Annotated in this window: 50 protein-coding genes and 1 tRNA gene (2 of these 51 cut by a window edge); 24 read left to right on the top strand and 27 right to left on the bottom strand. The window is 61.9% G+C overall.

Features of this window, described 5'->3' with window-relative positions:
• From lon to clpP, 3 genes are all read right to left on the bottom strand, one after another.
• Window positions 1–2380, bottom strand: partial view of an endopeptidase La gene (lon, locus tag ATY75_RS31820; protein WP_012557323.1) — the 5' portion only. Its footprint begins 38 nt before the window's first position; the window shows 2380 of its 2418 coding nt (coding positions 1–2380); it begins with the start codon at window positions 2378–2380; its stop codon lies off the left edge, out of view.
• A 421-nt stretch (window positions 2381–2801) separates the two neighbouring features.
• Window positions 2802–4079 (bottom strand): ATP-dependent Clp protease ATP-binding subunit ClpX, encoded by a 1278-nt coding sequence (clpX, locus tag ATY75_RS31815; protein ID WP_064838056.1) that lies wholly within the window; start codon window positions 4077–4079, stop codon window positions 2802–2804.
• Between the two features lie 297 nt (window positions 4080–4376).
• Entirely contained in the window at window positions 4377–5006 is a 630-nt protein-coding gene (gene clpP, locus ATY75_RS31810; protein WP_003573944.1) for an ATP-dependent Clp endopeptidase proteolytic subunit ClpP, read from the bottom strand.
• Window positions 5007–5410: 404 nt separating this feature from the next.
• On the opposite strand from clpP, the gene ATY75_RS31805 reads away from it, so the two are divergent.
• Window positions 5411–6664 (top strand): GGDEF domain-containing protein, encoded by a 1254-nt coding sequence (locus ATY75_RS31805; protein ID WP_088940628.1) that lies wholly within the window; start codon window positions 5411–5413, stop codon window positions 6662–6664.
• A gap of 141 nt (window positions 6665–6805) precedes the next feature.
• Window positions 6806–8050: a cytochrome P450 gene (locus ATY75_RS31800; protein ID WP_088940515.1), complete on the top strand. Its 1245-nt coding sequence runs from the start codon at window positions 6806–6808 to the stop codon at window positions 8048–8050.
• A gap of 200 nt (window positions 8051–8250) precedes the next feature.
• On the opposite strand, the gene ATY75_RS31795 is transcribed toward ATY75_RS31800, so the two are convergent.
• From ATY75_RS31795 to ATY75_RS31780, 4 genes are all read right to left on the bottom strand, one after another.
• Window positions 8251–10377 carry an EAL domain-containing protein gene (locus ATY75_RS31795; protein ID WP_088940514.1) on the bottom strand — a complete coding sequence of 709 codons (2127 nt, stop codon included), beginning with the start codon at window positions 10375–10377 and terminating at the stop codon, window positions 8251–8253.
• A 234-nt stretch (window positions 10378–10611) separates the two neighbouring features.
• Complete coding sequence (locus tag ATY75_RS31790; RefSeq protein WP_088940513.1) at window positions 10612–10956, bottom strand: cupin domain-containing protein; 345 nt, start codon at window positions 10954–10956, stop codon at window positions 10612–10614.
• 17 nt (window positions 10957–10973) lie between these two features.
• A complete protein-coding gene (locus ATY75_RS31785) occupies window positions 10974–12257 on the bottom strand; it encodes an O-acetylhomoserine aminocarboxypropyltransferase (protein WP_088940512.1) in 1284 nt (427 codons plus the stop codon).
• Between the two features lie 117 nt (window positions 12258–12374).
• A complete protein-coding gene (locus ATY75_RS31780; RefSeq protein WP_064838051.1) occupies window positions 12375–12803 on the bottom strand; it encodes a CoA-binding protein in 429 nt (142 codons plus the stop codon).
• A gap of 112 nt (window positions 12804–12915) precedes the next feature.
• Between ATY75_RS31780 and ATY75_RS31775 the strand changes: the two genes are divergently transcribed.
• Both ATY75_RS31775 and ATY75_RS31770 read left to right on the top strand, forming a co-directional pair.
• Complete coding sequence (locus ATY75_RS31775) at window positions 12916–13239, top strand: hypothetical protein (RefSeq protein ID WP_064838050.1); 324 nt, start codon at window positions 12916–12918, stop codon at window positions 13237–13239.
• Window positions 13240–13710: 471 nt separating this feature from the next.
• Window positions 13711–14547 carry an EamA family transporter gene (locus ATY75_RS31770; RefSeq protein WP_064838049.1) on the top strand — a complete coding sequence of 279 codons (837 nt, stop codon included), beginning with the start codon at window positions 13711–13713 and terminating at the stop codon, window positions 14545–14547.
• Here the strand turns inward: ATY75_RS31770 and ATY75_RS31765 are convergent, their stop codons facing one another.
• A complete protein-coding gene (locus ATY75_RS31765) occupies window positions 14548–15372 on the bottom strand; it encodes an enoyl-CoA hydratase (protein WP_064838048.1) in 825 nt (274 codons plus the stop codon). It abuts the gene before it with no gap.
• A 97-nt stretch (window positions 15373–15469) separates the two neighbouring features.
• On the bottom strand, window positions 15470–15700 hold the full coding sequence (locus tag ATY75_RS31760; RefSeq protein WP_064838047.1) for a DUF1127 domain-containing protein: 231 nt from the start codon (window positions 15698–15700) through the stop codon (window positions 15470–15472).
• A gap of 92 nt (window positions 15701–15792) precedes the next feature.
• Between ATY75_RS31760 and ATY75_RS31755 the strand changes: the two genes are divergently transcribed.
• The 3 genes from ATY75_RS31755 (at window position 15793) to rpsI (ending at window position 17933) form a co-directional block, all read left to right on the top strand.
• Window positions 15793–16671, top strand: a complete 879-nt coding sequence (locus ATY75_RS31755; RefSeq protein WP_064838046.1) for a LysR family transcriptional regulator — start codon at window positions 15793–15795, stop codon at window positions 16669–16671.
• Window positions 16672–16998: 327 nt separating this feature from the next.
• On the top strand, window positions 16999–17463 hold the full coding sequence (rplM, locus tag ATY75_RS31750; RefSeq protein WP_010069368.1) for a 50S ribosomal protein L13: 465 nt from the start codon (window positions 16999–17001) through the stop codon (window positions 17461–17463).
• A 2-nt stretch (window positions 17464–17465) separates the two neighbouring features.
• On the top strand, window positions 17466–17933 hold the full coding sequence (gene rpsI / locus ATY75_RS31745) for a 30S ribosomal protein S9 (protein ID WP_009995734.1): 468 nt from the start codon (window positions 17466–17468) through the stop codon (window positions 17931–17933).
• A gap of 225 nt (window positions 17934–18158) precedes the next feature.
• Here the strand turns inward: rpsI and ATY75_RS31740 are convergent, their stop codons facing one another.
• Window positions 18159–20129 (bottom strand): acyltransferase family protein, encoded by a 1971-nt coding sequence (locus ATY75_RS31740; protein WP_088940511.1) that lies wholly within the window; start codon window positions 20127–20129, stop codon window positions 18159–18161.
• Window positions 20130–20511: 382 nt separating this feature from the next.
• On the opposite strand from ATY75_RS31740, the gene cml reads away from it, so the two are divergent.
• From cml to ATY75_RS31720, 4 genes are all read left to right on the top strand, one after another.
• Window positions 20512–21696, top strand: a complete 1185-nt coding sequence (cml, locus tag ATY75_RS31735) for a CmlA/FloR family chloramphenicol efflux MFS transporter (RefSeq protein WP_088940510.1) — start codon at window positions 20512–20514, stop codon at window positions 21694–21696.
• Window positions 21697–21911: 215 nt separating this feature from the next.
• Window positions 21912–22874, top strand: a complete 963-nt coding sequence (gene speB, locus ATY75_RS31730; protein ID WP_088940509.1) for an agmatinase — start codon at window positions 21912–21914, stop codon at window positions 22872–22874.
• Window positions 22875–22932: 58 nt separating this feature from the next.
• A complete protein-coding gene (argC, locus tag ATY75_RS31725) occupies window positions 22933–23865 on the top strand; it encodes an N-acetyl-gamma-glutamyl-phosphate reductase (protein WP_088940508.1) in 933 nt (310 codons plus the stop codon).
• Window positions 23866–23869: 4 nt separating this feature from the next.
• Window positions 23870–24661 carry a sulfite exporter TauE/SafE family protein gene (locus ATY75_RS31720; protein WP_088940507.1) on the top strand — a complete coding sequence of 264 codons (792 nt, stop codon included), beginning with the start codon at window positions 23870–23872 and terminating at the stop codon, window positions 24659–24661.
• Between the two features lie 26 nt (window positions 24662–24687).
• Here the strand turns inward: ATY75_RS31720 and ATY75_RS31715 are convergent, their stop codons facing one another.
• Window positions 24688–25791: a COX15/CtaA family protein gene (locus ATY75_RS31715; RefSeq protein WP_088940506.1), complete on the bottom strand. Its 1104-nt coding sequence runs from the start codon at window positions 25789–25791 to the stop codon at window positions 24688–24690.
• A 115-nt stretch (window positions 25792–25906) separates the two neighbouring features.
• Here ATY75_RS31715 and ATY75_RS31710 point away from each other — a divergent pair, with 115 nt between their 5' ends.
• Together ATY75_RS31710 and ATY75_RS31705 are read left to right on the top strand one after the other, a co-directional pair.
• Window positions 25907–26116, top strand: coding sequence for a DUF2842 domain-containing protein (locus ATY75_RS31710; protein WP_003573983.1), 210 nt, complete (start codon window positions 25907–25909; stop codon window positions 26114–26116).
• A 118-nt stretch (window positions 26117–26234) separates the two neighbouring features.
• Complete coding sequence (locus ATY75_RS31705) at window positions 26235–27476, top strand: GNAT family N-acetyltransferase (RefSeq protein WP_088940505.1); 1242 nt, start codon at window positions 26235–26237, stop codon at window positions 27474–27476.
• Between the two features lie 84 nt (window positions 27477–27560).
• On the opposite strand, the gene ATY75_RS31700 is transcribed toward ATY75_RS31705, so the two are convergent.
• Entirely contained in the window at window positions 27561–29735 is a 2175-nt protein-coding gene (locus ATY75_RS31700) for a Wzz/FepE/Etk N-terminal domain-containing protein (RefSeq protein ID WP_088940504.1), read from the bottom strand.
• 191 nt (window positions 29736–29926) lie between these two features.
• Between ATY75_RS31700 and ATY75_RS31695 the strand changes: the two genes are divergently transcribed.
• From ATY75_RS31695 to ATY75_RS31680, 4 genes are read left to right on the top strand one after another with little or no spacing between them, the layout of a single operon-like run.
• Complete coding sequence (locus tag ATY75_RS31695) at window positions 29927–30502, top strand: polysaccharide biosynthesis/export family protein (RefSeq protein WP_003573986.1); 576 nt, start codon at window positions 29927–29929, stop codon at window positions 30500–30502.
• A 3-nt stretch (window positions 30503–30505) separates the two neighbouring features.
• Window positions 30506–31675 (top strand): glycosyltransferase family 4 protein, encoded by a 1170-nt coding sequence (locus tag ATY75_RS31690; protein WP_064838036.1) that lies wholly within the window; start codon window positions 30506–30508, stop codon window positions 31673–31675.
• Window positions 31676–31730: 55 nt separating this feature from the next.
• Window positions 31731–33296 (top strand): undecaprenyl-phosphate glucose phosphotransferase, encoded by a 1566-nt coding sequence (locus ATY75_RS31685; protein WP_088940503.1) that lies wholly within the window; start codon window positions 31731–31733, stop codon window positions 33294–33296.
• The gene (locus ATY75_RS31680; protein ID WP_088940502.1) at window positions 33293–34537 is read left to right on the top strand and encodes an O-antigen ligase family protein; all 1245 of its coding nucleotides are present in this window, start codon (window positions 33293–33295) and stop codon (window positions 34535–34537) included. The genes ATY75_RS31685 and ATY75_RS31680 overlap by 4 nt, the downstream gene beginning before the upstream one ends.
• A gap of 15 nt (window positions 34538–34552) precedes the next feature.
• On the opposite strand, the gene ATY75_RS31675 is transcribed toward ATY75_RS31680, so the two are convergent.
• The 3 genes from ATY75_RS31675 to ATY75_RS31665 form a co-directional block, all read right to left on the bottom strand.
• The gene (locus tag ATY75_RS31675; protein WP_088940501.1) at window positions 34553–35383 is read right to left on the bottom strand and encodes a carbohydrate ABC transporter permease; all 831 of its coding nucleotides are present in this window, start codon (window positions 35381–35383) and stop codon (window positions 34553–34555) included.
• Window positions 35383–36276 (bottom strand): sugar ABC transporter permease, encoded by an 894-nt coding sequence (locus ATY75_RS31670; protein ID WP_064838032.1) that lies wholly within the window; start codon window positions 36274–36276, stop codon window positions 35383–35385. The genes ATY75_RS31675 and ATY75_RS31670 overlap by 1 nt, the downstream gene beginning before the upstream one ends.
• Window positions 36277–36402: 126 nt before the next feature.
• Window positions 36403–37737, bottom strand: coding sequence for an extracellular solute-binding protein (locus tag ATY75_RS31665; RefSeq protein WP_088940500.1), 1335 nt, complete (start codon window positions 37735–37737; stop codon window positions 36403–36405).
• Between the two features lie 177 nt (window positions 37738–37914).
• On the opposite strand from ATY75_RS31665, the gene ATY75_RS31660 reads away from it, so the two are divergent.
• On the top strand, window positions 37915–38529 hold the full coding sequence (locus tag ATY75_RS31660) for a GNAT family N-acetyltransferase (protein WP_088940499.1): 615 nt from the start codon (window positions 37915–37917) through the stop codon (window positions 38527–38529).
• A 20-nt stretch (window positions 38530–38549) separates the two neighbouring features.
• Here ATY75_RS31660 and ATY75_RS31655 read toward each other — a convergent pair whose 3' ends face one another.
• Window positions 38550–40307: a glycogen debranching protein gene (locus ATY75_RS31655; protein WP_088940498.1), complete on the bottom strand. Its 1758-nt coding sequence runs from the start codon at window positions 40305–40307 to the stop codon at window positions 38550–38552.
• A 358-nt stretch (window positions 40308–40665) separates the two neighbouring features.
• On the opposite strand from ATY75_RS31655, the gene ATY75_RS31650 reads away from it, so the two are divergent.
• On the top strand, window positions 40666–41847 hold the full coding sequence (locus tag ATY75_RS31650) for an ROK family transcriptional regulator (protein ID WP_088940497.1): 1182 nt from the start codon (window positions 40666–40668) through the stop codon (window positions 41845–41847).
• Window positions 41848–41896: 49 nt separating this feature from the next.
• On the top strand, window positions 41897–42190 hold the full coding sequence (locus tag ATY75_RS31645) for a helix-turn-helix domain-containing protein (RefSeq protein WP_049734013.1): 294 nt from the start codon (window positions 41897–41899) through the stop codon (window positions 42188–42190).
• A gap of 68 nt (window positions 42191–42258) precedes the next feature.
• Here ATY75_RS31645 and ATY75_RS31640 read toward each other — a convergent pair whose 3' ends face one another.
• Window positions 42259–42471, bottom strand: coding sequence for a hypothetical protein (locus ATY75_RS31640; RefSeq protein WP_088940496.1), 213 nt, complete (start codon window positions 42469–42471; stop codon window positions 42259–42261).
• Window positions 42472–42664: 193 nt separating this feature from the next.
• Here ATY75_RS31640 and ATY75_RS31635 point away from each other — a divergent pair, with 193 nt between their 5' ends.
• On the top strand, window positions 42665–42898 hold the full coding sequence (locus ATY75_RS31635) for a DUF982 domain-containing protein (RefSeq protein ID WP_088940627.1): 234 nt from the start codon (window positions 42665–42667) through the stop codon (window positions 42896–42898).
• A 2-nt stretch (window positions 42899–42900) separates the two neighbouring features.
• On the opposite strand, the gene ATY75_RS31630 is transcribed toward ATY75_RS31635, so the two are convergent.
• A complete protein-coding gene (locus ATY75_RS31630) occupies window positions 42901–43116 on the bottom strand; it encodes a hypothetical protein (RefSeq protein WP_088940495.1) in 216 nt (71 codons plus the stop codon).
• Between the two features lie 539 nt (window positions 43117–43655).
• Here ATY75_RS31630 and ATY75_RS31625 point away from each other — a divergent pair.
• Window positions 43656–44288 carry a methyltransferase domain-containing protein gene (locus ATY75_RS31625; RefSeq protein WP_064838026.1) on the top strand — a complete coding sequence of 211 codons (633 nt, stop codon included), beginning with the start codon at window positions 43656–43658 and terminating at the stop codon, window positions 44286–44288.
• 81 nt (window positions 44289–44369) lie between these two features.
• On the opposite strand, the gene ATY75_RS31620 is transcribed toward ATY75_RS31625, so the two are convergent.
• The 7 genes from ATY75_RS31620 to bcsN form a co-directional block, all read right to left on the bottom strand.
• Window positions 44370–44446 (bottom strand) — tRNA-Pro (locus ATY75_RS31620).
• 98 nt (window positions 44447–44544) lie between these two features.
• Window positions 44545–45213 (bottom strand): HAD family hydrolase, encoded by a 669-nt coding sequence (locus ATY75_RS31615; protein ID WP_088940494.1) that lies wholly within the window; start codon window positions 45211–45213, stop codon window positions 44545–44547.
• 126 nt (window positions 45214–45339) lie between these two features.
• Window positions 45340–47736, bottom strand: a complete 2397-nt coding sequence (locus ATY75_RS31610; protein WP_088940493.1) for a cellulose synthase — start codon at window positions 47734–47736, stop codon at window positions 45340–45342.
• Entirely contained in the window at window positions 47733–48776 is a 1044-nt protein-coding gene (locus ATY75_RS31605) for a glycosyl hydrolase family 8 (RefSeq protein WP_088940492.1), read from the bottom strand. Before ATY75_RS31605 ends, ATY75_RS31610 begins: the two co-directional genes overlap by 4 nt.
• Window positions 48773–51232, bottom strand: coding sequence for a cellulose biosynthesis cyclic di-GMP-binding regulatory protein BcsB (locus tag ATY75_RS31600; protein WP_088940491.1), 2460 nt, complete (start codon window positions 51230–51232; stop codon window positions 48773–48775). Before ATY75_RS31600 ends, ATY75_RS31605 begins: the two co-directional genes overlap by 4 nt.
• The gene (gene bcsA / locus ATY75_RS31595) at window positions 51229–53421 is read right to left on the bottom strand and encodes a UDP-forming cellulose synthase catalytic subunit (protein WP_088940490.1); all 2193 of its coding nucleotides are present in this window, start codon (window positions 53419–53421) and stop codon (window positions 51229–51231) included. Before bcsA ends, ATY75_RS31600 begins: the two co-directional genes overlap by 4 nt.
• A 109-nt stretch (window positions 53422–53530) precedes the next feature.
• Complete coding sequence (gene bcsN / locus ATY75_RS31590; protein WP_088940489.1) at window positions 53531–54514, bottom strand: cellulose biosynthesis protein BcsN; 984 nt, start codon at window positions 54512–54514, stop codon at window positions 53531–53533.
• Window positions 54515–54841: 327 nt separating this feature from the next.
• Here bcsN and ATY75_RS31585 point away from each other — a divergent pair, with 327 nt between their 5' ends.
• Window positions 54842–55156, top strand: coding sequence for a DUF1236 domain-containing protein (locus ATY75_RS31585; RefSeq protein WP_064838019.1), 315 nt, complete (start codon window positions 54842–54844; stop codon window positions 55154–55156).
• A gap of 63 nt (window positions 55157–55219) precedes the next feature.
• Here ATY75_RS31585 and ATY75_RS31580 read toward each other — a convergent pair whose 3' ends face one another.
• A complete protein-coding gene (locus tag ATY75_RS31580) occupies window positions 55220–56866 on the bottom strand; it encodes an ATP-binding protein (RefSeq protein ID WP_088940488.1) in 1647 nt (548 codons plus the stop codon).
• A gap of 268 nt (window positions 56867–57134) precedes the next feature.
• Here ATY75_RS31580 and ATY75_RS31575 point away from each other — a divergent pair, with 268 nt between their 5' ends.
• A complete protein-coding gene (locus tag ATY75_RS31575; protein WP_037093801.1) occupies window positions 57135–57482 on the top strand; it encodes a response regulator in 348 nt (115 codons plus the stop codon).
• Between the two features lie 57 nt (window positions 57483–57539).
• Here ATY75_RS31575 and ATY75_RS31570 read toward each other — a convergent pair whose 3' ends face one another.
• On the bottom strand, window positions 57540–57553 hold the final stretch of the coding sequence (locus ATY75_RS31570) for a MerR family transcriptional regulator (RefSeq protein WP_049734001.1). Its footprint extends 526 nt past the window's final position; only the last 14 of its 540 coding nucleotides appear in the window; its start codon lies off the right edge, out of view; its stop codon occupies window positions 57540–57542.

Raw genomic sequence — 57553 nt, 5'->3', positions numbered from 1 at the left:
CGACCGAGGTGATGACCGGCGTTTCCACCGTGCCGTCCCATTCGATCGGCTCCGGACGCCGGATCAGCGCATGCTTGATCACCTCGCCCATGCGGGATACCGGGATGATCTCCATGCTGTTCTTCACGTTATCCGGAATCTCTGCCAGGTCCTTGGCATTTTCCTCCGGAATCAGCACCTTCTTGATGCCGCCGCGAAGCGCTGCGAGCAGCTTTTCCTTGAGACCGCCGATCGGCAGCACACGGCCGCGAAGGGTGATTTCACCGGTCATGGCCACGTGCCTGTTCACCGGGATACCGGTCATGATCGAGACGATCGCGGTCGCCATGGCGACGCCGGCCGAGGGGCCGTCCTTCGGTGTCGCGCCTTCCGGCACGTGCACGTGGATGTCGCTCTTGTCGAAGCGCGGCGGCTCGATGCCGAAGTCGACAGCGCGCGAGCGGACATAGGAAGCCGCTGCCGAAATCGATTCCTTCATGACTTCCTTCAGATTGCCGGTAACCGTCATGCGGCCCTTGCCCGGCATCATCACGCCTTCGATGGTCAGCAGTTCGCCGCCGACTTCGGTCCAGGCCAGACCGGTGACAACGCCGACCTGATCCTCGCCCTCGGCTTCGCCATGGCGGAAGCGCGGGACGCCAAGATAGTCGGAGATGTTGGCAGCCGTCACATGCACGGACTTCGTCTTGCCCTTGATGATCTCGGTCACCGCCTTACGGGCGAGCTTCATCAGTTCGCGTTCGAAACTGCGCACACCGGCTTCACGGGTGTACTGCTGGCTGATCGCCATCAGGGCGTCGTCGCTGACCGAGAACTCTTCCGGCTGCAACGCATGTTCCTTGATGGCCTTCGGCAGCAGATGCCGCTTGGCGATCTCGCGCTTTTCATCTTCGGTATAGCCGGCGATACGGATGATCTCCATGCGGTCCATCAGTGGCGCCGGGATGTTCAGCGTATTCGCCGTCGTGATGAACATCACGTCCGACAAATCGTATTCGACTTCCAGGTAGTGGTCCATGAAGGTCGAGTTCTGCGCCGGATCGAGCACCTCGAGCAGCGCCGAAGACGGATCACCGCGATAGTCCTGGCCGAGCTTGTCGATCTCGTCGAGCAGGAAGAGCGGGTTGGACTTCTTGGCCTTCTTCATCGACTGGATGACCTTGCCGGGCATCGAGCCGATATAGGTGCGGCGGTGACCACGGATTTCGGCTTCGTCACGAACGCCGCCCAGCGCCATGCGGACATACTCGCGGCCGGTCGCCTTGGCGATCGACTGGGCGAGCGAGGTCTTGCCGACACCCGGAGGGCCGACGAGGCACAGGATCGGACCCTTGATCTTGGTGGCGCGGGCCTGCACGGCCAGATATTCGACAATGCGCTCCTTGACCTTGTCGAGACCGAAGTGATCGGCTTCGAGGATCTTCTCGGCATTGTTGAGATCGGCCTTGATCTTCGACTTCTTGCCCCAGGGAATGCCGAGCAGCCAATCCAGATAATTGCGCACGACGGTGGCCTCAGCCGACATCGGGCTCATCTGACGCAGCTTCTTCAGCTCGGCATCGGCCTTTTCACGGGCCTCCTTGGAGAGCTTGGTCTTGGCGATGCGCTCTTCCAGTTCGCTCATCTCGTCGCGGCCTTCCTCGCCGTCGCCGAGTTCCTTCTGGATCGCCTTCATCTGTTCGTTCAGGTAATATTCGCGCTGGGTCTTTTCCATCTGGCGCTTGACACGCGAACGGATGCGCTTCTCGACCTGCAGAACCGAGATCTCGCCTTCCATGAAGCCGAGGGCCTTTTCCAAGCGAGCCTTGACGCTGGTGGTTTCCAGCATCTCCTGCTTCTCGGTGATCTTGATCGACAGATGCGAAGCGACCGTATCGGCGAGCTTGGAATAGTCGTCGATCTGGCTGGCAGCGCCGACCACTTCGGGCGAAATCTTCTTGTTGAGCTTCACATAGCTCTCGAATTCGGAGACGACCGAACGCGACAAGGCTTCCAGTTCGACCGGATCGTCATGCGGCTCCTCAAGCACGTGGCCGAGCGCCTCATAGAAATCCTCGCGGCTGGTATAGGTGTCGATCTCGGCGCGGGCGCGGCCTTCGACCAGAACCTTGACGGTGCCGTCGGGCAGCTTCAGGAGCTGCAATACGTTCGCCACGGTGCCGACCTTGTGGATCGCGGATGGATCCGGATCGTCGTCACTGGCGTTGATCTGCGTCACGAGCATGATCTGCTTGTCGGAACCCATGACCTCTTCGAGCGCACGGATCGACTTTTCCCGTCCGACGAACAGCGGCACGATCATATGCGGGAAAACCACGATGTCGCGCAAAGGCAGAACAGGGTAGGCAGTGCTGCTCGCTACAGACGTTTTCTTCGTCATTTTTAAGTCCTTTCCATCGTCCCGTTGCCGGGCTCTCTGCGCGGCCGCTTGGGACCGGCCGGCACTCTCACTTGGGTCTACAAGTGGAGGTTCTGACTACGCTTTTCAAGCCACGCTAACGCCCGCGTTCCCCGGATGTGACAGCTTTGTTACAACGGAACGCCAACACTATGAAGCGCGTGGCTGGACCGGCGCTTACCACTTCCGACCGGCTAAAATACAAGCACCGGCAACAGGCTACGGAATCACGGCATCATTGCCAAGCACTCTTTACTTGCGCAACATCGGCCCCTTCGCAACGTCGGCTAAGTCAATTCCGGTTCCCACCGGCAAAATACTAACAGTGCCTCGGATGGTTTTTCAAATAGAAAGGGGCCTGCCGATGGCAAGCCCCCAAAATAATCGTGCGAAAGCGCAAAGGTTACGCCGAAGCGTTGGCCTTTTCTTCCTGACGATCGGCATAGATGTAAAGCGGGCGGGACGAACCGCGCACCACTTCCTCGGAGATGACGACTTCGCGCACGCCTTCCAGCGTCGGCAGTTCGAACATCGTGTCGAGCAGGATCTTCTCCATGATCGAGCGAAGGCCGCGGGCGCCGGTCTTGCGGACGATCGCCTTGCGGGCGATTTCGCGCAGCGCATCCTCGTGGAAGGTCAGTTCCACGTCTTCCATCTCGAACAGGCGCTGATACTGCTTGATCAGCGCGTTCTTCGGCTCGGACAGGATCTGGATCAGCGCATCCTCATCGAGATCCTCGAGCGTCGCCAGAACCGGCAGACGGCCGATGAATTCGGGGATGAGGCCGAACTTGACCAGGTCTTCCGGCTCCAGCTCGCGCAGGACTTCGCCGACGCGGCGGTCGTCCTGGGCCTTGACGGTGGCGCCGAAGCCGATCGAGGTCTTCTCGCCACGGGCGGAGATGATCTTGTCGAGACCGGCGAAGGCGCCGCCGCAGATGAACAGGATGTTGGTCGTGTCGACCTGCAGGAATTCCTGCTGCGGATGCTTGCGTCCGCCCTGCGGCGGAACGGAAGCGACCGTGCCTTCCATGATCTTCAGCAGCGCCTGCTGCACGCCCTCGCCCGAGACGTCGCGGGTGATCGAGGGATTGTCGGACTTGCGCGAAATCTTGTCGACTTCGTCGATGTAGACGATGCCGCGCTGCGCACGCTCGACATTGTAGTCGGCCGACTGCAGGAGCTTGAGGATAATGTTTTCGACGTCCTCGCCGACATAGCCGGCCTCGGTCAGCGTCGTCGCATCGGCCATGGTGAAGGGAACGTCGATGATGCGGGCGAGCGTCTGGGCGAGATACGTCTTGCCGCAGCCGGTCGGGCCGACCAGCATGATGTTCGACTTCGCCAGCTCGACTTCGCCGTTCTTGGAGGCGTGCGCCAGGCGCTTGTAATGATTGTGAACGGCGACCGACAGGATCTTCTTCGCCTGCCGCTGGCCGATGACATATTCGTCGAGGACCTTGATGATGTCCTGGGGCGTCGGTACGCCGTCGCGGGACTTGACCATCGAGGACTTGTTCTCCTCGCGGATGATGTCCATGCACAATTCGACGCATTCATCGCAGATGAAGACGGTCGGTCCGGCAATCAGTTTCCGGACTTCGTGCTGGCTCTTTCCGCAGAACGAACAATAGAGTGTGTTCTTGGAGTCGCCGCCGTTGCTGCCGCTGACCTTGCTCATATCACTTTCCTTCCAGCACGCCGCATTTCAAGGCGAAATCGCGGTCCACTCAATCAGCTCCTGGCGGCACTCCGTCACCGGAGCCTTTGCCGAGAAGGGCTTCAGGGGGTACGAACCGGGCCCAATCATGTCCGGGTTCCGGTGGCAACGAATTCCCCTTCGAATGCCGATGCTATGTCATAAAAATTCAACATAGCATTAATAGCTACTATTAGCGTCTTCGTCGCCAGTTGAAAGCCTTGTTCGATCACAAATGAGATAGAACTGTGGCGACGAAAACACCATCCCAATTAATTACTAGGCCTGTTCGCCTTCCATTTCGAGACGCGACGTCAGAACCTTGTCGATCACGCCCCAGCCCTGGGCTTCGTCCGCATCCATGAAATGGTCACGATCGAGCGTCTTTTCAACTTCCTCGTAGGTGCGGCCGGTGTGCTTGACATAGACCTCGTTCAGGCGGCGCTTCATCTTGAGGATGTCGCGGGCGTGGCGCTCGATGTCCGAAGCCTGCCCCTGGAAGCCGCCCGAGGGCTGATGCACCATGATGCGGGAATTCGGCGTGGCGAAGCGCATATCCTTGTGGCCGGCGGCCAGCAGCAGCGAGCCCATGGAGGCGGCCTGGCCGATGCAGAGCGTCGAAACCGCCGGCTTGATGAACTGCATCGTGTCGTAGATCGCCATGCCGGCAGTGACGACACCGCCCGGCGAATTGATGTAGAGGGCGATTTCCTTCTTCGGGTTTTCGGCCTCGAGGAAGAGAAGCTGGGCGCAGACGAGCGTTGCCATATGGTCTTCGACGGCACCGGTCAGGAAGATGATGCGCTCCTTCAACAGGCGGGAATAGATGTCGTAGGAGCGTTCACCGCGGTTGGTCTGTTCCACGACCATCGGCACGAGGGCCATTGCGGTATCGACTGGGTTTCTCATGTGCGTCCTTTGTCAACGTCTCGCCGGCCGGCGCCGGGAATCAAAGAAAATGTCTTATCCCTACATAGAGTGTCCCGGCCCTCCTCTTCAAGACACGCATGCGGATAACGTTAAGAAGCCGGGGCAAGACGGCCTTAGCTGGTAGCCTCTTTCCAACAAGCGGCTGTTAACGGCGAGCCCATGGCACCGCCCTCCCCGACTTTTCTCCGCGACAGGATGAAGGAACGCTTACTCCATTCGAGAGTGCTCACACACGTTTACCCCAGGGAAAGCCTACCGGCAGATATCGGCGTAAAATCATGCCGCAGCGCAGCAGCATTAAGGAAGTGGCGAACTTCCTCGGCAAGGATGCACGCCAACAAATCGGGCCGACTGATCAGGCCGACGGGCAAGGGGTTGCTGCCGTGTTCAATATCGCTACAGGTCTCGCCATCTGGTGTTCCGAGGCCATGACGCTCGCTTTGGTGCTGTTCGTCGCCTGGCGCCACAATGTCAGGAACGAGGCCTATCTCTATTGGGGCATCGGCTTCCTTCTGACCGGCATCGGCTTTGCGATGATCGCGCTGCGTGGGCAAGTGCCCAGCCTGCTGTCCATCGAGATCGGCAATGCCGTCGCTCTGCTCGGCCAGAGCGCCTGGGTGGCGGGCTTTCTGGCGCTCGACCGCAAGAAGATCGAATGGTGGGCGCTGCTGCCGCCGGCGATCTGGCTGGCCGGGGTCTTCCTGCCCTGGGTCAACAGCGACTATTCAAACCGCGTCGTGCTCTACAATCTCGCTTCGGCAACGGGGGCGACGGCGCTGGCGCTCGCGGTTGCCGCCGGCGACATGCGCCGTGAGCGTACCCGCGTCAAGCTGATGGGCGTCTTCGTCATCCAGGGCTGCCTGTGCTTCGGCTCGGCGCTGACGATGGCGCTGACGCTGCCGAGCGATATCGAGGCAACCAATCTCGGCGGCGCCTCGGCCATGGCAAGCGCCTTCCTGCTCACCATCGCCTTCGCCTTCACCTGCCGGCTGATCATGGAGCGTTCCGAACGGCACCTGCGCGCCCTCACCCTGACCGATTCGCTGACCGGCGTGCTTAACCGCCGCGGCCTCATCGGCTATTTCGACGCCATCCGGGAAAAAGCTCATGACGAGCAGCGCCAGGTCGCGGTGATGCTCTTCGATCTCGACCATTTCAAGCGCGTCAACGACCGTTTCGGCCACCAGTCCGGCGACGCCGTGCTGATCGCATTCGCGCGCATGGCCCGCCAGTATATTCCGAACAGCATCTTCGGTCGCATGGGCGGCGAGGAGTTCGCAGCCTTCGCCGCGGTCACCGACCAGACCGAAGCCGAGGCGATCGCCGAAGCGATCCGCACCGAATTCTGCCGCCTGCCCGTCAGCACCGGCGAAGCGATCGTCCCGGCCACCGTCAGCATCGGCATCGCGCTTGCCTCCTCGATCGAAGCCAATATCGACAAGCTGATCTCGGCCGCCGACCGGGCGCTCTACGCGGCGAAGGGCGCCGGCCGCAACTGCACCGTCACTTTCGGCGAAGCCGAGGCGGCATCCCCGGCACCGGCGACGCCGAGCACCACCGCCGGCGAACTCGTGCCGACGGTCGACGACCAGGTCGAGGCACTGCGGCGCATGGGCACGCTGTCGCGGGCCGGCTAACCGGAAAACCGGAATCAATCCCCGGGGTTAGGCACGGATTTTAATGCGATCGGCGCGTCCCGCGGGCGCGTCGTTTCAGGATCGCCCGCCCTCACCCCGCCATCTTTCCGTGGGCCGGCAAATCCGCTAAGCCTTCGGGTCATGACGATACCGCCCTTTCTCTCGATCGATCCATCCAACCGACATGTCTCGCTGGATGCCCGCAATCCGGCCTTCTACGGCAACCCGAATGCCGTCTATGCCGCGCTGCACGCCCATTGCCCGACATTCTACTGGCGCGAGCAGAAGCAGTGGTTCTTCACCGGCTACGACCATGTGAACGGGCTGCTGCGCGACCGCCGCTTCGGCCGGCAGATCCTGCATATCGCCAGCCGCGAGGAGCTGGGGCTTGCCGAGCCGATGCCGCATCTTGAAAATTTCGATCTCTCGGAACGGTATTCGCTGCTCGAACTCGAACCGCCGGAGCACACGCGGCTGCGCACGCTCGTCAACCGCGCCTTCGTCTCTCGCCATGTCGAAAAGATGAAGCCGGAACTTGCCGACCTCGCCAACCGGCTGATCGACGGCTTTGCCGACCAGGGCGAGGTCGAGCTGCTCTCCGCCTTTGCCGACATCGTCCCGGTGACGATGATCGCGCGGATGATCGGCATTCCCGAGGAGATGGGGCCGCAGCTGCTCGCCTGGTCGCACGCCTATGTCCGCATGTACATGTTCGGCCGCACGCGCGCCCAGGAAGACGAGGCCGAACGGGCGGCGAAGGAATTTTCCGACTACGTCAGGACCGTCGTCACGGAACGCCGCGCCGAGCCGCGCGACGACCTGCTGACCCACATGATCCATACCGAGCACAAGGGGCAGTATCTCACAGAGGAAGAGCTGATCTCGACGACGATCGTGCTGCTCAATGCCGGGCACGAGGCGACCGTGCACCAGATCGGCAATTCCGTGCGCACCATTCTCGAGAGCGGCTCGGATCCGGCAACGCTCTTCCGCGACGAGGCGACGACGGAGCGCACCGTCGAGGAAACCCTGCGCATCTGCGCGCCGGTCCACATCTTTCAGCGCTGGGCCCTCGAGCCGGCCGAAATCGACGGCGTCTCGTTCCAGCGCGGCGACAAGGTGAGCCTGATTCTGGCCGCCGCCAACCTCGACCCGGCGAAATTTTCCGATCCCCTCACCTTCCGGCCCGATCGCAACGAGGCGGCAAACCTTTCCTTCGGCGCCGGGATCCATTTCTGCATCGGCGCGCCGCTGGCGCGGCTGGAACTCAACGTCGTGCTGCCGATCCTGTTCGCAAGGCTTGCCGGCCTGAAGCTGGCAAAGACGCCCGTGGTCAAGGACGTCTACCATTTCCACGGGCTCGACCGGCTGGACCTGCGGTGGTGACCCGTTCGGAAGCGCTGATCAGCCGCAGCGGCCGGTGATACCGCAGCCTCAGCCTTTTGGTTGAAACGCGGATTGACAAAACTTATCGGGACAGCCGCCGCATGGGCCGGCGACGGCCATGCCCGAAAATGTGGCGATCGATGCGGAAAGCCTGCTGGTTGGTACGCCTGATCGGAGCATATGCCACGAAATCCGCGGCGTCAGGCGGCCGACTCCTCTTCCAGCTTGCTGGATATATCACGGGCCGACATAGGCCTGCCAATCAGATATCCCTGAAGCTGATCGCAGCCGGCCTCTCGCAAGATCGTCGCCTGGCGGCTGGTCTCGATGCCTTCGGCGGTCACCGGGATCTGCAAAGCGGTTGCCAGGGAAATGGTTGCCCGAAGCACATCGGCGCCGTTGGCACCTTCATCGAGAGCGGACACAAGCGAGCGGTCGATCTTCATGCGATCGAACCCGAACTGCCGCAAGGCGCCAATGCTGGCGTAGCCGCAGCCAAAGTCGTCAAGCGCGAACTTTATGCCGACGCGCTTGAGCTGGTCTATCGACCGCCGGGCCTGATCCGGATTCGTCATCAGGACGCCTTCGGTGATCTCCAGCGTCAGGCGCTTTGGATTGAAATCGAGCTCCTGCAGGACCGAAATCACTTCGGCGGCAAATTCGGGATTGCAGAGCTGGATCGGCGAGACGTTGACCGACAATGCCAGATCGGGCCAGCTCCTGGCATGCTCGATCGATGTTCTCAGCATGTGCACGCCGAGCGCATCGATGAGACCGCACCGCTCGGCGAGCGGGATGAAAATCTCCGGGCTGATGTGCCCTGTCGGCGTTCGCCAGCGCGCCAGCGCTTCGAGACCGGTGACAGCGCCTGTCGTGGCAGAAACGAGAGGCTGGAAAACGGCCTCGATCGCACCAGTGCTGATGGCGCCTTTCAAAAGGCCTTCCAGCTCGGCGATCCGTTGGCGCTCCTCGTCCAGTTCGGGGTCGTATTCGATCGCCTGGCCTCGGCCGTTTGCCTTGGCGCGGTAGAGGGCCATATCCGCTCTGCGCAGAAGCTCCAAAGGCTCGATGTCTCCGTCGCCCGCGGCAGCGCCGATGCTTGCACCGACTTCGATCGTCCGGCCGTCGATTTTGAAGGGCTCGGCAAACAGCGCCAGAATGGTTTTCTCCATCTCTTCGCAGGTGGCGGACCCAACATGCACCAGCGCGAATTCGTCGCCGCCCAGCCGGGCCGCGGCAACGACTTCGGGATGGCAGCCCACCAGGGCGGTCGAGACCAGCCGGATCAAATCGTCGCCGACCGCATGCCCCCAGGCATCGTTGACGGCCTTGAAGCCGTCAAGGTCGACCAGATAGAGCCGTGGCGGCGAAGAGCCCAGCCCTTCCAACTCCTCCAGCAGGCCGAGAAGCCCATGCCTGTTCAACAGACCGCTCAGGCTGTCATGGCCGGCTTCGAAAAGTGCTGCTTGCGCCAGTTGGCGCAGGCGCCGCGTCTCGGATGCGCCGAGCATCAGCACGCCGATCAGGAACAGCGCCAGGATGACGACGGCGGCCGCCACATATGGCGTTACCTGCTGGAACACCGTACTTCCAGGGGCTTTGCTCGGCCAGACGAGATAACCGATGACGGCGCCTTTGATGTCGGTGATCGGCGTGTTCAGAAATTCCGGCCTGGGCTTCGTCTCAAGGTGCAGGCCTTCGAGTTCATGTTCGTCCGAGAGCGTGTCGAGAACCTCGGGCGTAAATTCCTTGTAGAAACTCAGCGTGCTGAGCTTCGGAAGCTCGCCGGCGGTCTGGAATGGCTGGATCGCCTGCGATGCGAGCAGGGCGATGCCGTTTTCGGTCTTGATGAAATTGACGAGCGGCGCCCGGGCCGGATCGGCAGCCGCGTTGGTCTGCCGAAAAAAGCCTTCGCCGAAAAAGGCGGTCGGCTCGAAGGGCTTGCCCTTGGCATATGCGGAGACGATCGAAGTCCGGTCGGGACCGATGACGACCGCGCCGTCATAGAGCGCGTAATCCTCACTGGTCTTTCCCCAATTTTCATAGGCCCAAGCGGCGGCGGTCGGAGACGAGGCTGCACTATAGGCATCGTCCCATATGGCATTGTCCGTCGTCGTCCCGCTCAGGCGCGCCACAAAGGCTGAGATCGCCGCACGGGCAGCGCGCGTGGCCCGCGCATCATCGATCTCATTTGCCGACCGGGTCATTGTGACGACGACATGCGCCATCAGGCCGGTCAGGACGAGGGCGACGACGAGGAAGCAGACCGTTGTCGCGATGATGGAGGACGTTTGAGTCCGAACGTACCTACCTGCAAGGGTCGACATGCAAATTCCGCAAAAGATTGATTGCAAGGCCATGTCTGTGAGACGGCAGGAGACATCATGTCCGCTATGCGCTGCGGACGAGATATAGCATTTTGACGATGTAGGCCCGATTAATGAGATTGGTTAAAAGCGTTCTATCTGGGAAAGAGGCGCGGTCATTCGCACAAAGACCGGCCGTCCCCGCCGCAATTCGGGACAGGCCGGCCATCGTCGGCGGCGATTTGCCGGCACGGCCTAAACCTTGATCACATAGTCCTTGCGAGTCGTTTCAACGACTTCCCACGTTCCCCTGAAGCCGGGTCTCAGGATCATCCGGTCGCCCGTCTTCAGATGAACCGGCTCGCCGCCGTCCTCGGTCACGATCGAATGGCCGGACAGCAGGCTGAAATATTCCCATTCCTCGTAGACGATTCGCCACTTGCCCGGCGTTGCCTCCCAAACCCCGGAATAGAGGCCACCTTCGGCCTCCTCCAGGCTCCAGGTGCGAAATTGCGGATCGCCGGAGATGATCCGGCCGGCCTCCGGAGCGCCGAACTCCGGCTCGACGCCGTCAATGCTGAAGGTGATGAAATGAGTCATGGTCAGGACCTCCGACTTCAGATCTTCGAGAGCGCCTGTTCGAGATCGGCGATGATGTCCTTGACGTCCTCGATGCCGACGGAGAGGCGGACCACATCCGGTCCGGCGCCGGCTGAGGTCTTCTGCTCGTCGCTCAACTGCCGGTGCGTCGTCGAGGCGGGATGGATGACGAGCGAGCGGGTGTCGCCGATATTGGCAAGATGGGAGAAGAGCTGCAGCCCCTCGACCAGCGCCTTGCCTGCCTCGTAACCGCCCTCGACGCCGAAGGTGAAGACGGAACCGGCGCCTTTCGGCGAGTAGCGCTGCTGCAGGGCGTGGTTCGGATCGTCGTCGAGGCCGGCATAGTTCACCCAGGCGATTTTGCTGTGGGCCTTGAGCCATTTTGCCACCGCGATCGCATTGTCGCTGTGGCGCTGCATGCGCAGCGGCAGCGTCTCGATGCCGGTCAGGATCAGGAAGGCGTTGAAGGGCGAGATCGCCGGCCCGAGATCGCGCAGGCCGAGCACGCGGGCAGCGATCGCAAAGGCGAAATTGCCGAAGGTCGCGTGCAGGACCATGCCGTTATATTCCGGCCGCGGGCTCGACAGCATCGGGTAATTGCCCGATTTCGACCAGTCGAAGGTACCGCCGTCGACGATAAGGCCGCCCATGGAATTGCCGTGGCCGCCGAGAAACTTCGTCAGCGAATGCACGACGATATCGGCGCCGTGTTCGAGCGGGCGGATGAGATAGGGAGTTGCCATCGTATTGTCGACGATCAGCGGCAGGCCGTTGCGATGGGCGACATCGGCAATGGCGGCGATATCGACGAAGGTGCCGCCGGGATTGGCCAGGCTTTCGATGAAGATGCCGCGCGTCTTGTCGTCGATCTGGCTTTCGAAGCTTGCCGGGTCGGCGGGATCGGCCCAGCGCACCTGCCAGCCGAAATTCTCGAAGGCGTGGCCGAATTGGTTGATCGAGCCGCCGTAGAGTCTGTTGGCGGCGATGAAATTCTCGCCGGGGCGCATGATGGTGTGGAAGACGATCATCTGCGCCGCATGGCCGGAGGCGACGGCAAGCGCCGCCGTGCCGCCTTCGAGCGCTGCGACGCGCTCCTCGAGCACGGCCTGGGTCGGGTTCATGATGCGGGTGTAGATGTTGCCGAAGGCCTGCAGGCCGAAGAGGGCGGCCGCGTGATCGGAATCATTGAAGACGAAGGCGGTCGTCTGATAGATCGGTGTTACCCGCGCGCCGGTCGCCGGGTCGGGCTGAGCGCCGGCATGGATCGCCAACGTGTTGAATCCCGGATCGTTCTTGGCCATGTCGTCCTCCAATTATTGCTGACGGACGGGATCATAGCCGCTTAAAGACGAAAGTTAATCGCGATCCGTTTCAACCCAATGGCGTTCGGTGGAAAATCCGTCTCTCCAGACCGCAACTCAGGCAATGAGACGGGGATATTCGATCGCCGGGCAGCGGTCCATCACCACCTTGATGCCGGCGGCTTCCGCCTTTGCCGCAGCCGCATCGTCGCGGACGCCGAGCTGGGCCCAGATGATCTTCGGCAACGGCCTCAGCGCCAAGGCCTCCTCGACAACACCGTCCAGATATTCAGCGGCGCGGAACACGTCGACCATGTCGATCGGCACGGGAATGTCGGCGAGCCGGGCATAGACGGTGCGGCCCTGGATCTGTTTGCCCGCCTGCCCCGGGTTGACGGGAATGACCTCGTAGCCGCGCGACAGCAGATAACCCATGACGCCGTTGCTCGGCCGCGCCGGATTGGGCGAAGCGCCGGTCAGCGCGATGGTCTTTACCGAATGCAGGATTCCGGCGAGATAGTCATCCGTGTAGCTGTCGTGGTTCATGTTCGCGTCTCCACTCCCGAAGGCTGCGGCCTGCGGTTTTTTTGCGTTTAGGTGAAACCGGCTGCGTGTCTTTGCCGTATATATGAATTGGGTGCTCCCGGAGGATAATTCGATGAAAAAAATCGCTCTTGCCCTCGTGCTCGTGCTCGCCGCATCGCCGGCGCTGGCGATCTCACGCTACAATCCGCTGACCATGAGCTGCGCCAGCGTGCGCGCCGCTATCCACAATCAGGGCGCCGTCATCTTCCGATACCAGTCTCGTCGCGGTCTGCCCCTTTATGATCGTTACGTCCGCAACAGCCATTATTGCGACGCGACCGATTATGCGGAGTGGACGCACATCCCCTCGAAAGACGATCCCCGCTGCCCGGTTCTGAACTGCCAGAACATAGACAACCTGGACGGGATGCTGTTCGTTCCGCACTATCAGCTCTGATGTTTTCTCAGAAGCAGCGGAGGCTGAAGCGTCGCGCCCATCGCGCTTGCGTAAGGGCTGGAACTCAATCGCGCACGGCGATTTATTTTCGATATTGCAATCAGCAGCTTTAATTTCCACATATATCAAAGTTATAGAATAATATCTGTATTTCAGCATCATAGAATAATCCGCCGCGGAATTCGCTGATGCCAATTCTCATTTTGTTCATGATAGGTACGGCACACGTTCCCGCGTCCATTAGAAACATCTCATAGTTGAAAGGACCGTGTGGATTGAACGCATATCGCGCGCACGTAAAAATTGCCTTGGCGATCGCACATTGTCTGCATGTTGAAAGGATGCTATTCGACGTGGGAACGCATCCGTGACCGCGTCGCGTTAATTTTCTTGCAAATACCAGTTGTCTTTTGAGATGTGCGCCCCGTCGGGCGAAGCGTACTCTCCCTCCCGTATTTCCGGATTTACCCCTTGCCTCTGGACGTCATCCTGCTCGTTCTTTTCGGTGCACTGCTGCATGCGACCTGGAATGCCATCGTCAAAGCCGGCAGCGACAAATCCCTCGATGCGGCGCTGATCTCGGCTGGCGGCGCGGTTTCGGCGCTGCCGTTCCTGGCCTTTCTGCCATTGCCGCACAGCGCCTCCTGGCCGTTCATCGGCGCCTCCGCCATCTTGCAATTCGCCTATTTCCAGCTGGTCGCCGCCGCCTATCGAGCCGGCGATATCGGCCTCGTCTACCCACTGATGCGCGGCTGCGCACCGCTGCTGATTGCCGCGACAAGCGGTTTCATTCTGAAGGAAAATCTTTCCGGCGGTGCCCTTGCCGGCACAATGACGATCTGCGCCGGCGTGCTCACACTCGCTCTAGAGGCGCGGCACGGCAGCAGCCGCGCCGTCATCCTCTCGCTTGTCAATGCTTGCGTCATCGCCAGCTACACCTATGTCGACGGCATCGGCGCACGCCTTTCCGGCAATGCGGTGTCCTACACATTATGGATGTCGCTGCTGCCGCCCGTGCTGCTGTTTTCCTGGGCGGTTTCGCAGCGCGGCACCCTGGCCGTGGCGCGTCACGTCCGTCGCAACTGGTGGCGCGGCCTCATCGGCGGTGCAGGCTCGATCGCCTCTTACGGACTGGCACTCTGGGCGATGACGAAAGCCCCGGTCGCAACCGTTGCGGCCCTGCGCGAAACCGCGATCCTCTTTGCGCTGGTGATCTCGATTACCGTCTTCAAGGAAAAGGCCAGCGTCTGGCGCTACGTCGCCGGCGTCGTCATCGCCATTGGCGGGCTGGTTCTGAAACTGACGTAATCATTCGCCTTTCCATTCCGGCAAGCGCTTGCCGAGAAAGGCACCGATGCCTTCCTCGGCATCGCGCGTCAGCATGTTCTCGACCATCACTTTGGCGGCATGATCATAGGCTGCCTCGACCGGCAGCTCGAGCTGCCGATAGAAGGCTTCCTTGCCGATCTTCAGGGTCAGAGGCGACTTGCTGGCGATCACGCCGGCATATTTGGAGACGACCTGCGCCAGATACTGCTTCGGCACGATGCGGTTGACGAGGCCGAAATCCTTGGCTGTGGAGGCGTCGATGGTCTCGCCGGTCAGCAGCATCTCCATCGCCTGTTTGCGATGGGCGGCCCGGGAAACGGCGACCATCGGGGTCGAGCAGAACAGGCCGATATTGACGCCCGGCGTGCAGAATGTCGACGTGTCCGTGCAGATCGCCAGATCGCAGGAGGCGACGAGCTGGCAGCCGGCCGCCGTCGCCAGCCCATCGATCTCGGCGATGACCGGTTTCGGCAGATGCGCGATCTTCAGCATCAGATCGGCGCAGAGCCGGAAGGCCCTCTCGAAGAAACCGGCTCCCTGATCCGCATCGGCACGATGGGCGGTGAGTTCCTTGAGATCATGGCCGGCGGAAAAGACATTGCCGGTCGAGGCGATGACGACGACGCACACGCTCGCATCCGATCCGGCCTTGTCGAGCTCGGCGATCAGCGCTTGGAGAAGGGCGATCGACAGCGCATTGGCCGGCGGGTCGTTGAGCACGAGACGCAGCACGCCGTCGCGCGACGAGCGGAGCAGCAATCCATCCGCTTTGCCTGCCTCCGGGAAGGATACGATTTCGGCCATGATGCTGCTCCCTGCGCTCGATTTCCAGACTGAGGTATTGCCACAAGGCGCCGGCAATTTCGAGCGGCATCCACGCTTTTCGCGCAAGCCCTCTTGGTCAGGACCAGAACCAGGATTTCGATATTTCGGCCTTGGCCTGTGCACGGGTCAGGCCGATGTCGCGAAGCTCGTCCTCGGTGAGTTCGCACAGCGTGCGGCGGCTGCGGCGCTTTTCCAGGCGATGCTCGACGGCCGCAAGCAGCCATCGGCCCCGGCGCGCCATCCCGCCAATCTTCGACCGAGCGATATCGCGCGGCGTTTCGAGTCTCTCGCTCAATTCCAAGGCCATTTCGTCTTCCTTTCCTCGACGGAAGAAATGCGCTGGAGAATGCTGCGAAGGAAGCTTATGGATATTATGAGATACATAAGGATTCCTTTGGTATGGCGCTCAGCCTCGATCAGCTTGCAACCTTCGTCAACGTCGCCGATCTCGGAAGCTTTACGGCCGCGGCCGACAAGGAAGGACTGACGCAGCCGGCCGTCAGCCTGCAGGTCAAGGGGCTCGAACAGCGGCTCGGCGTTCGGCTGATCGAGCGCGTCGGACGGCGGGCGCAGCCGACCGCGGCGGGCCTCGATCTGCTGGCGCATGCAAGGCGCCTGCTCCAGGACGCGGCGACCGCCGAGGAAGCGATGATGCCCTATCGGGATGGCGCCAGCGGCCGCGTGCGCATCGGCAGCGGCGGCACCGCGTCGATCCATCTGCTTCCCCGCGCCATTGCCGCCGCCCGCAAATCCATGCCCGGCCTCGAAATCACCGTCCATATCGGCAATGCCGACGACATCTTGCGTGATTTGGAAGCCAACAGCCTCGATATCGCCGTCATCGCGCTGCCGGCCTCGGGACGGAACCTTGAGATCGAACCGTTCTACGAAGAGGAATTGCTGGCCGTGGCGCCGGCCGGTAGCCGCATGCCCGAAGGCGGACCGGACGCCGCCTTCATGCGCGACAGGACGCTGCTGCTGTATGAGGGCGGCAATACCAGGCGAGCGATCGACGCGTGGCTGGCCGCCCCGGACACTAGGATCCGGCCGGCGATGGAGTTCGGCAGCATCGAGGCGATCAAGGAACTGGTAGCCGTCGGGCTCGGCTGGTCGATCCTGCCGGGGCTGGCGGTAAAGCGCGACCGCGCCGGCCTCGTGACGACATCATCGCTGCGGCCTAAGCTCACGCGCCGCCTCGGGATGGTTCTGCGCCGCGACAAACATCTGACACGCGGCCTTCGCGAAATGATGAAATGCCTGCGCGCCTTCGAGGATTAGCGGCAGCTCTCGGCGGTCGCGTACGCTTTCGCGGCCGGCGGGTTTAAGCCCGCCACAGGTGACGCCAACACCAAATACGGCAGATTCCAGTCGCCAAATTTGAGGTAACATAATACCATACTATTAACCTATTGTTTCTGCTTGTATTTTTTTCAAAACCTCGGGAACGTCGATGTTGACCCCATGTCACATTCCCTTTATACACCGCGCCAGAACGCAGCCTGTCCGGGCTGCTTTCTTTTTGGCATGCTGCAAGCCTGTCAATTCAAGCAACAAGAAACGCCCTTCAAGCCCTCGGGCCAAGGGTCTCAAAAGAGAGTATTCACTATGGCAACCTTCTCCCAGAAGCCTGCAGAGGTGGAGAAGAAGTGGGTGATCATCGACGCCGAAGGGCTGGTCGTTGGCCGTCTCGCTTCCATCATCGCTATGCGCCTGCGCGGCAAGCACAAGGCAACCTTCACGCCCCACGTTGACGACGGCGACAACGTCATCGTCATCAATGCCGACAAGGTCGTTTTCACCGGCAAGAAGTATTCCGACAAGGTCTACTACTGGCACACCGGCTTTGCCGGCGGCATCAAGGAACGCACCGCGCGCCAGATCATCGAAGGCCGCTTCCCGGAGCGCGTCCTCGAAAAGGCCGTCGAACGCATGGTTCCGCGCGGCCCACTCGGCCGTCGCCAGATGAAGAACCTGCGCGTCTACGCCGGCTCCAACCATCCCCATGAAGCCCAGCAGCCGGTCGCCCTCGACGTTGCCGCGCTCAACAAAAAGAATGTAAGGAGCGCCTGATCATGGCTGACCTCTCCTCCCTGAAGGATCTCGGCACGGCTTCCGAAGCTGCTGCTCCGGCCCACGTCCGCAAGGTCGACTCGCTCGGCCGCTCCTACGCGACCGGCAAGCGCAAGAACGCTGTCGCCCGCGTCTGGGTCAAGCCGGGCTCCGGCAAGATCATCGTCAACGGCAAGGAATTCGCGGAATATTTCGCCCGTCCGGTGCTGCAGATGATCCTGCGTCAGCCGATCGTTGCGGCTGCCCGTGACGGCCAGTTCGACATCGTCGCAACCGTTGCCGGCGGCGGCCTCTCCGGCCAGGCCGGTGCTGTTCGCCACGGTCTGTCCAAGGCGCTCACCTACTTCGAACCGGGCCTGCGCTCGGTGCTGAAGAAGGGCGGCTTCCTGACCCGCGACAGCCGCGTCGTCGAACGTAAGAAGTACGGCAAGGCCAAGGCTCGCCGCTCCTTCCAGTTCTCCAAGCGTTAATCGCTTCGAACAGACGGAATTACGAAGGCCGGGGCAACCCGGCCTTTTTTATTGTGCAATCGGCTTAAAAGGGCAGAACCACTGCCACGCGCGCGCTTCAGGACGCCAAAACATCCCGCGCAAAACCGCGCTGCGGTTCCGCGGTAACGGTGTGGGTCAAACAAAAGCAGAAGCAGCGCGTCTAATAGATAGCGACGCGCCTTGGTTCGCCCCACGCGACGTGCATCAGTCGGAAGAAAGGGCGGCCACGCCGTTTCCATCCACCACGTCGTCTTGCCTGAGAGCGACCAGGATTTCGTCGGCGACGGCTTCCGCACCCGCCGGGGTGAAATGCACTTTGTCGGAAATGAACGTCTTGCCGTCCCGCGCCAGATCGCACCGCCCCGCCTCTCTCCCACAGAAAATCCTGGCCGGATCGACGCGTAGGACATGCCTGTCTTTGGGATCGTCGAGATAGGCGTAGGAAGGCGACGATTGCTGGAGAAATTCATCCTGGGCGATCGTGATCGTCGGCGCCGGCGTGCCCTTGTGCATCAGTTTCGCGACCTTGGCGGCGATCTCCGTGTCGCCGCGCGGATGAGGATAGACGATGACGACGCGGATGCCGGCCGATGTCAGCGCGCCGACGGTTTTGTCGAAAGCATCCCTCAACCTCTGTCCCACGTCTGATGTCGCGACCTCTTCGCCGTTGAAGATGTACCGGGATTGCTCGAAAAAGATCTTCCATGAGGCGGCGAGGAAGACCGTTTTCACCTTGCTCTTGACGAGATAGTCGATCGCCGCAGCGTTGAAGGCGCCGCAGTCGTGCGCCTGGTGGGGGACCATTGAGACGTCGGCGACCGGCGCACAGAAGCTGTGGGTGATCTGCTGCAGGCCGATATTCATGCCGTCCAGGCGCTTGGCCAGCGCCGGTGTCAGCGACGAGGCCAGGGAATCTCCGAGGATGGCGTAAGTCTGGGCGTGGTTGCCGTTGAATACGCAGTCCTCGATCGGCATCGCATCCCAGCCCGACGCGCCCTCGATAAGGCAGGTCTTGCTCCAATCATTGTCCGCCATGAATTCCTTGATCGGCGCCGGCAGCCGCCATGGAATGCCGCGTGTGTCGTGGCCGTAGATGCCGAAGGCGATGAAGGCTGCAAGCACCAGGGATACGGATGCGACCAGGCTGCGGGTGGACGGCAGCAACCGGCGCTCGCCGCGGCGGAACGGCTGCTCGACGAAACGCCAGGAGATATAGGCGAGCATAAGAGAAAGGCAGGCAAGAGCGCCCATCACAGCGAGCGACGGCGGATCGATACTGCGGATCCGCGCAAAGGCAAAAAGCGGCTGGTGCCAGAGATAGGCGCTGTAGCTGATCTGCCCGATCATGGTGAAGATGCGGGTCGAAAGCAGTGCCGCCACCCAGGTTCCCTGTCGTGCATAGAGCAGCACGAGCATCGCGCCGATCACGGGAACCAGGGCGAGCGTGGAGGGAATCGGCGAGGTTTCGTCGAAATAGAAGACGGAGAAGGCGATCATGCCGAACCCCAGCAGCGACAACGGATCGCTGCCGCGCTTCTGCCCCTTCGACTGCACCAAGCTGCAGATCGATCCGGCCAGAAACTCCCAGGCCCGCGAGGGCAGGAAATAGAAATTGGCCGAGGGAAAGACCCGCGAGGCCCACTCGCTGTAGGCAAGGCTGGCACACGCGATCGCAACCAGGACCGCAAACATCCAACTCGGCTTGCGCTTCCACATCACCATGACGAGGAGCGGAAAGAACATGTAATACTGCTCTTCGACGGCGAGGCTCCAGATGTGGAGCAGCGGCACCTCTCCGGCTTCCGGTGCGAAATAACCGCTCTTGAACCAGAACAGGAAGTTGGCCCCGGAAAGACTGGTGGCAATCAGGCTGTCGGAGAAGGCGCGAAACTCCTCCGGCATGACCCAGAGCCAGGCGAAGGGCAGAGAGCACAGGACGACGAGAAACAGGGCCGGCAGGAGCCGGCGAGCGCGGCGCTCATAGAATGCCGCCAGCGAGAAGGTGCCGTTGCGCATCTCCTCAAGGATGATCGAGGTGATCAAAAAGCCGCTGATCACGAAGAAAACATCGACACCGATGAAGCCGCCGCTGAAGAAACTGAAGCCCGCATGAAACAGAATGACAGGCATCACCGCGGCCGCCCGCAGGCCGTCAATCTCTCTTCGGTAAATCACTCAAATATTCCCAAAAATATGATGCTAACGCCGGCGAAAAGGAGCGAATCTGCAACCCGGCCTTGCATAGGCAGTCGTGGTATTTTCTGCAAGTATTACTTTTAGAAAAAATTTTACTAAACCACCGCTTTTATCCGCATCACCGGCGCCGGAGGAGGCATGCTCAGTTGTCGAGCCTTGGCTACGCTGCTAGATAGGAGCAAAGGGGCTTCGGGAATGAGCGGAGCCGCAGTCAGGGGCGCATGATGGGAACAACCAAGTCCGCAGACAAATAGGCCGCAACAACTCTGCCCTGTTGTTGCGGCGTCTGTCCGGCCAATCCTGATACTGATGAAGAGACAGATCGCCGCCGAATGAAAATCATTTGAGCGGGTTCTTTCCCATGTCTTATCCCAAAATCCAGCGCTGGACCTATTCCCTGCCGGCAGCCTTGCTGCTGATGGCGCCTTTCGACATCCTGGCCTCGCTTGCCATGGACATCTATCTGCCGGTCGTGCCGACGATGCCGGAGGCGCTCGGCACCTCGCCTGCGGTCATCCAACTGACCCTCAGCCTCTACATGCTTGTGCTCGGTGCCGGACAGATCGTCTTCGGTCCCGTCTCCGATATCGTCGGGCGGCGGCCCGTTCTGCTCGGCGGGGCGGCACTCTTCGCCGCTGCCTCACTCCTGCTTGCCGGCGCCTCCTCCGCACCGCTCTTCGTGGCCTTGAGGTTGCTGCAGGCCATCGGCGCGTCGGCGGCCATGGTCGCGACCTTCGCAACCGTGCGTGACGTTTACGCCGGGCGCCCCGAAAGCAGCACGATCTATAGCCTTCTCGGCTCCATCCTGTCCTTCGTGCCCGCATTGGGCCCGATCGCCGGAGCCCTGATCGCCGATCACCTCGGCTGGCGCGCCATTTTTCTCGTCATCAGCCTGCTGTCGGTTGCCACCCTTCTTAACGCCGGCATGCGGTGGCATGAGACCCGTCCAGCGGCCCCCGCGAAGATCGCTCTGCGCTTAATCCTCAAAAGCTCTCCGTTCTGGGTCTATACAGCCGGCTTCAGCGCGGCGATGGGCGCCTTCTTCGTCTTTTTCTCGACTGCACCCCGGATCCTGATCGATAAAGCCGGCTTCTCCGGCATCGGCTTCAGCGTCGCCTTTGCCACGGTGGCGCTGGCAATGGTCGTGACGGCGCGGTTCACCAAGCGCTTCGTCATGCGCTGGGGCATTGCCGGCAGCCTTGCCAGAGGCATGGCCTTGCTGCTTTTCGGAGCCGCGCTGCTGGCCTTCGGCGAGTTGTTTCTGCAGCCTTCGCTTCTCAGCTTCGTCGGGCCGATGTGGATCATCGCAATCGGCATCGTCCTAGCCACAGCGGTCACCGCCAATGGTGCGCTCGACGCCTTTGGGGACATGGCAGGAACGGCCGTCGCGTTCTATTCGTGCATCCAGAGCATCATCGTCAGCTTTGCCGGAACCTTGTTCGTGCTTCTGCTCGGCGGCGACAGCGCCTGGCCGCTCGTGGGTTATGTCTGCGTGACCGCGCTGACGACCCTTTCTGGATTGCGGTGCCTGCGAGAACCGGCCTGACAGCGACGAGAAGGACGGCCGCCCGATAACGACGAGCGGCCGTCGTCCGAACGATTGCTTGAAATCCGTGCGCACCTCGCCTACCCCTGTCTGCGCGACGGATCGGCCAATTCCTTCGCGCGGACCAGGCACCGACGCTTTGACGTCGCGCACCCGCAATGCAGCGTCCGCATTGAACGCGACGATGGTTCTGCGACCGAAAAAAGGAGCATGACTTGGCGAACAGATCGATTGACCACGCCTTCACGGCGACCAGCCTCACGTCAACCGCCAGCGATCCGACCTTTGCCGGAGCGCTGTCCTTCATGCGCCGGCGCTTCACCAAGGAGCTCGCCGGCGTCGACGTCGCCGTCTGGGGTATTCCCTTCGATGCCGCAACCTCGAACAGGCCGGGCACGCGCTTCGGGCCGCAGGCCATCCGGCGCGCCTCGGCGATCTTCGACAATGATGCGCAATATCCCTTCAACCGTGATCTTTTCGCCGAGATGGCGGTGATCGATTACGGCGATTGCCTGATCGATTACGGCAATCATCAGGACACGCCCGCTGCCATCGAACGGCAGGCGAACGTCATTCTCGACAGCGGCGCCTTCCTGCTGACGCTCGGCGGCGATCACTACGTCACCTGGCCGCTGCTCAAAGCCCATGCGGCAAAACACGGGCCGCTGGCGCTGGTGCAGTTCGACGCGCACCAGGACACCTGGTTCGACGAGGACCGGCGGATCGACCACGGCTCCTTCGTGGCACGCGCCGCCCGCGCCGGCATCATCGATCCCGATCGTTCGATCCAGATCGGCATTCGCACCCATGCGCCGGAGGATTGCGGCATCAATATTCTCTACGGTCATCAGGTCGAGGAGATGAGCGCCGGCGACATTGCCTCGGCGATCATCTCGCATACGCGCGGCGCGCCTGCCTATCTCACCTTCGATATCGATTGCCTCGATCCGGCCGTTGCGCCGGGCACCGGCACGCCGGTTGCCGGCGGACCGTCGAGCGCCAAGATCCTCTCGGTGCTGCAGCGTCTTCATCAGCTCGATATTCGCGGCGCCGATATCGTCGAGGTATCGCCGCCTTACGACCATGCCGACATCACCGCCATTGCGGGGGCAACGGTGGCGATGTATATGCTGGGGCTTCATGCCGAACGACGCGCCATCGCCGTGTCACAAGGCTGACCTATTATCCCAAAATGAATCCGGAAACCTTCTGAACCCATTGAAAGCGCAGGTTAACATGGCACCGAAAATCTTCATCGACGGCGAACACGGCACGACGGGTCTGCAGATCCGCACGCGTATGGCCGGTCGCCGCGATGTCGAGCTTCTGTCCATTCCCGAGGCCGAGCGGCGCAACGCCGCCATGCGCGAGGACATGCTGAACAGCGCCGATATCGCCATTCTCTGCCTGCCCGACGATGCGTCGAAGGAAGCGGTTCAGATGGTCTCGGCCAACAACAATGTGCGCGTCATCGACACCTCGACCGCCTTCCGGGTCAATCCCGGTTGGGCCTATGGCTTTGCCGAAATGGACGGCGCACAGGCAGGCAGGATCAGAGCCGCCCGTTTCGTCGCCAATCCCGGCTGCTATCCGACAGGCGCAATCGGCCTGATCCGGCCGCTGCGTGCCGCCGGCCTCCTGCCGGACGGCTATCCGGTGACGGTCAACGCCGTCTCCGGCTATACCGGTGGCGGGAAGCAGATGATCGCCCAGATGGAAAATGCGGATCACCCGGATGCGATCACCGCGCCGCATTTCCTCTACGGCCTTCCTCTCACCCACAAACATGTGCCCGAGATGACCGTGCACGGGTTGCTCGACCGCGCGCCGATCTTCTCGCCGTCAGTCGGCAAATTCGCGCAGGGCATGATTGTGCAGGTGCCGCTGCATCTCGGCGATCTCGCCGAGGGCACGACGATGGAAAGCATCCATGCCGCCCTCGCCGCTCATTATGCCGGTCAGGAGGTCGTCACGGTCGTGCCGCTCGCCGAAAGCAAGGCGCTCCCCCGCGTCAATGCCGTCGAGCTTGAAGGCAAGGACACGATGAAGCTCTTTGTCTTCGGCACGCCGGGCGGTTCGCAGGTCAATCTTGTGGCGCTGCTCGACAATCTCGGCAAGGGCGCCTCGGGTGCTGCCGTCCAGAACATGGACCTGATGCTCGCCTCCTGACATTATGACGCGCGAGGCACTCATCGCCGGCGTGCAGGCCTGGTTTGCCGCCGCCCTGCCCGACCATGGCATCTATGCGCTGATGGCGTTTGCCTTCGTCGCCGGGCTCGCCCGCGGCTTTTCAGGTTTCGGCGCCGCGTTGATCTTCGTTCCGCTCGGCGGTGCGATCGTCGGGCCGAAGCTGATCTCACCCATCCTCCTCGTCATCGACGGCATTGCCTCACTCGGGATGATTCCGCCGGCCTGGCGCGGCGCCAACCGGCGAGAAGTCTTCGTCATGGCGGCGGGTGCTGCGCTCGGCATCCCAGCCGGCACGGCGATACTGACGTTGCTCGACCCGCTGATCCTACGCTGGAGTATCACGATCATCGCCATCTGCCTGCTTGCGCTGCTGGTATCTGGATGGCGCTATCACGGGGAGGCGTCGGCACCGCTCACAAGTGGCGTCGGGCTGATCGCCGGGCTTTTCAGCGGCGCCGCGCAGCTCGGCGGGCCACCGGTTGTCGCCTATTGGCTCGGCGGCAAGAGCGACTTCACCCGCGTCAGGGCGAATGTCGTGCTCTATTTCTCGATTTCGAGCGTCTTCAGCGCCATCAGTTATTACTTCGGGGGATTGTTCGTGCCTGCCATCTTCGCGCTGACTGCGGTCATTCTGCCGAGTTATGCGGTCGGGCTCTACGGCGGCTCGAAACTATTCGGGCTCGCCGAGGAGCGGACCTTCCGCATCGCCTGCTACATCCTGATCGCCGCCGCCGCGATCATCGGCATGCCGCTGCTCGATGGCGTGCTGCGGTAGCCCCCTCCGTGGAGCGAAGGCTCGCGTCAATCGCGCTCTCTGATCATCGTCGCCTGCGGATATTCGCCGTAAAAGCCGCGCCAGTTGGCGACGGCGAAACCGAAAACCACCAGAGCGCCGGCCTGATGCAGCAGGCCCCAGTGAAGCGGCACCTGCATCAGCAGCGTGGCGATGCCGACGGCCGCCTGCAGCGTCACCAGCGAGAAAAGCACGACGGCGCGGCGGGCATGGGTGGTCCACGATGCGGCGCGAAGCGCGATCACCATGTTGATCAAGGTCAGCGCGAAGAGCGTATAGGCGCCGATGCGGTGGATGAACTGCACCGTCTTCGGGTTCTCGAAGGCATTGATCCAGAAGGGCTGCTGGATCAGGAGATCCGACGGGATGACGGCGCCATCCATCAGCGGCCAGGTGTTGTAGGAAAAGCCGGCGTCCAGCCCCGCGACCAGCGCGCCGAGATAGATCTGGAACAGCGCGAAAATGGCGATCGCGGCGGCGAAACCGCGCGAACTGCGGGCCGGCGCCGGATCGCTGGAATGCGGTGAGAGCCCGCGCATGATCCACATGCAGCCGGCAAAGATCAGGCAGGCCATGACGAGATGCGTCGCCAGCCGGTATTGGCTGACATCGGTGCGGATGGAAAGGCCGGAGGACACCATCCACCAGCCGATGAAGCCCTGCAGGCCGCCGAGCGCCAATATGCCGACGAGCGGCCAGCGCAGGCGCTTTTCGATTCGCCCCGTCAGCCAGAAATAGAGGAGCGGCAGCGCGAAGATCACGCCGATGCCGCGGGCAATCAGCCGGTGCGCCCATTCCCACCAGAAGATGCCCTTGAACTCGTCGACGGTCATGGCGCTGTTTAATTGCTGAAATTCGGGAATGCGCTGGTAGAGGCGGAATTCCTCCTCCCATTCGACAGCCGACAGCGGCGGGATGACACCGTGGATCGGTTTCCACTCGGTGATCGACAGGCCGGAATTGGTCAGCCGGGTGGCGCCGCCGACGAGCACGAGACAGAAGAGCGCCAACAACACGAAGCCAAGCCAGAAGCGCAAGGCGCGGCGGTTGCGGTTCTGCTTTTGCACTTCGCTCAGGATCGCCTGTTCCGTGGTCGGGTTTGCGACGGCCATGATGTCTCCTTCTATCCGGCAGTTGATTTGCCCCACCGGCTCATGCAAAACAAGCCCCGAACCTTTGCGGCATGCCGTCGCGCCGGTCCGCCCCGTCCCTGCCGAGAGATCATCGATGCCCGTCCGCCTCCGCAAATTCATCGGTACGATCCTCATCATCGTGCTCGTTCTGGTCTATGCGCTGGTGGCGAATACGATCGCGGTGGCGACGCTTGGCAATGCGCCCTGGTGGGGGCACCTGCTCTATTTCCTGCTCACCGGCCTGCTCTGGGTCCTGCCGGCGATGGTGATCATCAAATGGATGGCCGGGCCGCGGCAGCAATAGGCCATTAACGGCCGAATAACCGTGATCGGCGGAAAACCTCGCCCATCGCGTGCGAGTAAACCAAATATACGTCCTGCATTCCTACCTTCCCGTTCAGCATTCTTGACCGGAGAAAACCGTGCAGACGCAAAAGCTCGATGTTCATGAACAGCCGTCGGAAGACGTGGCGCTGGCCCAGACGGCCATTTCGCGCCTGCGTCAGCTGAGCATGAAACTCGCCATGGCCGAAGTCGATATCGGCGTTTTCGACGCGATGCAGCCGTTGGAGGACGACTGGCGGGCGCTGGAGCGCGACAATCTCCAATCGCTGCATCAGAGCTATGACTGGTGCGCCGCATGGGTCAGCGCCTTTCAGCGGCCGCTGGCGATCCTCAAAGGCAGCTATGCCGGCCAGACCGCCTTCATTCTGCCGGTCGAAATCGTCAAGTCGCGGGGGCTTGCCGTGGCGAAGTTCATCGCCGCCGATCACAGCAATATAAATACCGGCCTGTTTTCCGAGAGCTTTGCCGAATCCGGCGGCAGCATCGATGCCGGCAAGTTCGCCGGCCAGCTTCAGCAGGCGCTCAAAGGCCGGGCCGATCTGCTGCTCTTGCAGAATATTCCGCTGGAATGGCGCGGGCGACAGACCCCGCTCACCGGGCTGCCGATGGTGCAGAACCAGAATCATGCCTATCAGTTGCCGTTCTTTCCCGCCTTCGAGGAGACGCTGAAGCAACTCAACGCCAAAAACCGGCGCAAGAAATTCCGCGTTCAATCGAAACGTCTCGAGGCGGCCGGCGGCTTCGAATATCTTATCCCCGAGGCATCGGAAGAGCAGCACCGTCTGCTCGATATCTTCTTCCGGCTGAAGAGCGCCCGTTTCGCCAGCCTCGGCCTGCCCGACGTCTTCGCGGATCAGGAAACGCAAGCCTTCCTGCACGCTCTCATCGACAAGCGGGATGGCGGCAGGCAATATTTCGGGCTGCAGATGCATGCGCTGCGGCTCAAGGGCGAGAATGAGGGCCGGATCGCCGCGATTTCAGGGATTTCGCGCAAGGGCGACCACATCATCTGCCAGTTCGGCGCGATCGATGAAGAGCTGGTGCCGGATACCAGCCCCGGCGAATTCCTCTACTGGCAAACCATCTCGGGATTGCATGGCAAAGGCGTTGAGCTGTTCGATTTCGGTCTCGGCGATCAGACGTACAAACGTTCCTGGGCGCCTGTGGAAACCGCGCATTACGACGTGGTGCTGCCGGTCTCGCCGCTCGGCATTGTCGCCGGCGCCACGCACCGGATCGTCACCCGCTGCAAGGCATATATCAAGGCCCGTCCGAAGCTTTATAAATTCACGCAGAGCATCCGCGCACGCATCGGCTAAGTCGTTGTCTTACGCGTGTCGTTGCGGCAAAAGCGCTTCGCGCTTTGCCTGGGAAAACCGCTGCACACTTTTGCGCGACATGCATTAAGCGGCTTGCCCGAGCGCCTGCTCGCCCCCTTCACCGCCCGACATCAGCACGACGCGCTCGTAGCCCGCAGCCTGGAATTCCGTCATCAACGTCACGAAGACCGTCTCCTCGATCTCCGGCAGGGAGAGGATGATCTCGACATCGCGGCTGCGCGTCAGCCGCGAGACGCCGGCGACATCGGCCGAACCGCATTCGACCACCACGAGGTCGTAGGCGGCGGCAAGTGCATCGAGCAGCAGCGACAGCCGGTCGACACCGCGCATGGCGCGGCGCACGTCGCTCCGGCCCTGAGGGATCAGGTGGGCGTCGGAAAGGCGGTCGCCATGGATCGTGTCGCCGAAGGCGGCCTCGCCGCACAGCAGATCGGTGACGCCGGGAGCAGCCTCGTCCTCGGCCATCAGTTCCGTGGGGTAACCGGAACCGGTCATATCGATCAGAATGACGCGGCGGCCGGCGTCGGCCAGCATGCGGGTCAGTAGGACCGTCGCCGCCGAGCCATTGTCACCGGTCGGAGATATTGCGATTGCCAGCGGCGCACCGCTGCCCGTGAGATAATCAGCAACGGAAGCGACGGAGAATTCATTGTCGTCCTCCGGCGGCTCCTCGGCGGCCTCGGTGTCTTCGGTCGCGTCCTTTTCGTCTTCATCGCCGACAATGGCGAGCATACTCGGCCGGATGGGCTTTCTGACGGCCGCGGCAACCGGAGCGGCCTGCGGGACAACCCTCCCCTCAACGAATGTTTCCGCCTCGATCGTCTCAAGGGGCGCATCGACGGGACGGAGCGCCCGGCCGCTGAAGAGTTCGGCCAGCATGGTGACAATGGCACTCAGGATCAAAGTGGCGACGGCAGCGACGACGACGATCGGCACTACCTTCGGGAAATAGGGATCGACCGGCTCGATGGCCTTGGAAACGATACGGGCATCGGCCGGGCTCGAATTGCTGTCGGCGCGGGAGGCGGCCTCGCGGTAGCGCACCAGATAGGTTTCGAGCAGCTGACGCTGGGCGGTGGCCTCGCGCTCCAGCGCGTTGAGACCGACCTCGTCCTCCCCGGCACGAGCGCTGGTGGCCTGCACCGTGTCCGACTGGTGCTCAAGCTCGCTCGCCCGCAGATCCGCAACCTTGGATTCGTTCTCGATGCTCGTCAGGATTTTTTTGGTTTCCTGGCGGATCTGAGTCCGGATATCGGCGAGCTGGGCGCGCAGGCTTTTCAGCCGCGGATGATTGTTGAGAAGGCTGGTCTGCAGATCCGATATTTGCGACTGCAGGCCGGATTCCGTCGCTTTCAGCCGCTGGATCGCCTGGGACGACATGATGTCGGGCAGCGTGTCGGAAGCCTCACCCGAAGACAGCGCATTGCGCACTGCCTGCGCCCTCGCCTCGGCATTGGCCTTGTCGCCGCGCACGCGGGTCAGCTCGGCGGAGATGTCGTTCAGCTGCTGGGCCGGAAAGGTGGTCGTGCCGTTGGTCTGTAAGAGCCCGTGCGAGGTGCGGTATTCGGCGACCTTCTTCTCGGCTTCGCTGACCTTGCGGCGCAGGCCCTCGATCTCCGGCTCCAGCCAGCGTGTCGCTTCCGAATTGGAATCGAGCTTGGCGCCGCTCTGGGTCGAAAGATAGACATTGGCCATGGCGTTCGGAATGGCGGCGGCGAGCTTCGGGTCCTTCGAGGTGAAGCTGACGCCGATGACGCGTGAACCCGGCACCTGATAGACCTGCAGGCGCTCGACGAAGGCGTCGATCACCCGCTCTTCCGGCGGGTTCTCCATCGGGTTCTTCTTCAGGTGCAGCTTGACCAGGATGCTGCTCATCGCCGAGCCGTTGGCGGCATCGTCGAATTCCGGCAGGTTGTAGAGCTTCAGGTCGTTGATCACCTTCTTGAGGAGATCGGCCGATTGCAGCAGCTGCACCTGGCTGGCGATATTCAGCTCGTCCATCAGCGGGCCGGCGCCAGCGTCGTTGACCTGCTGGGTGCTGGCGAAGGCCGGCGCGCGGGGTTCGATCAGAATGCGCGTTTCGCTGCGATATTGCGGCGACATGATCTTGGCGCCGGTAAAGGCGACGCCCGCTCCCGCAAAGGTGATCGCCAGAATCCTGAGCCGCCGCGCCCAGACGGCGCGAACCAGCTGGCCGAGGTCGATGTCCACATCCTGATCACGCGCTACGCCGGACATGCTCTTACTCCACAACAAAGGTGCCGCAAGCGTAAACGACCATGGTAACTCAACGGTTAATGGCAATCTTGCCGAGAATAAGCGACGACTGAAGAACGGACGCCAGGAAATCGCAAGCGGCCTTTACCGGGCATTAACCCTAACGGATCGATAACGGCTCTACCGAGTTCATTTTCTGTGAGCACCAACGGATGTCTGTCGTCCAGCCCAAGATCCTTTTGGCCCTGAGCCTTGCAGCCATGACGGCGGCATTGGGCGGCTGCACGACGTACAAGCCGGCTCCGAAGGCGTTCAACGAGGCGACCATCCAGCCCTATACGCTGGATAGCGGCGACCGGTTGCGCGTTACCGTCTTCGACCAGCAGAGCCTGACCAACACCTATACAGTCGATCAGGCCGGCTATATCGCCTTCCCTCTTATCGGCCAGGTCCCTGCCCGCGGCCGAACCCTGCAGCAATTGTCGGGGCAGATCGCCCAGAAACTGCAGCAGGGCTATCTTCGCGATCCGGATGTCACCATCGATGTCGATCGCTACCGTTCGATCTTCCTCATGGGCGAAGTCGGTCAACCCGGCCAATATGCCTATGTCCCCGGCATGACGGTGCAAAATGCCATTGCGGTCGCCGGCGGCTTTACCAGCCGTGCCAACCAGAGCATGGTCGACGTCACCCGCAAGATCAACGGACAGGTGCTGACCGGCCGCATCAACATATCGGGGCCGATCATCGCCGGCGACACGATCTACGTTCGCGAACGGCTCTTCTGAGCGATGGCAACACACAAGCCCCTCCGCATCCTCCATTGCTTCAGATCGCCGGTCGGCGGGATTTTCCGCCATGTCCGCGATCTCGTCGAGGAGCACAGCAAGGCCGGCCACCAAGTCGGCATCCTCTGCGACAGCTCGACCGGCGGCGAGTACGAGGACAGCCTGTTCGACGATATAAGACCCTATCTTTCGCTCGGCCTGACACGGGTGCCGATCCGGCGTTCGATCAGCCCGTCCGACATTGCGACGATGTGGGATACATACAAGAAAATCAAAAGTTTGCGGCCGGATGTGCTGCACGGACACGGCGCCAAAGGCGGCGTGCTCGCGCGACTTGCCGGCTCAGCGTTGCGGGTGAACAGGTATCGCGTAGCCCGCCTCTATACCGCGCATGGCGGAAGCCTGCATTATTCGCGTTCCTCGCTCAGCGGACAATTCGTCCTCAGGATGGAGCGCCTGCAGGAATATTTCACCGATGCGCTGGTCTTCATCTGCGAATACGAGCGCGACACTTACGCGCGCAAGGTGGGTAAGCCGCGGACGAAGACCAGACTGATCTACAACGGCATCTCCGAGCGCGATTTCGAGCCGATCCCCACCCGCTCGGATGCCGTGCATTTCATCTATGTGGGTATGCTCCGGGACCTCAAGGGTCCCGATCTGTTTGTCGATGCCTTCGCCAAGACCGAACGACTGCTCGGCCGGCCGCTGTCGGCGCTGATGATCGGCGACGGGCCGGATCGCGACCGCTACCGCGAAATGATGGTCGAACGCGGCCTCGGCAAGCGCATTGGCATGCTGCCTGCGATGCGTGTCCACGAAGCCTTCTCCATGGCGCAGAACCTCGTCGTCCCCTCGCGCGCCGAAGCCATGCCCTATATCGTGCTCGAGGGGCTCGGCGCCGGCAAGACGATCATCGCCAGCCGTGTCGGCGGCATTCCCGAGGTGCTCGGCGCCGACAGCGCAGCCCTCGTGGAGGCTGGGAATTCCGACGATCTCGCCCGCGTCATGGCGGAAACGCTGAGCACGCCCGGCTGGCACGCCAGGACGATGCCGAAGCCCGAGGCGGTGAAGGCGGTGTTTTCCTCGGCCGTCATGGCACGCGATGTCCTGAAATTATACCATGAACTCGTCGAGCCCGCCGCCGGCCGAGCAATGCCCGCCGCCCCGTAAATATTTCTTAGGGGCTTTCTGGTATTTCGCTTGCTGACAACGAGCGAAAAGCCCCATGAACAAGCTGGAAAAAGGCGATCAATTCGACGTGGAAGCTCTGCGCAGGCAGGTCTCCGACATCGAGGCGCGCGGCGACGCGGGTCAGGAAAAACCGTCCGACCCGACCGAAATCAATCCCTATGCCCGGCAGATCGCCGAACAGTTCCGCGACGGAACCAATTCGCCCGTGATCATCATCGGGCAATTGCGGCTGCTGGAATTCCTGGCGCTCTTCGCGATCGCCCTGATCGCCCATTATTTCTGGCCCGGCGACGGCAATGATTCAGCCCTGGTGCGGACGGTCATGGCGACGGTTGCCTCGGCCTTGACAGTCATCGGCCTGCAGCTTGCCGACAGCTACACCATTCCGGCACTTCGGGCCAAGCTCCGGTTGATCCCGCGCATCCTGGCGTCGTGGACGATCGCACTTTTTCTGACCGTCGGCCTGTTCGCTCTCGTTCGCGGCAGCACATGGGCGATGGTCGTCGACGCTTATATGCCCTGGTTCGCGGCTGGCGCGCTCTTCCTTACGGCCGAGCGTTTCCTCGTCGCCTACGGCATCCGCAACTGGGCGCGCAACGGCATCATGGAGCGCCGCGCCGTCATCGTCGGCGGCGGCGAGCCGGCCAAGGAGCTGATCCGCATCCTCGAACAGCAGGATGACAACGACATCCGCATCTGCGGCATCTTCGACGACCGCGGCGAAAAGCGCTCGCCGATCATGGTTGCCGGTTATCCCAAACTCGGCACCGTGGCCGAACTGGTCGAATTCGTGCGGCTGACGCGCATCGACATGCTGATCATCGCTCTGCCGCTGTCGGCCGAAGCGCGCATCTACGACCTTTTGAAGAAGCTCTGGGTGCTGCCGGTCGATATCCGCCTTGCCGCCCATGCCAACCGGCTGCGCTTCCGGCCGCGCGCCTATTCGCATGTCGGCTCGGTGCCGATGCTCGACATTTTCAAGAAGCCGATCCGCGACTGGGATTCCGTCGCCAAGCGCGGCTTCGACATCTTCTTCACGCTCGTCGCCCTGGCGCTGCTCTGGCCGCTGATGATCGCGACCGCGATTGCCATCAAGGCGACCTCCGAAGGCCCGGTTTTCTTCATGCAGAAGCGCCACGGCTTCAACAATGAAATCATCAACGTCTTCAAGTTCCGCTCGATGTACACCAACATGGCCGACCCGACGGGCAAGGCCGCGGTGACCAAGGGCGATCCGCGCGTCACCCGCGTCGGCCGCTTCATCCGCAAGACCTCGATCGACGAACTGCCGCAGCTTTTCAACGTGCTGCGGGGCGAGCTCTCGCTGGTCGGCCCGCGCCCGCATGCCGTTCTCGCCCAGGCCCGCGACCGCGCCTTCGGCGATGTCGTCGAGGGTTATTTCGCCCGCCACCGCGTCAAGCCCGGCGTCACCGGCTGGGCACAGATCAACGGCTGGCGCGGCGAAGTCGACAATGACGAGAAGATCAAGTTCCGCACCGCCTACGACCTCTATTACATCGAGAACTGGTCGCTCTGGTTCGATCTCAAGATCCTGTTCCTGACGCCGATCCGGCTGCTCAACACGGAAAACGCCTATTGAGCGCGATCGAGGCGACATATCCCCGTGTCGCCCAGCCGCAGCGGATGACGCTGCGCCTGATCGGCTCGGTCTTCGTCGCCTTCGGCGTTTTCCTCTCCGGTTTCGTGATCGACGAGCCGGCGCCCTACGAACTGTGGATGGCCGGACTGATCGGCCTCTGGTTCATCCTGGGTCTCAGGATTTCGCGCGGCGTGGCACCGCTGCTTGCGCTGCTGCTCACCTTCAATATCGGCGGCATGCTATCGCTGACGCAAATGAAGGATCTGGCGACCGGGCCGATGTATATCGCGGTCTCGACCTTCCTGGCGCTGACGGCGGTCTTCTACGCCGCGATTATCGAGGACAGCCACAAGCGGCTGCCGCTGATCTTCAACGCCTGGACCTTCGCCGCCGTCGCCACCTCAGCACTCGGCATACTCGGTTATTTCCACGCCTTTCCGGGCGCGGAGATCTTCACGCTCTATGACCGCGCCAAGGGCGCCTTCCAGGACCCAAACGTCTTCGGCCCCTTCCTGGTGCCGCCGTCGCTCTATCTCGTCCACGGCATCCTGGTCGGCGATCTGAAAAAATCGCCGCTGAAGGCTGTCGCCCTGCTGGTGCTTGCGCTCGGCATCTTCCTGTCTTTTTCCCGCGCCGCCTGGGGGCTCTTCGCGCTCGGCGTGGCGCTCCTGATCTTCATCATGCTGCTCAAGGAGCGTAGCGGCGCCTTTCGCCTCAGGGTGCTGGTCCTGTCGCTGGCGGCGATCATCATGCTGGTCGGCTCACTGCTGGTGGCGCTGCAGATCCCGAAAGTCGCCGAACTGTTTTCGGCGCGCGCCCAGCTGGTGCAGCAATATGACGGCGAGCATCTCGGCCGCTTCGAGCGTCACCGGATCGGCTTCACCATGATGATGGAGCGGCCGCTCGGCATCGGGCCGCTGGTGTTCGGCACGATGTTTCCCGAGGACGAGCACAATATCTGGCTGAAATCGCTGACCACCTATGGCTGGCTCGGCTTCGTCACCTATGTCGGCATGCTTGTCTGGACGCTGGCGCTCGGCTTCCGATATCTGCTGCTCGACCGGCCGTGGCAGCCCTTCCTGATGATCGCCTGGATCTCGGTTCTCGGCCACGCCACGATCGGCAACGTCATCGATATCGATCACTGGCGCCATGTCTATCTGCTGCTCGGCACGGTTTGGGGCTGCGCCGCGCTCGAGGTGCGCCACAAGCGTCAAAGACGGCTCGGGCGCACGCCGTAAGTCTCCGTTGTCGTGCTATTTCGTCGCGCCGGCCGTCAAGCCGGCGATGAACCGCCGCTGGAAAACCAGATAGGTCAGAATGAGCGGGAAAATGACGATTACCGCGCCGGCGGTCAGAACCGGCGTGTTGACGGTATAACGCCCCTGGAAGAACAACATGCCGAGCGGCAGCGTCCGATAGGCGTCGTCATTGACCAGGATGAACGGAATGAGAAACTCGTTCCAGGTCCAGATGAACAAGAACAGCGCCAGCGTCGACATTGCCGGTATCATCAGCGGGATAACGATCTTGCGCAGGATATAGAAGCGTCCGGCGCCATCGAGAACCGCCGCTTCGAGAATTTCCTCCGGCAATTGCTGCATCGCGCTGGCGAGGAAGATCGTTGAGAAGGGTATCGACATCGCGATCTGCGGGATGATGAGAGCCGCATAGGTATTGATCAGCCCGAGATAGCGCATTTCATAATAAAGCGGGATGATGAAGGCCTCGGCCGGCACCATCATGCCGAGCGTCAGGATCGCGAACAGCGTGCGCCGCAGCGGAAACGACAGGTAGGCGAAGGCAAAACCGGTCAGCAGGCCCAGAAAGACGCTTGCGGCAACGACGGGTATGACGACGACGATCGAATTCCAGAAGTAAATGTTGAAGTGCCCGGCATTCCAGGCATCGACGTAATTTTCGAAATGCGGATAGGCCGGAAGGGCGAATGCGCCTTTCAGCACGTCGGCCTTGCTCTTTATCGAGGTCAGCAACAGCAGCAGGAACGGGGTGATCGTTACGAAGGCCAGGAGCCAGAGGACGATGCGAAGGAACAGCGCGGCGGGGATATTGGACGAACGGCTCATCAAGCCAATCCTTTGCTTCTGGAGCCCACCAGCCGGTGAATTGCGAAATTGATTGCGAATGTCAGCAAGGCGCCGACGATGGCGATGGCGGCTGCGGCGCCGAAGCGATTGAGCTCGAAGCCGAGCTGATACATGTAGATATTCGGCACCAGCGTCGCATTCGCTGGTCCACCGCGGGTCATCGTGAAAATCAGGTCGAAGCTTTTGATAGAGGCAATCACCGTCAGAAGCAAAACCACCCTGATCTCCGGCATGAGAAGCGGCAGCGTTATCCAGAAAAAGGTCTTTCGCGGCGACGCGCCGTCGACCTTGGCGGCGTCGAAAAGAGACGGGTCGATGCGCTGGATTCCGGTGAGGAAGATCACCATGCAAAAACCGAAGAAATACCAGGTGGCAACGATCCCGACCGCAGGAAGCACAAAATTGAAATCTCCGAGCCAGGGCAATGCGAACCTGCCCAATCCCACCGCTCGCAGAAACTGATTGAACGGGCCGAATGCAGGATTGTAGAGCCATGCCCAGATGATGCCCAACACGGCAGTCGGCATGATGTAAGGCAGGAACAGGAAGGTTCTGAGGGCGAGTTGCTCGCGCTGCTTCAAATTCCACACGCAGGCGGCAAGCGTTATACCGAGCACGAGCGGCAGAACGCAGTAGAAGATCATGAGCTCGGCGTTGTTGCGCAAGGCAATGTAAAAACGGCTGTCGGAAAAGAGATCGGCGTAATTGCCGAGCCCAACCCATCTGGGCATGGTCAGGCCGTCCCAACTGGTCAGGCTCAAACCCAAAGCCGCGACGATCGGCCCAAAGACAAACGCCCCATAGAGCAGCAATCCAGGCAATAAATAGATGAAATTGGTCTGTTGCGTTCCATCCAGTGCGGAGCGTTTCATCCAGTACTCCCTGCCAAATCTCTGGTCATCGCGCAGCAAGCCGTAGGCTCGCAACGCTCATTTCAGCGTGAGGAACAGGACGCCGGTCGGACCGCCCCGGAGGGCGCGACCGGCGTCCGCACTCGCTTATTTCTTATCCTTCAAATAGGCCTGATAGTCCTTGTCCATGGCATCGACAAAGGCTTCGGGGGTGACCTTGCCGGACAAGAGAAGCGGCGTGTTGTCGTCGATTGTCTTCAGCATCGTCGGGCTCGACCAATCGGGGTAGTGGCCGAGCGCATCGTTGGCATTCAGCGTCTTCCACATCTCGATGCCAGCGGTCAGGAGCGGCGTGAGCTTCGGCTTTGCATCCGCCGGGAGCGATGTTGCCGGAAGATAGCCTGCCGCGGCCCAGCTTTCAGCGGCCTTTTCAGACACCATATAGTCGATGTACTCGCCGGCCATGTCCTGCTTCGCCTTGTCTTTGGCAAGGCTGGTTATCGCCCAGGCAAGATCGACGCCGCCGACGCTCATGGGCTTGGAAACGCCCTTCGGAGCGGGAATGGCCATGAAGCCGATATCCGGATTGTTTTGCATGTCGCCGAAATACCAGGTCCCGGAGATCAGGAATGCGCCCTGCCCGGATATGAACAGCTGGACGGCGTCGTCACCCGAGATGCCCTCGAATCCGGGATAAAAATAGCCGCCCTGCGCCCATTTCTGCACGAGTTTGGCGGATTCGATATTTCCCTTGGTGTTCCAGGAGCCGCCTTTGCCGTAAATCAGGTCGTCAAGCTCGGCGCGATTGGCCGCGTCGATATGCGCTTGATCGATGGCGCCGATCATGTGCAGGGCGAGATGCTGCTTGGCCGAGCCCATCATGAAGGGCGCGACACCTTTTTCCTTGAGCTTGTCGAGATCGGCCAAAAGCTCCTCGAAGGTCTTCGGCAGCGCCACGCCCGCCTCGTCGAGAATCTTCTTATTGTAGTAAAGGCCGACGATCTCACCGAGACCCGATATGCCGTAGGTCTTGCCGACGCCGAATTTCGTCCCCTCCCAGCGGTCTCTGGCCAGCACGGAATCCGACTGCCGCTTATCCCAGCCGTATTTCGTGATGTACTCGTCAACCGGCAGGAGCAATCCTTCCTTGACCATCGCGCCCATGTCGCCGGCGCCCTGGTTGACTTTGGTGATGACGGGGCCATCGCCTGCCGAAACCGCAAGCTTCAGCGTCAGCTTCATGTCATCGAAGGTTCGGGCGGTGCGTTTGATCGTGACACCGGGATGTGCGGCTTCGAACTCCTTGTTCAGCTGCTCGATGACCGCGCTCTGGCCCTCAAAGGTTTGGTCGTCCCATACGGCCAGATCGTCGGCGCGGGCGGCGGAAAGGCCAAAACTCACAAGCGCCGCGCCGGCGAGCGCGACAGCTGCTTTCAATCGGTATGCCGGCAGTATGCTGATCGATTTCACGGTTCTGTTCATCTGCTCCACCTCATTGGGTTTATTCTCCACTCCCCGTCCGGACCTCGCGCCTGGCGCCGGCCGAACGTTTTCTTCCCCCAGAGCTTTGCCTGGCTGGCGAATCTGGGGTAATCGTCAGTGCATCAGCCCCTCTCGCGATCCAGAATGACAAAGCGCCACGCAGGAGGTGGCAAAGCGATGGACAGCAACTGCTTCATCCGCCCGGCGATCGAGGCCGATAGTGACGCTCTTTTCGACATCTGCCTGAAAACCGCCAATGGCGGCGAGGATGCCAGCGCGCTTTACAGCGACCCGCATCTGCCCGGTTACATCTGGTCGGTACCCTATCTCAAATTCGCCAGGGACTTTGCCTTTGTTCTCGTTCAGGGCGACCTGCCGGTCGGCTACGTCGTCGGGGTGCCCGATACCGGCGGGTTCGACAAAGACCTTGAGGTAAACTGGTGGCCGTTCGTCCGCCGAGAGATCGCCGGGCTGACGCCCAGCCGTGCGCGCGACGCCGACGTGATCGAACGAATTCAAAATCCGCGCAGCGGAACGACATGGCTTCAAGACGATTACCCGGCGCATCTTCACATCAACATTCTTCCCGGACTTCAGGCAGGCGGCTGGGGCCGCCGGATGATCAGCACCGAGCTCGAAGCGCTTCGCAATCACGGGGTCGCAGCTGTGCATCTCGGTGTCGATCCAAACAATGAACGGGCCAGAGGTTTTTACCGTCACCTTGGCTTTGCCGAACTCGAACGGGACGGCGCCGTCGCCTTCGCCATGCGGATCGACAAGGTCTCCGGCTAGAACCGACGGTGCCATCCTGCTCATGAGATTGGCTCCGCATTTGCGGCGTCAAGCCCATATTTCAAAACGACTGCCGCCGACATGCCGCTCCAGCCTTGCAGCAGGGAGCCTCGCCCATAGGGCGGCGAGAAATATTCCACCGCACCCATCCAACCATTCTCCAGGCAGGTTTCCCACCAGCGTGTCAGCGCGTAGCGTGCACCTCCAAGTCCGTGGCGAAGGCGCTCTTCGGCATAGGCGCCATCCCAATAGGGCCAGTCCGAACCATTATGGTAACGGTAGGGAAACGCGGTCTTGGATCGCAGATCGCCTGGCCGCTTGAAGGGCGGATAGGCGCACATGACACCCCAGCTGCCATAGGGCTGTTGCTGATTGTTGCGCGTTTCCAGCTTGGTTTCAAACGCTCTCAGTAGGCCAATAGCCTTCGGCCGTGAAATCGCACCAAACCGCGACAAGGTCAGGCTGTCGAGCGCCAGATGATCCTCGACGAATACGCCAGGCGTTCCATAGTCGAGATATCCTCCCGTTGCCGGGACGAAGAGTTTGGCCTCGATTTCCTGGCGGGCCAGATCTGCGGTCCTGCCCGCGCGTTCGGCAAGAGCCGGATCGTGCCCCTCGCCAAGCCTTGCCACCGCATCCATGGCGCCGACGAAAAGGCCGAGATCATAGGAGACAAGGCCCTCGCGATAGACGTTGTCGGCCCAATCCCGATCGTTACGTAGCTTTACCGGCAGGACGCTATCGGGGCCGGCCAGGCTGAGATAGCGGTCGACGATTGCCCGAACGATCGGCCAGTGCAGCTGCGCCTCGGCGAGGTCCTTCGTGGCCCTGACATAGTCGTCGATGAACAGGATGAAGAAAAGCGGACTGTCGAAGTGATCGCTCCACCAGTCCTGCGGGCGGTTGTGGTATTCCGGAACCGCCCTTTTGTGGGTTTTGGGATTGGCCTTGCTGTCTGCGACAAAGTGCTGCCAGGCCTCTGATTGCGCCGGCCCCGTCAAGATCACGCCGCTTGGGGCTTCTCCATCCGGCTGCACGCCTTTCGCAAGCAGCCGGATCTCGTCGCGCACCGCCTCCGGCGCAAGCGTCAAAAGAGGCTGCATCGTCCAATAGCCATCGCGGTAATAGGTGCGCGCCGGAGCGCTATAGGCCTGTCCCGCGGCAAGTCCGGCGAAGGCGCCGTTTTCATCGCGCCTGATGCTGGAAAGGGCGGCGTGCGTCCCCTGGCTGACCATGCTGCGCATCAACGGGTCGGCGGCTGGCGCCATGTCGCAACGAGCCGCATATTCAGCGGCTTCGGCAATGATGGCTTCGCTGGTGAGGCTTAGCGCCTTCTCGGCTTCGTCTCTCGACGCGCCGACGGCAATCCGCAAATCGGAAGCCAGAGCCTCCACGATGAGGACACCCCAGCCCATTTCGAACGTCTGCCGGTGATGCTTCCGGGTGACCCTCGCCCTTGCGCCCTCCCCACCTGGCTCATGCCACCACGCGCAGCGGCGGGCTGGATAGACGCCCTGAAGTTTCACGCCGCGGATCACCATCACGGGCAGCGACTGCGCAACGAAGACGCCGCCTTGTTCCGACAGGATCCGGTTGGGGGCATAGGTATAAGGCCCGCTTACCGCGGAAAATCTTACACGGCCGAGGCTGCCCGCGCCCCATAAGGCAAGATCGGCATATCCATCAGGGTGAACATCCGCCTGAAGGCGTGGCGCCATGACAGGCAGTAAAACGCCTTTTTCCGTGAGGAGCTGTCCATCAATCAAGGGCTTTAGCATCGGCAGATCCCCGGCAGCCAAGTTAACGGGACGGCGAGACGTCAAAGCGAAAATAGCGAGGTAAGTCCCGGCCGGCCGCGACTAGGACGACCTTGGCGAGCGCGCGGCTACACAGACAATATGTATGATGCATACTTGTCCGACCCTCTTTATTTTCATCGCGCATCTCATTGCACGTTGGTCTCAGCCTACAGCCAGCCCCCTATTTGTCAATGGCATAGACAAACCATCGACTTCGATGTACTGAATTTGAGACGAGATCATGAGAGTTTGACCTCTTGCTTCTTTTTGCGATGGTTACAGCCGATATCGCCATCGAATTAGGTACATGCTCCGAACTAATTAGAGCAACAGCCGGGTGCCAATGACATCTTCTGTCGTAGAAACACCGATCGCCCGAAAAATATCGACCAATGCGGTGATCCGGACCGTGTTGGCGAACCGGTCCATTTCCCGCGCCGATATCGCCAAGCTGACCGGCCTGTCGAAACAGACGATCTCCGATGTCGTGCGCGACCTTGAGGAAGATGGCTGGCTGAAACCGGCCGGGCAGACAGACGGTCGGCCGGGCCGCAATGCAATCATCTACGAAATCAACGCCAGGGCGGGATTGGCGGTCTCCATCGATCTCGGCGGCACCAAGATTGCCGCGGCGATCTGCGACCTGTTGGGCAATGTCGTTGCCGAAACCAAAGTGGCGACCGACCCGCGCGGCGGAATGCATCTCGTCAATCAGTTCAGCGATGTGATCGCTGGACTCGCATCTGCGGCAGGAACGACCGCCGACAAGCTGCGTCTCGTTGTTCTGGGCAGTCCCGGCGTGCTCGATCCGGCCACCGGACATATCAACGTCGCGCCAAACATCCCGGGCATCGACGCCATCAATCTGCGGCAGGTCTTCAGCGACAGGATGGGCATACCGGTGATCGTCGAAAATGACGTCAACCTCGCGGCGCAAGGGGAGAGATGGCGGGGTCACGGGGTCGAAACTGGCAACTTCGCCTTCATTGCTCTCGGAACCGGCGTCGGCATGGGCATCATCGCCAATGGCGCTCTGTTGCGAGGCGCGCGCGGTGCGGCCGGCGAAATCGCCTATCTTCCGATCGGCGGCGATGCTTTCGATCCCGGCGGGTTTACGCTTGGAACCTTTGAGAGCGCAATTGGCAGCGTCGCCATGTTGCGCCGCTACACCGGTTTCGGCGGGCGCAACGCATCCACCGTCGCCGATCTCTTCGCCGCGTTCAATGCCGGAGAGACCAGCGCCGTCGCGGCAATCGAAGAGACGGCGCGGCTGGTGGCGCTCGCCATTGCCGCCATCGGAGCCACTCTCGATCCCGAACTGGTGATCACCGGCGGCAGCATCGGCGCAAGACCGGAACTCGTCAACGCCATCCGCGGTTTCCTGCCGCGTTGCACGCCCTACCCGCCGCGCATCGAGATCAGCCGCTTTGGCAACCGCGCCGCCCTTATGGGAGGAATGGGGGTCGCGGTCGAGCGCATGCACGACGATCTGTTCGGCGTGAAATTGAAAGACGCTTGATCGGGCCGCGCCACTTGAGAAGTACGGTCAATGCGCTAGATTTTCCGCCATGATAACAGCAACGCAGATACGCGGCGCGCGCGCCATGATCGGGATGAGTATCGAAGAGCTCGCCGCCGCAAGCGGCCTGCCGGTGGAGACCGTGACCGCTCTGGAAAACGGCGAATTCGCGGGCGAACCGCACGCGTTGTTCGATGTGCGCAGCACGCTCGAGGCGCACGGCATCATCTTCCTGTCGAGCGGCAATCAGGATGAAGGCGGCCCCGGCATCCGGTTGCGCGCGCGCACCATGAGCGACGACGGTATCCGGCCGGAAAACCTCAACGCCGCCAACGACGATTAGGAAATGGGTGCTATCGGCTCGGCGCTTATATCCACCGCTGGGAAAACACGATCGAGCAGAACTGAGCGTCAGAGGTAGGTCTTCGCCAGATCGGCGAGTTTGCCGCCGTCCTTCACGCCCTGTCTGTAGAGTTGGATGATGACCGCGCCGATCCGCTCGGCCTCGGGCGTGGTTCGGGCGAGGCCGCGTTCGTCGCAGACCTTGTAGAGCACCTGAGTCAACAGATCGAGATCTTCCGAAAACAGCGGTAAATCATGCGGATGAATTGATGATCGTAACATCACGCCGCATTCCCTCCGAGGGCAAACGCATTCACGCTTGCATTGCCGGCCGCCCTCCGCAACCGGCGAAAATGATTATGCGCGAGGGCCAGAACTTTAGCAACTATGCAAATTTCCCCGGAACAAAATTGGGGAACAAAATTTCGTCCCGCGCGTTTCAGGCGCGCTTGACAGGAAACAGCGAGTGCAGACGTTGACTGAAATACGCTTTCCCTCCCCCGTCCGGGTCTTATCTCAAAACCGCAGCCTGATCGTTTCTACCGTTTGGGAAGCCGTGGAGTATTTGAAACGATGGCCGAACAAACGTGGGCGTGACTATCGCGTTGCGCGCCAGCACTGCCTCGACGCGCTCGACGGGCTGCGCAGCTCGCGCGCCGCGCAGGCCTCCTTCATCACGGCGGCGAAGACGGCGGGATTGTTGCTGTGAGATCAGCTGCTGTGGCGGCCGGCGGCGAACTGAGGGGGAATGGAGCCTTCCATGATCACCTTGGCGGTCACCTCGATCACCTGCTCCTCGGCGAGTTCAGCAAGCGCGAGGGCGACATCGCCCTCCGGCCAGCCAGCCTTGACGGCCTCGTCGGACAAAGCCTGGAATGCGCCGGCGAGGGCTTGCCTGCAAGTGAGATTCTGCTTCATATCCGCCATGCGCTCGCACTAGGCTAATTGTGATAGGGCCGTTTTAATCTACACATATTCGCATGAATGCGAAGAGGTTTCACGTTCTTAAAATTCGAATTTTGGTATCTCTTGGTATAACCTTAACAAAAGGCAACAAACACAGCCTCCATCAATTGGATGAGTGCCAAAAAGAACTAATAGATTATTTGACTACGCATCCTCAAAGGGTATTTTCATTGCGTTAGTTACTGCAAATGGCTGCGACATCGGAGTCGAAGCGGCGACTATTTAACCCGCCCCACCAGACAAAATCCGATTGCCGCACGTTTCATCATCTTCCCTCCACCCTGTCAATCCGCTTCGAAATCGTCCAAAGGCGAGCGCCGGGCGCCCATCGTTCATGAGGTGACGGCGCGCATATCCGTCGACCGCCGTGCTCAGCTGCCGCGATCGCCGTCGGCGCTAATCACTTTAATACCACAACGACACCACACTGCCGTCAAAGTCCGCCGTACGATTGTGTTGCGTATTATTGGGTTGGCGGGCCCACTTCTCCAGGAGTTAAAATGTCTATCGAACTAGACGCGACGACCTATGTGCATGCCAAACCGGCGACTGCGCATTCTTATATCTTGCCGGCTGTTGTCGATGTACTTGAGAACAGCTTTCAGGAGGCAAACGAAACATCGGTTTTCGATCTCGGTTGCGGTGCCGGCGGTGCTGCAGCAATGCTTGCAGGAAAGGGCTATGATGTCATCGGCGTCGATCCGTCCGAGGACGGCATCGCAAAAGCGCGAACGGCCCATCCCAATCTGCCGCTGGAAATCGGCTCCGGTTACGAAGATCTTTCCAGCCGGTACGGAACCTTCGATGCGGTGATCAGCCTCGAGGTCGTGGAGCACGTCTATGATCCCAAGGCGTTTTCGGCCACCATGTACGATCTGGTCAGGCCCGGCGGCATCGCGGTCATGTCGACGCCTTTTCACGGTTACTGGAAAAATCTGGCCTTGGCTGTGAGCGGTAAGATGGACGACCATTTCATGCCGCTCAAGGACCATGGCCATATCAAATTCTGGTCTCCGGGAACGCTGAGCACGCTGCTGCATGAAACAGGTTTCGAAGAGGTCGACTTCGAATATGTCGGGAGGATTCCGCTTCTGGCCAAATCGATGATCGCGATTGCCCAGAAACCGCACTGAAGATCCGCCGTTTTCCGCAATGGCCGCGAGAGCGGCCGCCACGAAACGTGAGATCTTCTGACTGGATTTCAAGGGGATAAATGGTCGGGGCGACTGGACTCGAACCAGCGACCCCTTGACCCCCAGTCAAGTGCGCTACCGGGCTGCGCTACGCCCCGACCTGCCGAAACGGCTTGCTTCGTTTAGTTTTTCGGCGCGTGCAATGCAAGCGGAAAAACTCGCCTCCAACAAAAAGGAGGGCGGTTTGTCGGTTTGGTCAGATCGCCGCGATCGTCAGCCGGCCTTCGGCGGTGTGGCGGGGCTGCCATGCCTGGTAGTTGACGATGGAGAAATGCGGGGTTTCGAAGGGGGTGGCGTGGGTTTCGGTAATGACGGCGACATCGGCGCCGGCCGCTTCGCCGGCGAGGATGCCGGCGACGGCGTCTTCGAAGACCAGGCATTTTTCGGGATCGACACCGAGGCGGCTGGCGCCGAGCAGGTAACCCTCGGGACTCGGCTTGCCGGATTTGACCTCGCCACCGCTGACGATGACCTTCGGCATCGGGATGCCGGCGGCGGCCATGCGGCGCACGGCGAGTTCGATCGGTGCCGAGGTGACGATCGCCCATTTGCCGTCGGGAATGGCGGAGAGGAAGCGGACGGCATCGGGAATCTCGACAATGCCGGAGACATCCTCCATCTCCTCGGCGAGCAGCAGATCCGCCTCATGGGCCGGATCGACGCCGGGCAGGCCGAGCCCGCGGATAACGTCGGAAGCGCGGATGCCGTGGATCGTCTTCAGGAAGACCTCCGGTTCGAAGCCATGGCGCCTTGCCCATTCGCTCCAGACGCGTTCGACGACGGCGATGGAATTCAGCAGCGTCCCGTCCATGTCGAAAAGGAAGGCGTCATAGGATCTGTCGAGGATATCGTGGAGAGCAGGCACGGGCGTTTCCTTGCGGGGGCGAGGCCGAGGCGACCCCTGCACAGGCGAGTAGCGGAGAGCGGCGGCTGCGTCAACGTCAGTCGTTGACGTCGACGTCAACGCTAGTCGTTGACGTAGATGTCAACGCTAGTCGTTGACATCGGGATGGGTGACGTTGCGAACGTCGGCCAGGCCGCGGGCGGCGTCGCGGTTGCCGGTCGCGGCAGCAGCTTCGAAGATACGGGTCGCGTCGCCATACATTTTAAGATTGAGGTAGCAGTAGCCGCGCAGCACCATCAGGTCGATGCGTTCCTGCTGCAGCTGGGCGCGCTGATCGAGATAGATCAGGGTCTCGCGATAACGCCCGGCGTCGAAGGCCGAAAGCGCGCGGTCGGCGAGGATCGCCACCTGGAGCTCGGCGGCGCGCTGGCGGTTCTGCGGTGCCTTGGTGGCGGCCACAGCGGCATTGCTGGAAAGGCCGGCGCGCAGATAAGCAAGGCTCTGGCCGTAGGCTGCGTCTTCACGGTCCTTGCGGACGGGGCTTTGCAATGCCGTCTCGAAGGCCGAGATCGCCTCCATCGGCCGGTTGATATCCATCAGGCACCAGCCACGCGACAGCGCGTTCGCCGGGCTGAGCTGTGCCGCATCGATGGTCGTCGAGCAGCCGCGTGTCTGGCGCGGACCGCGCTGAACGGTCACCGTCTGCAGCGCCGGCCTTGCCGGGCGAACGGCCTGATCAGGCCCCGGCTGCAGCGGCGTGGGGCGTTCAGCCGGAAGCGGCTCGGCCGCCGTGGCGGGGCGTTGCCCCGGCTGCGTCGGCTGAACCGGCTGCTGCGGGGCAAGTGTCCCCTTCTGCGGCGGAAGGACGCCCCCATTCGGCATCAGCGAGGAGGTGTCCTCGAGATTGGCGATCCGGGTCGACCGGCCGGCCCAGGCGCGCTGTAGGTCGAGCACACCCTTGCGGTCGTTCAGCTGCTCGCGTGTGACGGCAAGGCCATAGGCCGACGGCTCGTCATCGGGTTTCCACGCAAGCGCGGTCTCGAACCAGCGTGCGGCGGTCTGGAACTGGTTGAGCGAGCGGGCATACCAGCCGAACTGCTGCGCCGTCGGCACGTATTTCCGGGCGATAATCTCGGCGGCGATGCGATGCAGCACGTCTTCGGCGAGATCGGCCGGCGGCTGCAGCGCCATCAGATTGGCGGTGGCGGCGAGATAAGTGGCGCTCGCATCATCGGATTCGGCGCGCCAGCGGAACATCACATCCTCGGCCTCCTCAGGCGCCTTGCGGGCAATCAGCGCCAGCGCCAGCCCCTGCGAAGCCGCCGCCGTGTCTTCCTTGGCTCGGGCGGCGCGGAACCACTTCTCCGCCTCGGCATCGTTGTTGCGGCGAAGCTGGTACCAGCCGAGCAGCAGCGCATCTGCGGCAAGCCCCTCGCTTCCGGCAAGTTTTTCGAGGCGGGCGACGTAATCGGGGGCGATGGCGAGCTTCGGATCGTCATTGCCTTCGGCCATGAAGCGTCGGGCGAGGTTGTCGCGGATCGCATCGAACTCCCTGCTGCCGTCGGCAGCAGGCTTTTCCAGCGCCAGCAGCGCCTGCATCGGCTGATAGGCAAGCAGTGTCGAGGCCTTTTCCACAGTCGCCTGCCGCTCGGCCGGATTGGGGCAGTTCTTCAGGATATAGCTATAGGCGTCCTGGCCGCGCTGCACCCTCTCAGTCTGGATGAAGGCTTCGGCGACACGCCAGAGGACGTCGACCTCGCTGCAGGTGAGCAGGCTCGGCGTTGCGGCGGCGATATCGACCACGGTCGCATATTGCTTGAGGTCCGAAGCGTTGATGAGGCGGGCGCGGGCCTCGGCGACGTCGAGCCGATCGAGCAGATCGGCCGGCGGCTGCCATCCGGCATCGGCGGCCTGACGGTCGGCGACCGCCTTGCGCAGCTCGGCATAACGGCCATCGGAATAGAGCTGCCACATGGCCTCCAGCTGTTTGTCGCCGTTTTGCGGCACGGCGAGCGGATCGGCCGGCGGAACCCAGTTCGGGTAGAGCGCCTGAAGGCGGGAGATCTCGGCCTGCAGGCGCACCTTGTCGCCGCGGCTGGCGAAATACCGAAGCGCGCTTTCATCGACGGCAGGCTGCGGCGGCGCGGCGGCCTCTTGCGGCGCGGGAGATTCGGAGACGATGGGAGGCGTGACCGGCGCCGGCAGAGCCGCCGGCTGAGGTGCAGGTTGGGGTGCAGATTGAGGCGCGGCGGATTGCGCCGGTGCGGGCTGCTCCGCAACGGCATTCGGATCTGAAGTCCCCGATGCTGACGGCGGCGCGGAGGTGATCGCTTCGATCTTGTCGGCGACGAGCTGCGCATTGAAGTCGGAATTGCCGGCAGGGGCATCAGTCGGCTTGATGCGGCCCATCATCATCAGCTCCGGCGCCGGCTTGCCGGCCGGGCCAAGGCCAAACTTTTCCTGCAGAGCGGCGCGGTCCTTCAGCCCGGTGACGAGGCTCGCCACCACCACTGCCGCTGAAACCGCCACGAGAGAAGACTTCACAGACACTCCGGATGCTTCTCCCCGATATAGGCCAGCCCCAGCAGTTGAAGGGTGGACGGATAATAGAGTGCGGGGGCAAACTGCAGCGCCGAACCCGGCAGCCTGGTCCCATCGACAACACAGGCCACAACATCGTTAACAATTCTATAACCGGGGTCCGACAGCACGGTCTTCGGCCGGCCAGTGGTCAGATCGATGATGGCGGGAACGCCGTCTTGCGACATCCCCTTTTGCAGGCGCATCAGCAGCGCCTTGTCGGTGATGCCGCCCCGCGCGAGATAGAGCGGGATGCGGATGGCGTTATATGAGAATTCGGCGTCGAATCCTTCTGCCGGCCGCGGCTTATCGCGCAGGCTCACCCATTCGGCGGGAAGCTTGCGCGGGCCGAATTGCATCGTCTTCAACAGCTCGACGCCGTCGTCCGACAGTTTTTTCCAGGCATCCGAAGGAGCGAGCGCCGACATCACCGGGATCGCCTCATAAATCCAGTAGGACGGATTGACGACGGGGCCGTCGCCTCGGTCGCTGCCGGTAAAGCCTTCGGTTCCCGGCATCAGCAAAGTGCGGCCTTGCGAGCTGCCGACGGTTTCGGCAAGCAGCGCCTGCGCCATGCGCGAGGCGGCGAGGATATAGTCTTCTCGCTTCCATGCCGTGCCGGCCAGCGCCAGCGCATAGGCGATCAGCATGTCGCCGTCCGTGGCATTGTTGGTGTCGGCCACGTGCGGCTTGACGTTCGGATCCCATTTCCACACGGCCAGGCCATCATCGCGCAGCAGCAGCTCGGTGCGGGTAAAATACCAGATCTGCTCGAAATCGGCGGGGTTTGCAGCGAGATAGGCGAGCAGCAGGCCATAGCCCTGCCCTTCGCTGTGGCTGATGTTGCCGTTGCCGTTGTCGACGATGCGGCCGGTCGGATCGAGAAACTTCGCCTTATAGGCCGACCATGCGCCGGCATTGATCATCGCCTGCTGCGCGCTGGCCGGCAGGCCCGGTGCCAGCGCGACCGATGCCGCCAGCAGGAGCGCACACCACCGCCTCATTTCGACCGACCCAGGTTTCTCAGCATCTTCGACGTGGTGACGCCGATCAGGAGCACGAAGACGACCAGCAGCGAGGCATAGGAGAGGATATTCGTCGACAGCCAGTTGGCAGCGATCAGGCGGTAGTTGGCGATCGACCAGGGCGTCGACGGCACGAAATCGAAACGGGTGACCGGCACCGCCTCGATCTTGCCGGTCTTGCTGGAATAGGTGGTGATGTGGCCCGATATCTGCGGCCAGTTCAGCTGCGACGTCAGAACCTCGACCCCTTCCCGCAAATCCTTTGCCGACGGCGCCGCCACCACGGTCCAAGAGCCCGCTCCCGCCGGGCTGGAGCCCTGGGCCACCAGAAGCGAGGCGGTATTGGGCGGCGTAAAGATTTGCTCGGCGCCCGGCACGAATTGCAGCGAACTGCGGGAAATATCGAAATTGCGCCACAACCACTCGCGGAAGGCCGTCATCCGGCTGCGCAAAACACCGCCGCTGACCTTGGAATTCCACTCCTCGAAGGCCGTACCGGTATCGACGACACCCGTCTGCGCATCCGTCACCGGACGCCACGAAGCCTGGCTCGCCGTCGCAATATTGGTTTGCGACAGCGCGGTAGTCGGCATCTGCGAGATGGAGCCGATGAAGATGGCGTCACGATCGCCGATCGTATTCGGCGAGGCGACGGTTTCCACGGGGATCGGATGGCCGGCCATGATCGCCATCTGGCCAAGCAGGGTCGCGGCGGCCGAAAGCGTGTCGGTATCGACACGGTCGATGAACAGCGGCGTCGGCTCCGTGGCCCGGCCATAGGGATAGGCGGTGCCGGCCATGGCGGCCAAGTTCGGCCGCTGGCCAACACGGGCGAAATCCGGCATATGCAGCTCGGAAGTGTCGAACAGGGCAAAGCGCGGGCTGGCGCCGGCGGTGGCGCCAGGCGCGCAAGCCGCATCGTCCTTGGTCATCAGGATCGCCTCGATCGCCACCGTATTCAGGCCGGGCTTGAAGTGCCGCATCGTCACGCGGATCGGCAGATGACGCAAAATGCCGCCTGTTGTGGTGGTGATCGGCACGGTGGAGGCGATATTGTCGTTGACGTAAATATCGATATGGCTGCCGGGCAGCACGTTGTCGGTATAGGCGGCGTCGAGCAGCACCTTCGCCTCGCCATAGGCATTGGCATAAAAATCCGCCGGCACGGCGATATTGAAGCTGGTCCGCAGCCGCCGGCCGGAGAATTCGGTGGTCTTCACACCGAGCTGAGACAAAGCGATGTTGGTGTCGGAAAAGACCAGCGGCGCGTTCGGCGCGCTCCAGCGTTCGGTGGTCAGCACGTCGCGGCGGCTATCTGCGGATCTGTCCGTCGGCGAGACGATGGTATCGATGGCCGAGGACACCGCCTGCCAGGAGGGGCCGCTGATCAGAAGCACCGGTGAGCCGCTGCGCGGATCGGTGACGAAAGCGGCGAGTGCCGCACTCTCGGCGCCGGGCGGCAGGCCGGGAAAGAGCGGCCGCAGTTCCGAGGCGGTGCCGACGAGCACGCTGAGCCTGCCGGCCCCGCCGGCCGGAAGCGAAGCGGTGCTGAAGGCAAAGATCTGGTTCGGCATGCTGCTCAGCACAGAGAGTCCCTGCGCCAGGCGCAGCAGCGGCTTCGTGGTTCCCGGCTGCTCCAGCGCCGGGACGACGATATCGAACTCGGTCTTGCCGGCGCCGTCGACACCGATGGCGCGGATCGCATCGGCACTCGCCGGCTCTGCGGCATCGCTGCCGGCAAAGCTCAGATAGGTGCCGGCCGGATCGATATTCGACCATAATTCATAGGTTGACTGGATGCTGCAATCGGTGCGGTGACGCTGAGCGGCTTCGAAGCTGACGACATTGGCGCCCGGCTGCAGCAGACCTGGCGGAACCTTGAAGGTGACGGCCGACGGGCCGTCCGGCGAGCCGACGCGCTGCTGGCCGATCGGGCGATTGTTGAGATAGACGGTTAGCGCCGAGGCCTCGGGGGCGACGACGATCGCATTCTGGTAGGCGAAGGTGAAGCTCGCCTGGGAGGCCGCCTGTTCGGGCGTCAGATAGACCGACCATGACCGCCGGTCATATTCACCGTTGAGACCGAGTTTCGAAAAGGGCACGACATAACGGCGGACGCTCTCGGGGTGCTGAGCCGGCGCCGTATCTGTCGCGGCCGGCTGCAGCGCCTGCGGCGAAACGGTAATCGGCGGGGCAACCGGCGCCGGTGCCGAAGCAGGCGCGGGAGTCGCATGGGGTGCGGGTGCCGGCGCTACGGAAACCGGAGGCGTGACGGGAACCGGCGCGGCTGCAGCCGGCGGGGTCGGCGGTGTCAGTCTCGGGGCAACAGAGGCGCCGGGTGGCCGCTCGCCGGACATGTCGAAGGGTGCCGTCTGCGCCTGGGCGAAGGCGGAGGCATTCAGCAGCAGAAGCGAGGCGGCGACGATGCTTCTCATCCGGCGTTGACCTTTGCCGCCTGCTGCTGGGCTTCGCGCTCCGGGCGCATGCTGCGGAAGAAATAAACGAGGCCGCGGCTGGTCTGATAGAGCGCCATGCCGACGAACCAGATGGTGCCGCGGATCAGGCCCGGATTGCGGCGGCGCGAGGCCTGGAACTCGGTCCACTGGCCGGAATTGGCAAACATCAGATCGGCGATCAGGCGATGGTCGAGCGCGCTTTTCGGCACGTATTGGCAGCCGACATTGCTGATGTCGCCCGAGGGCTCGATGTTGCGGACGATCAGCGGCAGGGTTTCCAGTTCCGCGCCGCTATAGGGCCGGAAGCGGATTTCGCCGACGGCGCCGACCAGCATCTCGTCGAGCTGCTTGTTGAAGATGTGAAGCCTGGCGCCATGGACGGAGACGTCCTCGATCGAGGCGGCATACCACTTGCCATTGGCGCCGAATTCGCAGCGCCGGTTGACGCGGACGCGGCGGGACAAAGCGCGCTCGCCGCGCTCCGACACGACACCGAGCGCACAGCCGGCCATGATCAGGTTGATGACGTTCCAGCCGCCGACGACGAGCGTGACGTCGGCCTTATAGGGCTCGGCATAGATCCTGTAGAAGGTGATGACGAGCGCGATGATCTGCACCGCAAAGATGACGAAGAACGGGCGGCTGATCTCCGACAGGCGGCTGACTGCAATCGATTCGTCCTTGGCGGTAACCTTGAAGGTCGGCTTCCTCGGATTGAGCATGACGGAAACAACAGCCGGCAGCAGATGCACGGTCTGGACATATTCGTAGAGCTCCGAAATCCATGGCCAGCGGAACGACCCGTAAAGGTAGTTCTGCATCATCAGGTTCACCAGCATATAGGCCAGCGTATAGGCGAGGAACTCGCCGCCCGACGCGGTGAAGATCTCCAGATCGAAGAACAGGTAAAAGAGCGGTGCAAACAGGAAGATCGTGCGCGGGAACGGGAAGAGCCAGAAAAGCGTGGAGGACATGTAGCAGAGTCGCTGCGGGATCGACAGGCCGCGCTTCAGCAGCGGGAAGCGGAAGCGCAGGATCTGCATCATGCCCTGCGCCCAGCGGCTGCGCTGGCCGATGAAGCTTGCGAATGTGGCCGGCTGCAGGCCGGCGATCAGCGGCTTGTCGACATAGATGCTGTTCCAGCCGGCGCCGTGCAGCGCTAAAGCCGTCTCGCAATCCTCGGTGATGCTGATGCCGGAAAAGCCGTTCTGGGATTCGAGCGCCCTGCGGCTCAGAACCGCGGCCGAACCGCAGAAGAAGGCGGCGTTCCATTTATCGAGGCCGCGCTGGATGATGCCGTAGAACATTTCGTTTTCGCTCGGCATCTTGTCGAAGGTGCGCAGGTTGCGCTCCAGCGGATCGGGATTGATGAAGAAGTGCGGGGTCTGGACGAGGAAGAGCTTCGGATCGTCTTCGAAATAACCGACCGTCTCGAGCAGGAAATCGCGGGCCGGCGCGTGGTCGGCGTCGAAGACGGCGATGAGTTCGCCGGTCGAATGTTTCATGCCGTTGTTGAGATTGCCGGCCTTGGCGTGCTCGTTGCGGTCGCGCGTGAGATAATGGACGTCAAGGTCCTGGCAGAGCTGCTTCAGCTCGACATGGCGGGCAGCGGCGGCCTGGGCCTCGAGCAGTTTGCCGGAATTGCGCTTCTGCAAGGTGCCGCCGTCGTCGAGCAGCCAGACATGCAGCTTGTCGGCCGGATAATCCAAGGCCTTGGCGGCGGCCAGCGTGTTGCCGAGAAGCCCGGCATCCTCGTTGTAGGACGGCACGAAGACATCGACATGCGGCAAACGCCCGGGATTGGCTGCGCGCGAGGGGCGCGGCGGCAGCGGTGTGGCGACGATGAACAGGCTGAGCGCCAGCATGGCGACGCTGTACATTTCGGCGAGATAGAGCAGCAGGCCGGGAATGAAATTCTCAAGCTGGTTGACAGGCGGCAGCGTGTTGGTGGTGCGCCAGTAGACGTAGCGCAGCACGATCGAGGTGCCGAAGGCGAGCGCCACGAGGCGCCAGGTCCCCTCGCCCTTCAAGACCTTGATCAGCGCCATCACCGTCACGACCGTGATACTGGTGATGAGCTGGGTCTGCAGGTTGACCGGCAGCGTGATCAGCACGATCAAGCAGAGCGAAACCACGGCCCATATGAAGACACTGCGGGCTTTGCGCATCGACGTTCCTCGAAATTGCTAACCGAGGCGCCCTTCGGCACTTCGGGCAGGCTCACTAGAACAGGCATGATGTCGTCCGAAAATTGCTCACACTTTTCGGCATCATGCTCTACCTCCGGCAGGCGGCCGTCATGGCCGCGTCGCCTATGCAGTCTGGCGACGGCACGGTGACGCCGATCGCCCTTGCGGATTGTTCAACCGCTTGCTCGACCGGCGCGGCTGCATCCGGCATTGCGCTCGCCTGCGGCGCCTCGCCGGGCAGCGGCACAGGCGGGCCGATCGGCGCCGGCATCGGTGCGACGCCCTGTGCTGGTGGCGAAGCGCTGCGAGCGGGCGCTACCCGCGGCCGGCTGACAATGGCAGGCGCCGGCTCGTAGCCGATCGGCATCGGGCTGGCGCGGTACCCGCCCTGGTCAGGGTAGATTGGCTCGCCGGTGCGCCCGAGCGCGGCATCGGCGGGTGGCGGATTGCCGTAAGGATTCCAGATCTCTCCGTCGAAGGTGCCCGATACGGTATAGCCATAGACGATGCCGAGCAGCTGACGCTCGCTGGCCCTCGCGTCGCAGAGACGCAGGCGCAGCTGGATCATGCCGAAATTGCGCGCCTGAGTATTGGCGTTGACGCTCGAGCGAATCTGCTGCCAGGCATAGATGCAGGTGTCGCCGGCACGGCTGCGGCCGGAGGCATAACCGAAGGGGCCATAGCTGTTCTGCAGGAAGGTCGCCGACGTCGCCATCGGCACACCGGGGGCCGAGCGCGCCACTTCGCGGGCAATGCCGCTCTCGTTGATCATGCTGAAGCCGGCATTGCCGGTGCCAGGATTGGCCCCGGAGGCGCCGAAAAACTGAACTTTCAGGAAGTTCTGCCCCGGCACGGAGGATGAGGTAAACAAGGAGACCGTCTGCTCGACGCCGTTGCCACGCTTGCGCTCGACGACGCTAACGATCGACGGGCCGCCCGGCGGCGGCAGGACCAGCGCCTTTTCAGGCGCCACGGCCTCCGGCCCGGAGGGCTGGCGAACACCGCCTGTCGAGGTGCAGCCGGCCATCATGCCTGCTACAGCCACCAGCGATATCGTCATCCGCAAACGCATATTTCGAGCCGCCGCAATCGTCTTTCCAGATATCCATTCGCAAACCGAAACGCGACGGACCTTCGAATCAACGACCACGAGGCCGTTCACAGGGTATAAATCGCCAACATGGTTAACGAAGAGTAAACAGTCGGCCGGCGATGGCACCAATCGAACCCGCACGGATCATGATTCGGATAGCTCAACCGTATGGTGCATAAATCGATTTAGCAACACCTCAGCTGCGCCCGTGACGCCTGACCTGCCTCGCCATGAAACGCCGGCGCGGGAACTATGCCGCATGGTCAGCGTTGCCTTGATGTCTGAGGTTAAAGAGGAGAACATCCCATGCGCAAGATCATGCTGACTACGGCCGCCATGCTGACCATCAGCTCCGCCGCCTTCGCGCAAAGCACCGTCATCGTCACCGATCCCGCACCGACCGGCTCCGTCGTGCTGCCGGGCGAAGTTCGCACCTATGTGATGGAGCAAAACACGCCGTCCGTCGTCTATGAAGGCGATATCGCCGTCGGCGCGACGCTGCCCGATACCGTCGAAATACATACGGTGCCGAATATAGACGGCTATGGCTATACCGTCGTCAATGAGCGGCGCGTCATCGTCGAGCCGAAGACGCACCGCGTGATCCAGGTCCTGGAATAAAGCGATCGGGAACAGTGGACGTGCGGCTGCCTGGAACGGGATGGCCCGGTTAAAGGAGCGGCTTCACGTCCTCTCATCTTCCATTCTCGCCGGCACATTCAGAAGTTCGCGGATCTTGTGGGCGAGCTGCTCCAGGCTGAAGGGCTTGGCAAGCAGGGAGACGCCGTGATCGAGCACCCCGTTATGGACGATGGCATTGCGGGTATAGCCGGTGGTGTAGAGGATCCGGATTGCCGGCCATTTTGCCTGGACGATATCGGCAAGCTGGCGTCCGCTCATTTGCGGCATGACGATATCGGTGAAGATCAGGTCGACCTCGCGATTTTCTTCCAGAAGGAGAAGCGCCTCCATGCCGCTTGCGGCCTGCAACACGGTGTAACCCAGTTCATGCAGGCTTTCGGCGGTCATGAAGCGAACGTTCTCGTCATCCTCCACCACCAGGATGGTATCATTGACGCTGCCCTGAGGGATCGGCTGCGCGCCTGAGGCACTCAGCCTGGCGTCCGCTGCGCCGACATGACGGGGCAGATAGATCTTTATCGTCGTGCCCCTGTCGATCTCCGAATAGATCTTGATGTGGCCGCCGCTCTGCTTGATGTAGCCGTAAACCTGGCTGAGGCCGAGACCGGTGCCCTTGCCGGGTCCCTTGGTGGTGTAGAACGGGTCGAAGGCCCGCTCGATCACGTCGGGCGACATGCCGGTGCCGGTGTCTGTCATGCTGACCATCACATATTGGCCGGCCTCGACCTCCGAATGCATGCGGGAATATCGCTCGTCGAGTTCGGTATTGGCGGTCTCGATGGTCAGATTTCCGCCGCCGGGCATGGCGTCGCGGGCGTTGACGGCAAGGTTGAGGATGGCGTTCTCAAGCTGGCTCAAATCGGCAAAGCTCGGCCAGAGGCCGCCGGCCAGCACGGTCTCGATCCGGATCTGCTCGCCAAGTGTACGCCGCAGCAGTTCCGACATGCCGCCGACCAGCTTGTTGAGGTCGATCACTTCAGGGGCGAGCGGCTGCTGACGCGAAAAAGCGAGAAGACGGGCGGTCAGGACCGCGGCCCTCTGGGCGCCGTCTTTGGCATTCTGGATGGAGTTCAGCAGGCGGGGATCCTCCTGTCCGGTCATCCGCCGCTGGGCGAGATCGAGATTGCCGATGATGATCGCCAGCATATTGTTGAAATCATGAGCGACGCCGCCCGTGAGCTGGCCGATCGTCTCCATCTTCTGCAACTGACGCACCTGCGCCTGCGCGGAAGCATTCTCTTCCATCTCGTGCCTGAGCTCGGCGGTACGCCGGACCACCGTCTGTTCAAGGCGGGTGTTGAAACTGTTAAGCTCATCGCGGAGGCGGCTCTGCCTGCCGTGGGCGATGATGATCAGTTCCATCAGGCCGATGATAATCACCGCATTGACGAGATAGGTTGAAAGCCCAACCCATTGGCCGGCGCTGACCGGCCAGAAGACATCGTGCGGCTCGACGAAAAACTGCTGAACGGTGAAGGCAGCCAGTATCGCCGCGACGAAACCCGGCCCCGCGCCGCCGATGAAACTCGCCAGCAATATTGCCGGAAGGAAGCTCAGAAAGGGAAAGCCGGAGAGATAGTCGCTGGCGGCAAGCCTCAGAAGAAACGTCAGGCCCACGAAGGCAACGGCCAGCGGATATGTATAACCCGGCCTATGACGCAGCCAATCCGTGGCGCTCAGCAAATCCATTCCAGACCCTCCTTACGGCGCCCGCGTCTTTTCAGACTCCAAAGAACGCCGTAACACTTTGAAACACTGCATAGTTTTATCCAAAAATCGATCCCGATCTAAGACCTATGCAGTCGCCGTTGCGCAGACGGCATCTCAGCTTTTACACATCGAATTTCACCCGGCAATATGCTGTTTCTCGCACTGGCGGACACGACGTCTTGACGAGCCGTGCCAGGAGTCCACATAAATCCGCAGGCCCGGCAAGGGGAAATGGTTGGACGGGAACATGAAAGACATATTCATCGTCGAAGACGACGCGCTGATTGCCATGCTGCTCGAGGACATGCTCGCCGATCTCGGCTACCGGGTTTGCGCCAGCGCGCCCGATCTGGAACGGGCGCTGGCCGCCGCCCGGGACACGGAATTCGACGCTGCGATTCTCGACGTCTCGCTTGCGGGGCAGAGCTCGCTGCCGGTCGCCAAACTGCTCGACGAACGCGGCAAGCCCTATGTTTATGCGACGGGATATGGCGCAGCCCCGGCTGGCAGCAGCCCAAGCACATTGCCGGTGCTGCAAAAACCCTTCCAGCTCAGCGAACTCGAACAGACGATGAAACGGCTTACCGAAGCCTGATGCCTGTCGCAGGAAACGTCCAGCGGTCGGGATCACGACTTGCATAAAACGTTCTGGTCAGCGCACCTGAT

Origin of the sequence: Rhizobium sp. N122 (assembly GCF_002211295.1) — a bacterium.
GTDB lineage: Bacteria > Pseudomonadota > Alphaproteobacteria > Rhizobiales > Rhizobiaceae > Rhizobium.
This window is presented reverse-complemented; position numbering and strand designations above follow the sequence as displayed.

What these genes read in the sequence shown, in the direction of transcription:
- clpX (WP_064838056.1), bottom strand. Translation starts at nt 4,079, where the DNA reads ATGAGCAAGGTCAGCGGCAGCAACGGCGGCGACTCCAAGAACACACTC.
- clpP (WP_003573944.1), bottom strand. Translation starts at nt 5,006, where the DNA reads ATGAGAAACCCAGTCGATACCGCAATGGCCCTCGTGCCGATGGTCGTG.
- ATY75_RS31800 (WP_088940515.1), top strand. Translation starts at nt 6,806, where the DNA reads ATGACGATACCGCCCTTTCTCTCGATCGATCCATCCAACCGACATGTC.
- ATY75_RS31795 (WP_088940514.1), bottom strand. Translation starts at nt 10,377, where the DNA reads ATGTCGACCCTTGCAGGTAGGTACGTTCGGACTCAAACGTCCTCCATC.
- ATY75_RS31790 (WP_088940513.1), bottom strand. Translation starts at nt 10,956, where the DNA reads ATGACTCATTTCATCACCTTCAGCATTGACGGCGTCGAGCCGGAGTTC.
- ATY75_RS31785 (WP_088940512.1), bottom strand. Translation starts at nt 12,257, where the DNA reads ATGGCCAAGAACGATCCGGGATTCAACACGTTGGCGATCCATGCCGGC.
- ATY75_RS31780 (WP_064838051.1), bottom strand. Translation starts at nt 12,803, where the DNA reads ATGAACCACGACAGCTACACGGATGACTATCTCGCCGGAATCCTGCAT.
- ATY75_RS31775 (WP_064838050.1), top strand. Translation starts at nt 12,916, where the DNA reads ATGAAAAAAATCGCTCTTGCCCTCGTGCTCGTGCTCGCCGCATCGCCG.
- ATY75_RS31765 (WP_064838048.1), bottom strand. Translation starts at nt 15,372, where the DNA reads ATGGCCGAAATCGTATCCTTCCCGGAGGCAGGCAAAGCGGATGGATTG.
- ATY75_RS31760 (WP_064838047.1), bottom strand. Translation starts at nt 15,700, where the DNA reads ATGGCCTTGGAATTGAGCGAGAGACTCGAAACGCCGCGCGATATCGCT.
- ATY75_RS31755 (WP_064838046.1), top strand. Translation starts at nt 15,793, where the DNA reads ATGGCGCTCAGCCTCGATCAGCTTGCAACCTTCGTCAACGTCGCCGAT.
- rplM (WP_010069368.1), top strand. Translation starts at nt 16,999, where the DNA reads ATGGCAACCTTCTCCCAGAAGCCTGCAGAGGTGGAGAAGAAGTGGGTG.
- rpsI (WP_009995734.1), top strand. Translation starts at nt 17,466, where the DNA reads ATGGCTGACCTCTCCTCCCTGAAGGATCTCGGCACGGCTTCCGAAGCT.
- cml (WP_088940510.1), top strand. Translation starts at nt 20,512, where the DNA reads ATGTCTTATCCCAAAATCCAGCGCTGGACCTATTCCCTGCCGGCAGCC.
- argC (WP_088940508.1), top strand. Translation starts at nt 22,933, where the DNA reads ATGGCACCGAAAATCTTCATCGACGGCGAACACGGCACGACGGGTCTG.
- ATY75_RS31720 (WP_088940507.1), top strand. Translation starts at nt 23,870, where the DNA reads ATGACGCGCGAGGCACTCATCGCCGGCGTGCAGGCCTGGTTTGCCGCC.
- ATY75_RS31715 (WP_088940506.1), bottom strand. Translation starts at nt 25,791, where the DNA reads ATGGCCGTCGCAAACCCGACCACGGAACAGGCGATCCTGAGCGAAGTG.
- ATY75_RS31710 (WP_003573983.1), top strand. Translation starts at nt 25,907, where the DNA reads ATGCCCGTCCGCCTCCGCAAATTCATCGGTACGATCCTCATCATCGTG.
- ATY75_RS31700 (WP_088940504.1), bottom strand. Translation starts at nt 29,735, where the DNA reads ATGTCCGGCGTAGCGCGTGATCAGGATGTGGACATCGACCTCGGCCAG.
- ATY75_RS31695 (WP_003573986.1), top strand. Translation starts at nt 29,927, where the DNA reads ATGTCTGTCGTCCAGCCCAAGATCCTTTTGGCCCTGAGCCTTGCAGCC.
- ATY75_RS31690 (WP_064838036.1), top strand. Translation starts at nt 30,506, where the DNA reads ATGGCAACACACAAGCCCCTCCGCATCCTCCATTGCTTCAGATCGCCG.
- ATY75_RS31685 (WP_088940503.1), top strand. Translation starts at nt 31,731, where the DNA reads ATGAACAAGCTGGAAAAAGGCGATCAATTCGACGTGGAAGCTCTGCGC.
- ATY75_RS31675 (WP_088940501.1), bottom strand. Translation starts at nt 35,383, where the DNA reads ATGAGCCGTTCGTCCAATATCCCCGCCGCGCTGTTCCTTCGCATCGTC.
- ATY75_RS31670 (WP_064838032.1), bottom strand. Translation starts at nt 36,276, where the DNA reads ATGAAACGCTCCGCACTGGATGGAACGCAACAGACCAATTTCATCTAT.
- ATY75_RS31665 (WP_088940500.1), bottom strand. Translation starts at nt 37,737, where the DNA reads ATGAACAGAACCGTGAAATCGATCAGCATACTGCCGGCATACCGATTG.
- ATY75_RS31660 (WP_088940499.1), top strand. Translation starts at nt 37,915, where the DNA reads ATGGACAGCAACTGCTTCATCCGCCCGGCGATCGAGGCCGATAGTGAC.
- ATY75_RS31655 (WP_088940498.1), bottom strand. Translation starts at nt 40,307, where the DNA reads ATGCTAAAGCCCTTGATTGATGGACAGCTCCTCACGGAAAAAGGCGTT.
- ATY75_RS31645 (WP_049734013.1), top strand. Translation starts at nt 41,897, where the DNA reads ATGATAACAGCAACGCAGATACGCGGCGCGCGCGCCATGATCGGGATG.
- ATY75_RS31640 (WP_088940496.1), bottom strand. Translation starts at nt 42,471, where the DNA reads ATGTTACGATCATCAATTCATCCGCATGATTTACCGCTGTTTTCGGAA.
- ATY75_RS31630 (WP_088940495.1), bottom strand. Translation starts at nt 43,116, where the DNA reads ATGGCGGATATGAAGCAGAATCTCACTTGCAGGCAAGCCCTCGCCGGC.
- ATY75_RS31625 (WP_064838026.1), top strand. Translation starts at nt 43,656, where the DNA reads ATGTCTATCGAACTAGACGCGACGACCTATGTGCATGCCAAACCGGCG.
- ATY75_RS31605 (WP_088940492.1), bottom strand. Translation starts at nt 48,776, where the DNA reads ATGAGGCGGTGGTGTGCGCTCCTGCTGGCGGCATCGGTCGCGCTGGCA.
- ATY75_RS31600 (WP_088940491.1), bottom strand. Translation starts at nt 51,232, where the DNA reads ATGAGAAGCATCGTCGCCGCCTCGCTTCTGCTGCTGAATGCCTCCGCC.
- bcsA (WP_088940490.1), bottom strand. Translation starts at nt 53,421, where the DNA reads ATGCGCAAAGCCCGCAGTGTCTTCATATGGGCCGTGGTTTCGCTCTGC.
- bcsN (WP_088940489.1), bottom strand. Translation starts at nt 54,514, where the DNA reads ATGCGTTTGCGGATGACGATATCGCTGGTGGCTGTAGCAGGCATGATG.
- ATY75_RS31585 (WP_064838019.1), top strand. Translation starts at nt 54,842, where the DNA reads ATGCGCAAGATCATGCTGACTACGGCCGCCATGCTGACCATCAGCTCC.
- ATY75_RS31580 (WP_088940488.1), bottom strand. Translation starts at nt 56,866, where the DNA reads ATGGATTTGCTGAGCGCCACGGATTGGCTGCGTCATAGGCCGGGTTAT.
- ATY75_RS31575 (WP_037093801.1), top strand. Translation starts at nt 57,135, where the DNA reads ATGAAAGACATATTCATCGTCGAAGACGACGCGCTGATTGCCATGCTG.